Consider the following 57671-nt stretch of genomic DNA (forward strand, 5'->3'; position numbering starts at 1 on the left):
TGTTTAATCACACGATTAAATGCATTGCTGTTAGGTTCCTTTAGCTCAGTTGGTTAGAGCAGACGGCTCATAACCGTCCGGTCGTCGGTTCGAGTCCGACAGGGAACATCATCGGTCAAAACTAAAAACCGTTGTTTAGCTTTATGAGGCCAAACGACGGTTTTTATGTGAATATGACGGTTAAATTATACAACGGAAGGGCTGATTACTTGCGCTTGGGCGCAAATCGAATCAGATGGAAAAAAACGCATGAAACAAAAAATTGATGTAATTCTACCGATTGTCGTTTTGGTATTAATTGTGGCGTCAATGATTTATCCACAACCTTGGTTAATGATTCTCTCAACTGCTGCGTTGTCAGGATACCTTTTGTACGACTGGTATCAAACGCGGAACAAGTGGATGCTAATCGCTGCATTGGCCTTCGTAGGTATGCTTGTTTTACGCCTCTGGCTTAATTAATATAGCAAAAGCACCTGTTGTTCAGGTGCTTTTTTGCTAGAAGGAGCTTGCAATGCAAATTACTCAAATTCGGGCGATCCCCTTTGCGTTATCGCTCAAACAATCCTTTAAAACGGCACATGATACGACCCAGCTACGCGAACTAACTTTACTTGAGATTACCCTAAGCAATGGGTGCGTCGGCTATGGTGAAATTCAAAGTTTTCTGAATACGGCTTACGCACCGGAAACGCAGATGGATTCCCGACAGATGCTGGGCAATTTAGCGGCTGGTTTGAAAAGTCTACAGTGGCAGCATCCGCATGCCGTGGCTGCATATTTGGCGGGAAAAACTCAGTTGACGTTTGTACGTGCAGCTGTGGAAATGGCATGCTGGGATGCTTATGGTAAAACGGTAGGGAAGTCATTAGCGACGTTGCTAGGTGCCCGACATCGCTTTATGCCTGTTGGTAAAGCGGTTGGGATTCAGGCAGATGTAGCGGCTGCTTACACTGAAATTGAAAAGGTTGCACAAGCGGGCTACCGGAGAGTGAAGTTAAAGGCAACCGCTTTAGATCAATTACCAAATTTGCAGGCAGTGCAACGCCAATTTCCACAAATGGTCTTTTCAATCGACCTTAATAATGCTTTACCTGATACATTGAAAAGTGTTGATTGTTTAGAGACACTTAAAGCGCAGGGCATTACCTTAGTTGAAGAACCGTTAGTTGGATCGCCGTGGCAGCGGTATGCAGAATTACTGGCCACCGGTAGGGTACCAAGGATTAGTTTAGATGAATCAATTAATAGCGTCGGCGATGTTAGTTCTGCACTTCGACAACATGCTGCTGATGCTTTTACACTGAAACAAGGTAAATTAGGTGGGATTAGCGCCACGCAAAGGGCGATTACGGAAATTAATCAGGCGGGGCAATTACCTTGGATTGGGGGAATGTTGAGTTCAGGCTTAGGCCGGTTTGTTGATGTGACTTTAGCAGCAACTTTACCGAACCCAATTTTCCCGGCTGATATTGCAGCGACGCAAGATGGCCTGGAACTTGATGTGATTTATGAACCGATCCAATTGATAGAGGGACGAGTAGAGGTACCACAGAAACCGGGCGTTGGCATTACGGTGAATTGGACTGCTGTTAAAAAATTACAAACGGATGTTGCGCAAATCTATTAAAACCATTCGAGTGGAAGTTTGGTATAATCAAAACAAATAGATTGAAGATGGAGGCGGGTTATGGAAACGAGAATTGCGAATGTGCGCAAAGTATTTGAACCCTTAAAAGTTGATGGCATTTTAGTCACAAATGGGTTTAACATGGAATATCTAACAGGCTTTACTGGTGGCATGGGGGACGGTCTCGTTCTAGTTGGTAAAGATAAGATTGCCTTAATCACGGACGACCGCTATGAAGATGAATATCGTGAAAAATTAGCTGATACGTCAATTGAATTATTAGTTACACGTAATTACTGGGGCGTTGCCATGGCAGCTGCTAAGCGTTTCAAGATTGAACGACTTGGCTTTGAGGACTCAATTATGTTTAGAGACTTTGACTATTTAGATGAAAACTTCGATGGTGTGGACATTGTCCCAATTCCATCACTATTTGAGACAATTCGTGAAGTTAAAGAACCAGATGAAGTCATTCGAATTCGTCGTGCAGCAGAAGTTGCGGTAGCTGGGTTTAATGCCTTTTTGCCTCAACTTCATGTTGGTATGACAGAACGCGAAGTGGCTAATCTCTTGGATCGTGTCATGAAGGAGCATGGGGCTGACAAGCCGTCCTTTGATACGATTGTGGCCTCTGGTGCTCGGGCAGCATTACCACATGGTACTTATACTGATAAGGTCATTGAGGCTGGCGAATTAGTAACGATTGACTTTGGCTACTATGTAGATGGCTATACATCAGATGTCACACGGACGATTGCCTTTGGGCAACCAGATGATGAGATGGCTAAGGTCTATGATACTGTCAAGGCAGCACATGATGCAGCGATTGATGCCTTACAGATTGGTCGTCCAGTGAGTGAAGTTGATCAAGCAGCGCGTTCAGTGATTGATGACGCTGGTTATGCAGATAATTTCACGCATTCTACTGGGCACGGTATTGGACTTGATATTCATGAGGGGCCAATTGTGTCAAAGTTGGCAGATGCGAGTGATACTGTTCGTGACAATATGATTTTGACGATTGAACCAGGCATTTACCTATCAAATGTTGGTGGCGTACGTATTGAAGACGACATTTTGATTCAAACCGTCGGGAATGAAAACCTCACCCAAGGTATTCCAACTGAATTGATTGTGATTGATAAGTAACATGGCATTAAAATATTTTGAATTTTATCGCGGCAATTTAGCAGCGGGATTTGAAACCATTGCAGGGAAACGAATGAATGATCATGCATTTATCGTCACTCGCCACAATGATGATCATTTACCCCAATTAGATATTGCGGATGATAGCGTTGATTTTTCAAGAAAACGTCAGCAGATTATTCAACATGATTTTAAATTACACCGGTTTGAAAATGACTGGCAAGATGTTGGATTCCAGTGGGATAATATCGAACGGCGGTTATCTGAACTAACTGCTGATTGGCAAGCAGAGTATCGTCAAATTAAAGCTGGTCCGACGGATGAGTGGGGATTGCGCACGTTTGATGAGGCGACGCAGGTAGAACAACAATTTGTCGGCGCAAATGCTTATCCAGATAATTTTACGACTTTTGTGAATTGGTTAACCGGATTTTCGCAAGGCAAAATAAGATGATGGTGTGCTTAAGCGGGGACGGCAAGGACCCGCTTTTTGCGTATAAATAGATAGAATAGAGATGAGGCGTCATAATGGTCAGTGAAGAATTAATGTATGCTACATACAAATGATATCCACTCGCATTTGGAGAATTGGCCAAAAGTTCGCCATTTCATCCAAAGTCAACAAAATCAAGCACGACGGCAAGGACACCAAACGTTTGTTTTTGATATTGGAGATGCGATTGACCGGCAACATGCCTTAACTGAAGCGACTCTGGGACAAGCTAATGTCAAATTGATGAATGAGATTGGTTATACCGCTGCAACAGTCGGTAATAATGAAATGTTAGGCTTAGACCACGAGGCGCTAAATCATTTGTATGATGAAGCGAATTATCCGATTTTGGTGTCGAATATTCTAGATGCTTCGACGCATCAACGTCCGGAATGGGCGGATGACTATAAGATTGTTACAACGAAGGCTGGTCAAAAAATTGCGCTATTTGGTCTGACGGCACCTTTTGAACGCACCCTACCATTATTGGGTTGGGAACCCGTCGATATTGATGTAACCTTAGAGCGATTATTGCCAGAGCTACAAGCGCAAGCGGATACGATCATTTTGTTATCACATTTAGGTTTACCAACTGATCGTGATTTAGCTGACCGTTATCCAGCGCTTGATTTGATTATGGGAGCGCATACGCATCATGTCTTGCCTGATGGCGAATGGCACGGTGATACGTTGGTTGCAGCGGCAGGACGCTATGGGAGCCATGTCGGGACTGTGCAGATGACGCTAGAAAATGGTAAAATGACCTCAGCCCATGCTAAGGCATGGCCGACTGAAACAATGCCTGAATTACCTGAGGATGCTGAAGAAAAAGAACACTTTGCTAAATTGGGAAACCAAAAATTAACCCAGCGGGTTATTGCGGATATGCCGACAATATATTCGCGAAAGTTAACCGACGAACATCGCCTGATTGATTTGGGACTAACAAGCCTGCAAAATTTTTATGAGGCGGATGTGGCTGTCTTATCTTCGGGGATGTTTCTAACCGATTTACCTGCAGGCCCAGTGACCCAAAAGGATTTACATGACCGCTTGCCACATGCAGTTCACCCAATGCTAACCAAGTTAACGGGGCATGAACTGCAACGGTTACTATTGGAAATCCAAAAAAATCGAAACTTTTTATTGAGTTATCAAGTTAAAGGCATGGGATTTCGCGGTCACCAAGCCTTTGGTGAGATGGTCTGGGCGGGTCTTGCCCAAGATGCTGATGGGAACTGGTGGGTGAATCATCGTCCATTGGACCCATATCAAACCTATACCATTGCTGGTTTAGACCACTACCTATTTATTCCGTTTTTTCCGACAATTGAAATCGCCGGCATCAACCAAATGAATTATGATGTGCTGCTACGTGAAGTCGTGGCAGCGACGTTAACCAAAAAATTTAATTAACTGGAGACACTATGAATCGTGAACGAATGAAGGAATTGGCCGAGAGCCAATTTGCAGAGCGCCAAACGGCGACAACGATTGTTGCTGGTTCGCAGCCGAATACGTTGAATATCAACGGACGTGGCTATGAACTCGTTAAAAATTATCGTGATGCTTATGATGAAGCCATGTTAGCTGCGCGGTTTAGCACCTTTTTAGAAAAATATGATTACTTGGTCGGTGATATCGCTTCGGGACAATTGCGTTTGCGTGGCTTTTATGAGCAAGGTACCCCTGGGATTGCCCGAAATCAACAGATTAATTCGCTAGAAGATTACCTGTTTGAAGATATTAATTTTGGGGCACCTTACTTTGTGTTACACAATTTGGAACCACATCAAGTGGAAGAAAAAGAAGATGAACCAAAGGCACGGAAGAGTCGTCATCGTCACCGTAATCATGGAAAAAAAGATAACGGCAAGGCCGAAATTGATGAAAAGAAGAAACCAGTGGCAAAAAAGCCAGGGCCGAAGCCGAAAAAAAGTGAAGTTAAGGTAAAAGGTAAGTCAAATCGTCGCCATTTTGAAGTGCGTGAGCGTAAAAATGACAAACCAGATGCGAAAGGAAACCAGTCATAATGACACATTATCGAACATATTTGATTGACCTAGATGGCACAATTTATCAAGGTAAAACGCAATTCCCTTCTGGAAAACGTTTCATTGACCGTTTAAAGGCTTCAAATAGCGACTATATGTTTGTGACAAATAACTCGACTAAAAATCCGGCGGAAGTAGCGGCGAATTTGACGGAGAATCATGATATCGCAACGACGGCTGATCAAGTGTATACCAGTGCTATGGCCACGGCCGATTATTTAGTTGAAAAGCAATTTAAGCAGGTTCTGGTTATTGGCGAAGCTGGGTTGCGGGAAGCAATCCAAGCCAATGGCATCGACATTGTGGATAAACAGCCAGCCGATGCAGTTGTGGTTGGGTTAGACCGACAAATTAACTACGAGAAGTTAACCGAGGCAACTTTAGCGATTCAAGCAGGAGCTACTTTTATTGCAACCAATGTGGATACAAATTTGCCGAATGAACGTGGTATGTTGCCTGGAGCAGGGACAATCGTTGCTGCCGTTCAGACAGCGACCCAGACCGAACCCATCGTCATCGGTAAGCCTTCGGTGATTATTATGGAGCAAGCGTTGAAGCGAGCTGAACGTACTGCAGATGAAGTGGTGATGGTTGGCGACAATTATAATACGGATATCTTAGCGGGCATTCATGCTGATATTGATACATTGCTAGTTTATAGTGGTGTTTCAAAACCAGATGATGTCCATGAACAATCAGTTCAACCCACCCATGAAGTTGATACTTTAGATGATTGGTCAATTGAGGATTAAGCTGTTCCGATTTTAGATGGAGGTGGCAGATGAAAAATATTATCGTCCGGCCAATTGAACATGATGATTTACCGGAAATGTGGGCGGTTGCATTTGGTCCAAGCGCAGATTTAAAGTGGATGGAGCTGAATGGTCCATATTTTAATGATCCAGTTTGGACGTGGCCCCAATTCGAACAACGTTTTAGTGAAAAATTTGTTGGGGTGCCCACGGCGGCTGTCGTCTGTTTAGATGATCGCCCAATCGGAATGCTAAGTGGTTATTTTGAAGATGGGGCTTTAGGAAAATGGCTGGAAGCGGGGATTGTTATTTATGATGCAACCCTTTGGGGTCAGGGAATTGGCACAGAAGTTTTTCGACCATGGTTGGAACATTTGCTGACCGTTTATCCTGAGCTACCGCATGTTGGCTTTACAACGTGGTCAGGCAATCTTGGCATGATGCGATTAGGTGAACGCAGTGGTATGCAATTAGAAGGACGCATTAGTAAAGTCCGCTATTGGCAAGGCGAATATTATGATTCAATCAAGTACGGCCTATTACGTACCGAAATCTAAATAAAAAAGGTGATCAACGCCGAGCGTTGACCGCCTTTTTTTAAATATTAAAATTATGCAATTTCTCAAATTTACGTGGACGTGAAAATACTGAAACAGGTATAATGACAGTTGCTGTGTAAACGGCTAAACCGAAGGATGGCTTAAAAAAGACAATTGTAACGTTATTCTTTACATTACTGAGATGATTCTTTTACATCCATTCGTGATAATACTAGTAGTAGCATTAGAATATTAGGAGGCGTTCGTTATGAAACGCAGTTGGATTGTTGGAACGGCCCTTGTTGCCGTGGCCGCAGGTCTTTTGTCGTGGGGTTATGCAACCCGAGAGCAAAATAGTGGTGTGAACATCAATGCAGTTGGTTCCACTGCCCTACAGCCATTAGTTGAAGCCGCTGGTGAAGATTATGCAAATAACCATAAAGGTGTGTTTGTGAATGTTCAAGGTGGTGGAACGGGAACTGGGTTAGCTCAGGTACAAACTGGAGCCGTTGATTTAGGAAACTCTGATATGTTCGCTGAAGAAAAAAGCGGCATTGATGCCAAAAAGCTGGTTGACCATAAGGTCGCCGTTGTTGGGATTGCCCCAATGATTAATAAGCAGGCTGGTGTGGATAAATTAACTAAAGCACAATTAACAGGAATTTTTACAGGTAAAATTAAAAACTGGCAGGAGGTTGGTGGGAAGAATCTACCAATCGTGATTGTCAATCGTGTTGAAGGTTCTGGAACACGTGCAACCTTTGAAAAGTGGGAGCTTGATGGCGCCACATCTGTGGATGCACAGGAACAAGATTCATCAGGAATGGCCCGTTCAGTTGTTTCATCTACGCCAGGTGCTGTTTCATATGCAGCCTTCGCCTACCTAGATAAAACAATTACTGTGCCAACTTTGGACGGGGTTACGGCTGACAAGAAGAACGTGCAAGATGGTAGTTGGCCAATTTGGTCATACGAGCACATCTATACAAAGGGTCAACCAAAGCCAGATGTGCAAGCCTTCCTGGATTCAATTATGACAAAGCATATTCAAAGCACTTTGGTACCACAACTTGGGTACATCTCAATTCATGATATGAAAATTCAACGTGATATGAATGGTCATATCACACCAGCTAAGTAAAAAGGAGCACAGAAACATGGATGAAATCCGTGAGTCATTATTAAAGAAATCAAAGGCATCACGAAAAGATCAATTTGGACGTGTTATTTCATTTTCAGCACTAGCCTTAATCATCGTCGTCGTGATTTCAATTTTCTATTTTGTGGCATCGAAGGGGTTAGCAACGTTCTTTACGGATCACGTTAACCTATGGAGCTTTTTGACCGGTTCAGAATGGTCACCAAGCCAAGTTGATGCGCATGGTAAGCCAATGGTTGGGGCTGCCCCAATGATCGTTGGATCATTTTTGGTTACATTATTAGCAGCCTTGATTGCAACACCTTTTGCAATTGGAACGGCTGTCTTCATGACTGAAATCTCACCTAAACGTGGTGCTAAGATTTTGGGACCAGTTACGGAATTGTTGGTTGGAATTCCATCAGTTGTGTATGGATTTATTGGGTTGTCAGTCATTGTGCCATTTATGCGAGCTGTCTTTGGCGGATCAGGATTTGGAATTTTATCAGGGGCCATGGTGCTCTTTGTTATGATCCTACCAACTGTAACGTCAATGACTGTTGATACATTACGCGCTGTGCCACGTCACTATCGTGAATCAGCTTTGGCCCTTGGTGCCACGCGTTGGCAAATGATTTATAAGGTGATTTTGCGTGGTGCAACACCTGGAATCTTGACGGCATCCGTCTTTGGAATGGCGCGTGCTTTCGGTGAAGCCTTAGCCGTACAAATGGTTATTGGAAATGCGGCGTTGATGCCACATAACTTAACATCTCCAGCTTCAACCCTTACATCAGTTTTGACGCAAGGTATTGGAAACACGGTTATGGGATCAATCGAAAATAATGCGCTTTGGAGTTTAGCGCTCATCCTATTGTTGATGTCACTTGTCTTTAATTTGGCAATTCGTGCAATTGCTAAGAAGGGAGCCATGTAATTATGAATGCGAAAACAGTTGATAAGATTGCAACGGCTGTCCTTTATGCGATTGCTGGAATTGTCATTTTGATTCTTGCCGCTCTGCTCGGCTATATCTTAATTCAAGGGGTGCCACATTTGTCTTGGCACTTCCTGACTGCACCTGCTTCAGCCTTTACAGCTGGGGGAGGAATTGGAATTCAATTATTTAATTCCCTTTATCTACTATTAATTACGATGTTGCTTTCATTCCCGATTGCACTTGGGGCTGGAATTTATTTGAATGAATACGCCAACCCTAAGAGTAAGATTACAGGGATTGTGCGTATGACAATCGAGATTTTGTCATCATTGCCATCTGTTGTGGTTGGTTTGTTTGGTTTCTTGTTGTTCGTTGTGCAATTCAAACTTGGTTTTTCAATTTTGTCAGGAGCCATTGCATTGACTTTCTTCAACTTGCCACTTTTGACACGTTCAATTGAAGATGCCTTGGCAACTGTACCAAACTTACAACGTGAAGCAGGGGCTGCTCTGGGGCTGTCACGTTGGGAAACTGTAGGACACATTATTTTACCTGCAGCTTTGCCTTCAATTGTTACTGGGGTAGTCTTATCAGCTGGACGTGTGTTCGGTGAAGCTGCGGCTTTGATCTATACGGCCGGACAATCAGCGCCAGCACTTAACTTTGGTGATTGGAACCCATTTAATGTTTCAAGTCCTTTGAACATCATGCGTCCTGCCGAAACTTTGGCAGTGCACATTTGGAAAATCAATTCAGAAGGGATTATGCCGGATGCTGCTGCTGTATCAGCCGGGGCATCAGCTGTTTTGATTATTGTGGTCTTACTCTTTAACTTCTTAGCACGTTACTTGAGTAGCTATTTGTACAAGCGCTTGACTTCAACGAAATAAGGAAGGAACCTAGCATGACAGAGAATAATGTGTCAGGTCTAAATTTTGATGCCGAGCAACCAACTCGCAACATTTATAAAATGGGGGACAATCAAGAAATTGCCCTTTCGACCGAAGATTTAAAAGTATATTACGGTGATAAATTAGCTTTGCAAGATGCTGATTTACAATTTGAACGCTTTAAGATTACCTCATTAATTGGAGCATCTGGTTCTGGTAAGTCAACGTTCTTGCGTTCATTAAACCGAATGAACGATGGTGTTGCCAATGTTGAAGGTAACATTATGTATCGTGGCCTTGATATTAATTCAAAAGATATTGACGTTTATGAAATGCGTAAGCACATCGGAATGGTATTCCAACGTCCAAATCCATTTGCGAAATCAGTTCGCGAGAATATTACGTTTGCTTTGAAGCAACACGGTATCCGTGATAAAGATGTTTTGGATGAACGAGTTGAAACATCTCTACGTCAAGCTGCCTTATGGGATGAAGTTAAAGATGACCTTGATAAGTCAGCCTTGGCTTTGTCAGGTGGACAAGCACAGCGTCTGGTCATTGCGCGCGCGATTGCGATGCAACCAGACATTCTATTGTTGGATGAACCAGCATCTGCTTTGGATCCGATTTCTTCAGCTAAGGTTGAAGATACCTTGTTGGAATTAAAGGATAAGTACACAATTATTATTGTGACGCACAACATGCAACAAGCGGCACGTATTTCTGATTACACAGCGTTCTTCCACCTTGGAAAAGTTGTTGAATATGATGAAACACGTAAAATCTTTACGCGTCCTAAAGTGCAGTTAACGATTGATTACGTTAACGGTAACTTCGGCTAGGGGTAATAAACATGACAGATAAGATTTTAACTACAGAAAATGTTCATCTCTACTACGGAGAAAAAGAAGCATTGCACGGCATTAACTTGGACTATGACCAATATGGGATTACGGCGTTAATTGGACCTTCTGGTTCAGGTAAGTCGACTTACCTACGGGCTTTGAATCGGATGCATGATTTACAAGACAATGTAACTGTTAATGGAACATTTATGTTTAAGGGACATGATATCTATGCACCTGATACAGATACAGTGGCGCTTCGTAAAGACATTGGCATGGTTTTTCAACAGCCTAATCCTTTTCCTTTTTCTATCTATGATAATGTTGCCTTTGGGCTTCGTATTTCAGGTGAAAACAACAAAGCAGTGATTGACGAGAAGGTTGAAACATCATTAAAGCAAGCAGCTGTTTGGGATGAAGTCAAAGATACATTGCACAAGTCTGCTTTGTCACTTTCTGGTGGACAACAACAGCGTGTGTCAATTGCCCGTGCTTTGGCAACCGCACCTGAAATCTTGCTTTTGGACGAACCAACCGCTGCTTTGGATCCTGTGTCATCACACAAGGTTGAAAATACGTTGATGACGCTTCGTGATCAATACACGATGATCATCGTGACTCACTCAATGTCACAGGCATCACGTATTTCAGATCGTACAGCATTCTTTATGAGTGGCGATTTGATTGAAGTTGATTCAACCAAGCAGATGTTCTTAAATCCATCGGAAGAAAAAACTCAAGATTATATTTCAGGACGCTTTGGATAAACGCGATGTGAACTGTTGTATAATAGATTTAGTAAACCAGAAAGAGGTGATATGTGATGCGTCGAATGTTTGATGAAGAACTTGCTGATTTAGATATGTCTTTTAAAGAGATGGGGCTTTTGGTCTCAGAGACTCTTGAAAAGTCTGTTAAAGCTTTTTTGAATCATGATCGTGAAGCCGCGCAAGAAATCATTGATGGTGATAAAGCCATTAATGAACGTGAAATTGCGATTGAAAAGAAAAGTTTTGAAATGATTGCTTTGTACCAACCCGTGACAACTGATTTGCGTGAAATTGTAACGATTTTGAAGGCAGTGTCAGTTTTGGAACGTATTGGTGATAATGCACGAAACATTGCAATTTCAACAATTCACATGAAGGGGAACAAGCGTGTTCCAGCCATTGAAGAATTAATTGGTCGTGAAGGAACGGAAGTTGCTAAGATGGTTCGTGAAGTATTGGATTACTACGTTAACAATGATGTCAGCGGAACTGAGAAAATTTCAGCAGAAGCCCAACAAGTTAGCAAGGATACCAATGAAATTCGGACACAATCAATTAAAGCCATGGAAGATGATTCTGAAATCGTCGAAACGGCTACTGACTACATTGTGGTGGGAGGATATCTCAAGCGTACAGCAGACTACGTGAGTGATATCGCCGAATGGATTATCTACAAGCGTACAGGTAAGATTGTTGAATTGAACCCAGGTACGTCTTCATATCTATAATGTTATAATAAAAACACTTGGCGTTTAGCTAAGTGTTTTTATTTTGGGAAAGGGGGGGTGCTAATGCCAGTTGTTACAAAAGTCACGCAACAAAAACGGCCAGGCCGCTATAATATTTATCTTGATGACGAGTTTGCCATCGCAGTTGATGAGAACATCTTGATTCGATTTGATCTCTTTAAAGGTACCGAAGTTTCAGATACCATGCTGGCCGAAGTTCAAGCAGCGGAATATGAACAAAAAGCTTATGCGACAGGTTTGTTATATGCGACTGGGCAATTACGGTCACGTTATCAAGTCTATTTAAAACTCCGTGAAAAGGAATTCCCAATTGATGTTATTAATCATGCTTTAGATCGTTTAGAAAAGGCACATGTCTTGGATGACCGACAGTTTGCTAGTACTTATTTGGCAAGTGCGAGTCATAGTGGTAAGTTGGGCCGTAAAGGCGCCCTACAAAAGTTAAAAGAGTGGGGAATATCGGATGATATTGTTCAAGATGTCGCCGATGAATATGACGATAGAGATGAATTAGAACATTTAGATGAGCTAGTTGCGAAACTGATGCATAAGTATCAACGACAAGCTCATCGAATGGCGGAACAAAAGGTCATGCAAAATCTTTTGCAAAAAGGTTTTGCCAGTCGTAACATTCAACAAGCGTTACACCATTATGTTTTAGAAAATGACACAGCTGATGAACCAGACCAGGAATGGGAGAATTTAAATCGTGACGGTGAAAAAGCCTTCCAGCGCTACCATCAGTACACTGGTTGGGATTTGGAACGACGCGTCAAGGGATACTTAGCGCGACGTGGTTACACCTTTGATTTAATCAATCGTTTTGTTGATGACTATCAAAAAAATATTTAAGGATTTTGTCTAATCTCATGGTGGACCGTGGTACAATATAATAGGAATTAGGTGAGAGACTGTGAGGGCTTGAAGCATGAAAGATGGTCGGTTGCCTCGTGAAGGGGAATTCATAACGATCAAAAGTTACAAGCATGATGGCAGCTTACACCGAACTTGGCGTGACACGATGGTGTTAAAAACAAGTGAAAACGAATTGATTGGTTTAAATGATCACACGGTTGTGATCGAAGATGATGGGCGCCGCTGGGTAACCCGCGAACCTGCAATTGTGTATTTTCACAAAAAATATTGGTTTAATATTGTCGCGATGTTACGCGAAAACGGTGTGTCCTATTATTGCAATTTGGCATCGCCATTTGTTTTAGATAAAGAAGCATTGAAGTATATTGATTATGACCTCGATGTCAAAGTCTTTCCAGACGGTGAACGCCGCCTGTTAGATACAGATGAATATGAACAACACCGTGCAAAATGGCATTATTCGGCAGAAACGGATTTTGTTTTAAAAGAGCATGTCAAAGTGTTAGTTGATTGGATTCAAAATGAACGAGGACCCTTTTCAAGAGCCTATGTGGACTTATGGTACCGACGCTATTTGGAAATAAGACGGCGTAACTAATCGTTATGAAAAATGTGGTGATGAGCCACATTTTTTATTTTGCTATCTTGTTGCGGTTATGGTTAACTATTTATATAAAGTTGTTCAAATTTGGAGGGTCTGATTATGCGGAAATTCATTGTTGCGTTAGTTGCTATCCTTGCCATGATTGGTGTGGGTGTTTTCAGTTATCAATATGTTCAGAATAAAAATTATGATGAAACCATTAAAGCTGCCCAAAAAGCTGTAAAAGCACAAGATTGGCGAAAAGCAGAGACTGATTATAAACAAGCCCAATCAATCAAAATGACTCCAGAAACGCGGACGGCAGAAACGCAATTAAGTCATGCGATTAAGGCCCAAGATGCGGTCGATGATGAAAATTGGCATTTAGCGCAATCACAATATCGTACTGCTTTAGAAGTTGACGATGGTTTGACTAACATCAATTCTGCTATACAAGAAGCCCTGAATGAGGTTAACCGTAAAAATGAGGCCGCCGAGAAGGCGAGCCAAGCATCGGCAGCTCAAGCTTCAGCTGCCTCAGCTGCCTCAGAAAGTGCAGCTCGCGAAAGTTATGCAGCTCAAGATCGGGCTGAATCAATGGCTAAAAAGCAAGCCAGTGAGGCAGCTGCAAAGGCGAAGGCACATTCAAAGTCACACACAGATACGAAAACGAGCCATACCAGTTCAACAAGTCATTCAGACCACTAATTTAAGTAAATAAATGTCCAATTAAAGCCGAGGTTGTTGAACCAAGGCTTTTTTTTCGGTATACTAAATTATTAAGTTATTTAAGAAATGATAAATAAGGTAAAGATTAAGGGTATAAACTATGGCATCTTTTGAAGAAGAATTAAAAAATCGCCGGACGTTCGCCATTATTTCTCACCCCGACGCAGGTAAGACAACGATTACTGAGCAAATGCTTTTGCTTGGTGGGGTTGTTCGCGAAGCGGGAACGGTCAAAGGCCGTAAGGGAAATTTTGCAAAGTCTGACTGGATGGAAATTGAACAAAAACGTGGTATTTCGGTGACGTCATCGGTATTGCAATTTGATTTTCAAGGTAAGCGCATTAACATTCTGGACACACCAGGACACGAAGATTTCTCAGAAGATACCTATCGTACATTGATGGCCGTCGACTCAGTTATCATGGTAATTGACTCTGCTAAAGGAATTGAGCCACAGACGAAGAAGTTATTTGAAATTGTTAAAGAACGTCATATTCCAATTTTTACGTTCTTCAATAAGTTGGACCGTGATGGGCGACCACCACTCGATTTGGTTGATGAATTGGAATCAACATTGGGAATTGACGCTTATCCAATGAACTGGCCAATCGGTTCAGGTCAAATTCTATCTGGGTTATTTGATATGTATCATAACCGCGTGGAGGTCTATCATCCCGAAGAAGGTGAAGAACGTTTCTTACCTTTGAATGCGGAAGGAACGGACTTAGCCACTGAAAATAAAATTCAACTTGCGCCAGCATGGGATGAAACCCAAGAAGAAGTTGAGATGTTAAAGGATGCTGGGAATACTTTTGATGAAAACAAAGTATTGAAGGGTGAATTAACCCCAGTATTCTTTGGGTCTGCCTTGACGAATTTTGGGGTGGAGACATTTTTGGAGACATACATGCAGTATGCACCAGCGCCTTCAAGTAAGAAGACTGTTGATGATAAAGAAGTTGAACCGGATAATCCACAATTCTCTGGTTTCGTCTTTAAAATTCAAGCGAATATGAATCCAAATCACCGTGATCGTATTGCTTTCGTACGATGTGTATCAGGAGAATTCCAACGTGGTATGGATGTCACTTTAGCCCGTACCGGGAAAAAGTTACGCCTTTCAAATGTGACTGAATTTATGGCTGATTCACGTGAAAATGTCGATACAGCTGTACCGGGTGATATTATTGGATTGTATGATACTGGGAATTTCCAAATTGGCGATACGATTTACGCAGGTAAGAAGAAGGTTGAATTTGAAGAATTGCCTACCTTCACTCCTGAATTATTTATGCATGTACATGCTAAGAATGTGTTGAAGCAAAAGTCATTCCACAAGGGAGTCACGCAACTGGTGCAAGAAGGAACTATCCAAATGTATACAGCTTGGGATTCAGGTGACTACATTTTGGGTGCTGTTGGTTCTTTGCAGTTTGAAGTGTTCCAATTCCGAATGGAAAATGAATACAATACTGAAGTTGTACTAGAACCAATGGGTTCAAAGATTGCCCGTTGGATTAATCCGGAACAACTTGATCCTAAAATGGCTTCATCACGAAACTTGTTGGTGCGTGACCGAAATGAACAACCAGTCTTTCTTTTTGAAAACCAATTTGCGGAACGCTGGTTTAAGGATAAGTATCCTGATGTAGAATTGGAGGCGAAGCTCTAATGATTTCGCCCGCCGTTCTTTCAGCAGTTGAAATCTTTGCTGCTATCATGATTTTGCCAACCATCATTTATTTTTTGGGACATCATTTCACACGTCCTTTTCCAAAAGTCTTTAATGCCTTACACCTGATGTTTGGCGGTTATATGGCTTCAGTATTCACCGCAGCGCTGGTCGTTTTGGTGATTAGCTAAAAACTCGGGTGCAAGCTTGCTTGCCCCGTTTTTTTGTCTGTATATCAATGTTAGAATAGAGCACACAACCTAAAGGAGATGATTATGACTGAAATTGATCCGCATTTACAAAATGCCATGTATGGTACGCCAGAAGTGAACCCAGATGAACAACATCACTACCTAGGGACGTTCAAAGAACGGGTTTATAAAACGCAGCGAATGGAAACGATTGGCGAAGACCGTTATTTAAAGGCATGGGGTGAAGAATTTGAACAACATCCAGATGGTGTTCTGCTATTAAACGGTCGTTTAGACGCTGATGCAACCATGCCGTACATGCAATTAGCGAAGCAGGACGGTATTAATTTCAGACTGGTAAATGATCCAACGATGACAAAGACCGATTTAGGGGTTGTCTTCACCGCCGATCATGCAGTTAATACAAAACAACTAGCAATTGAGGATGTTCAGATTGACGACACAACATCAACAGTTAAAAACGAACCAACTAAAAAAAGCTGGCTGAAAAAATTATTCTCTTAAAAAAATTTAAGGAGGCGAAGCGTGATGCAAAAACCATTAGCATATCGGATGCGTCCCAAAAATATAGATGAAGTAGTGGGGCAAGAAGCCTTGTTGGGACCTGGAAAAATCATTCGGCGCATGGTTGACGCAAAAATGCTGTCGTCCATGATTTTATATGGACCGCCGGGCACTGGGAAGACTAGTATTGCAAGCGCAATTGCGGGATCAACTCAGTATGCCTTTCGGACTTTGAATGCGGCAACTGACTCAAAGAAGGATTTACAACAGGTTGTTGATGAAGCCAAAATGAGTGGAACAGTAGTACTGTTGTTGGACGAAATCCATCGGCTTGATAAAACAAAGCAAGACTTTTTGTTACCACATTTAGAAAGTGGTGAAATTGTCTTAATTGGTGCGACCACTGAAAATCCCTATTTATCGATTAATCCGGCGATTCGCTCTAGAACACAAATTTTTGAAGTGCAACCGTTGGATCCATCTGACATTCGGACGGCTTTGGAACGAGCATTGGCTGACAAGCAAAATGGGCTTGGTAATTTTAATGCACAGGTGACTGAAGACGCAATGACGCACTTAATGCATGTGACCAATGGTGACTTAAGGGCAGCCTTGAACGCCTTGGAATTGGCAGTTAAGTCAACACAACCAAATGCGGATGGGGTTGTGAAAATCGATTTAGACATTATTCAAGAAACTACCCAACAAGGTAGTTTGGTGGCAGATAAAGATGGTGATGCACACTACGATGTGATTTCAGCTTTACAGAAATCAATTCGTGGTAGTGATACAGATGCAGCTTTGCATTATTTAGGCCGCCTTATTTTAGCAGGAGATTTACCAAGTATTGTGCGTCGATTACAGGTGATTGCATATGAAGACATTGGTCTGGCCAATCCGGCCGTTGTCGAGCGGGCGGTCACGGCCATTCATGCTGCTGAAAAACTTGGTTTTCCTGAAGCCCGTATCCCATTAGCTAATGCTGTTATCGAACTGGCTTTATCACCTAAATCAAATTCTGCGATGACAGCTATTGACGCCGCTATGCAGGACATTCAATCTGGGCGAACAGGGGATGTTCCTAAACATCTTAAAGACGCACATTACAAGGGCGCTAAAGAGCTTGGCAATGGTGTTGCGTATTTATATCCACATAACTATCAAAACGATTGGGTGGCGCAACAATACCTACCTGATTCACTCCAAAATAAAGCATATTTCAACGCTGACGGGAATTCGAATGTTGAACAGGCCTACATTACCCAATATCAAAAGTTAAAAGCTGCGCAAAAAGCGGGTTTAGAAAAATAAGGACGTGAAATTTTAGCCCGACGAGCGTATAATATAAAATATCGTAAATTCCTTGAACATACGCGTGATTCAATTATCTAAAGTTGCTTTACAAATTTTCGAATGGGGATGTCGGGAAGCCGGCGGGGCATGCCAACCAATGCTGTTGGAAGTTGTTAACGCTGACTTATTCACCCACCTTTGCCATCGAAGCCATCTTAGACGAATCATCTAACGGTGTTATACAAGTGTTTACGCTCCGCTGTACCATTAATTTGTGCGGTGGAGTTTTTTTATAAAATGAAAAGAGTAGAACAATGGCAATTATAAGTTTGTATGTGATGTTTTTGATGATTTTAGGATTTATCGCGGCATATCTTTGGCTGAACCGGAATAATGTGTTTGGACTGGACATGGCGCAATCACGGCGCTTAACTAAATGGACAGTACCATTTTTAGTTGTTGATATTATCTTTACCGCAGGGACGCTATGGATTAAAGGGCCAGATAACTTTCTACCGATCATTGGGTTGATTGTAGGTGGCTTGGTATTGCCGGTTATTGGGCTAATCATTGTGCAAGAGACGTTTGATTGATTGTAAAGCGCTTACATAAGGCGTATACTGTAGGTATAGTCAAGTTGATAACTATCACGGAGGAAGAGCAAATGAATGAAGCATATGAAAGTATTTTGGTACCAGTAGATGGTTCAGCTGAATCTGAGGCTGCTTTGGATCGAGGAATTGCCATTGCTTTACAAAATGGCGAAAAGACGCGATTGCATATTTTACATGTGATTGACACACGCTCATTCCAAAATATTAGTGATTTTCAATCAGCAATGTATGATCAGGTCGCAGAAACAGCCCGTAAGACTTTAGATGAGTATCTTGAGAAGGCTAAGACTGCGGGGGTCCAACGCGTTGATTATAGCGTTGAATATGGTGCAGCAAAGACGATGATTGCAGAAACAGCTCCTAAGAAATTTGGTTCAGATTTGATTGTCATTGGTGCGACCGGACTCAATGCTGTTGAACGACTATTGATTGGTTCGGTAACGGAGTACGTGGTACGTTCTGCCAAAGTTGATACTTTGATTGCCCGCATTCCAATGCAAAAAGATTAAACGAATACGCGTAAGAGGGACGGCTGATAGCCATCCCTTTTTTTTACGGTTTTCACGTAAAAACGTGTATAATGAAAATATATATTAAAATCAATGGAGTCCAACGATGAGCAGAAATGAAACGAATGCGAATTTAATCGCGTCAACCTTAACGAATAGTTTGGGAACTACGGTAATTGGGCATGTTAATGAACCTAATTTAACGATTCAATTGACTTTGCCCACTGGGGTGGTTGAAACACTCAACGTGGATGCAAACGGTGATTTCCTTTATAAGGTGAAGGATGTAACTGATGGGGAGCAACTTTTAGTCCAAGCGGTTAATGCAACTGATGTTGTGGCAGAAGTAATCGTGACGGTTGATATGCCTGCGCCGGTTGTAACGGGCGTTATTGCGACACGTGACGGAAAGCGAACACTTGAAGGTCGCGTTAATCAACCGGGTACAACCGTTAAGATGCAGCTAATGGGAGAAGCCATTGAGGTCGTTGTTGATGATCATCAAGAGTTTGAGATGCCGATTCCAGCTGATGTCTTATCAGAACAGATTCAGTTAAGTTGTTACAATGAGCAGACACACAAAGGTAGTCAAAGTACCGTGAGTCTCGGAGTTACGTCAAAGACGCAACCAGTACCCATTTTGACCGATGAGATGATTGATGAGTATCGCGCCAATAAGCAAGATGGGGCAACGCCGGAAAATCAACAAGCAGAAAATATAACTGCGCATAACTCAGTGGGCACAACGCCAGTAGATGAATTTACACCAATCACTCGTGAAACTGGGGAGATTGCTTTTGAAGATTTGGATGATACTGCGGAAACGACGAATGATCCGTTGATTGATCAATCATTTATGGAGCAAGTCCAACATGGATCGGATCAAACGGTCCAGTCTCGTTCAGAGCAGCCTGCTAAACGTGGGGTGTTTGGCCGATTGTTTGGGAAACTATTTGGTCACTAATATGAATATAATGGCAATTTTTAACAAGTTTTTGCTAAAAATTGTTTTTTTTATGATTTGAAAGAAGGGTAGGTTTTTGAAATGTCAGCATTACTAAGTGGCATGCTTCTAGGGTTTGCTTTTATCGCACCTATTGGTATGCAAAATTTATATGTGTTTAATAACGCAGTTAACAATACGTTACAACGGGCCATGTTGTATGTGCTTTTTGTTTGGTTAGCGGATTCATCATTCTCCATTGTCGCCTATTTTGGGATGGGGGCGATTATCAACTCAAATGATCTCCTTAAATTAATTGTCATGATTTTAGGGGGCGCATTAGTTATCTATATTGGTTGGACAATTTTACGTTCAGCTAATCAGGTTAGCTTAGATGCAAGTGGTAACAAACTATCAATGGGCAAAGCATTTGCAACAGCCTTTATCGTGACTTGGGCGAATCCCCAAGCATTGGTAGATGGAAGTTTGATGTTGGGAGCAACTCGCGCAAAACTGCCAGATGCTGATGTTTGGCCGTTTATTATTGGTGTCTTGATTGCGACAGCGCTTTGGTTCACAATTGTGACTGTAGTAGTCAATCGTTTAAAGAACCGTTTGTCAAAACGTGCTTTTGTGATTGTCAATGTTGTTTCAGGGCTAATTATGCTTGGTTATGGACTCTACTTCCTATACGGCGCTGTACAAATGATTATGGGTTAAGGCTTGCTTTCAATAGGTAAAACCAGTAAAATAAGCAACATAGCAATGCACTAGAGAGTAGAATGAAGATTGTTATCAAGCGAGTGTGAGATGGTGAGAGCACACAAACAATCTTCATTTGAAGGTAACTATGTGGGCTTTGTAACTGAAATCTAGTAGGTCACAACGTGATAAACGCGTTAAGTTTTTAATGAGATAGGGGTAACCCTAAATCAGGTGGTACCGCGAATGCAACTCGTCCTGATCACATCAATAGATGTGGTTGGGACTTTTTTAATTGCTTAAAAAATAAAATGTACAAAAAGGAGTATTTTATGCGAGATATTGATATGCCTGGTAAATACGACTCAGATGCTGTGGAAGCTGGTCGTTATGATAAGTGGCGCGAAGAAGGGCGTTTTCAACCTTCTGGAAATGAAAAGGCACGTCCTTATTCAATCGTGATTCCACCTCCTAATGTGACGGGTAAGTTACACTTGGGACATTCATGGGATGTTACGTTACAAGATATTTTGATTCGTCAAAAGCGTATGCAAGGTTTCGATACTGTTTGGGTTCCTGGAATGGACCACGCTGGTATTGCGACCCAAGCGAAGGTTGAACAACGTTTGGCTGAGGAAGGTATCTCAAAGTACGACTTGGGACGTGAAAAGTTCGTCGAACAAGTTTGGGATTGGAAAAACGAATATGCTGAAACTATCCATGAACAGTGGAAGAAAATGGGGATTTCAGTTGATTACAGTCGTGAACGTTTCACGCTAGATGAAGGTTTGTCAGAAGCGGTTCGCAAGGTCTTCGTTGATCTCTATAATAAAGACCTGATTTATCGTGGTGAATACATTATTAATTGGGATCCAAAGGCACGCACTGCCTTGTCAGACATCGAAGTGATTCATGAAGATGATGAGGGTGCTTTCTACCATGTTAAGTATCCATTCGTTGATGAAAACGATCGTTTTGATGGTAAAGATTACATTGAAATCGCAACAACTCGTCCTGAAACGATGTTTGGGGATGTGGCAGTTGCGGTTCACCCAAGTGATGAACGTTATAAGGAATTAGTCGGAAAGAAAGTTCGCGTGCCATTGGTTGATCGTGAAATTCCAATTATCGCTGACGAATATGTTGATCCTGAATTTGGTTCAGGAATGGTGAAAATTACACCCGCACATGATCCAAATGATTTTGCAGTTGGAAATCGTCATGATTTGGAACGCATCAACACAATGAATGAAGATGCTTCAATGAACGAAAACGCGGGTAAGTATAACGGGATGGATCGTTTTGAAGCGCGTGAAGCAATGGTCAGTGACTTGCGTGCTGGAGATTACATGCTTAAAATCGAACCAATTGTGCACGCGGTTGGTCATTCTGAGCGTACTGGTGTGCAAGTTGAGTCACGTCTTTCAACGCAATGGTTCGTTAAAATGGAGCCATTGGCTAAACAAGCATTGGCTATGCAAGATAACCCTGATGACAAGGTTACCTTCAATCCATCACGTTTTGAAGGAACTTATGAACGTTGGATGGAAAACATTCACGATTGGGTTATCTCACGTCAATTGTGGTGGGGACACCAAATTCCTGCTTGGTACAATAAGCAAACTGGCGAGATTTATGTTGGAATGGAAGCGCCAAAGGATGCTGAGAATTGGGAACAAGATACCGATGTATTAGATACATGGTTCTCATCTGCGTTGTGGCCATTTTCAACGATGGGTTGGCCTGATACAGATGCGCATGATTACAAGCGTTATTTCCCAACTGATACACTTGTAACGGGATATGACATTATTCCGTTCTGGGTTTCACGTATGATTTTCCAATCAAAGGAATTCACAGGCAAGCGTCCATTCAAGAACGTTTTGATTCACGGTTTGATTCGTGATGAGGAAGGTCGCAAGATGTCAAAGTCATTGGGTAATGGAATTGATCCAATGGATGTGATTGATAAGTATGGTGTAGATGCCTTGCGTTGGTTCTTGGCAACTGGTTCAACACCTGGACAAGATATGCGTTTCTCTTATACAAAGATGGATGCTGCTTGGAACTTCATTAACAAAATTTGGAATGCATCACGTTATGTCATTATGAATTTGGATGAAGACACTAAGCCGGAATTACCAACTGATCTTTCAACATTGTCATTAGCTGATCGCTGGATTTTGTCACGTTTGAATAAGACAGTTGACTCAGTTCTTAAGAACTTTGATAAGTTTGAATTTGGTGAAGCGGGTCGTGCCCTTTACAACTTCATTTGGGATGACTTTGCTGATTGGTATATTGAAATGACCAAGGAAACATTGAACGGGTCTGACGAAGCAGCTAAGCAAACTGTTCAATCAGTTTTGGCTTATGTATTGGATCAAGTGTTGCGTCTGTTGCACCCAATTATGCCATTCGTAACTGAAGAAATTTACTTGGACATGCCAGTGCACACATTTGATACCATTATGGTTGCTGATTTCCCTGAAGTGCATGCTGAATTGGATGATGCTGTTGCGGAAACTGATTTCCAAAGTTTGGTAGATTTGATTACAGCAGTACGTTCAATTCGAACTGAAGCAAATGCACCAATGTCAACAACTGTCGATGTGATGATCAAGACTGACGATGCCAACCTACAACGTATTTTCCAAGAGAATGCAGATTATATTAATCGTTTTGTTAAGCCAAAGGAACTAACCATTGGTGCAGATGTGGATGCGCCAACTTTGGCCATGACCAAAGCGATTTCTGGAGCACAGGTCTTTGTGCCGTTGGAAGAATTGATTGATATTGATGATGAAATTGCACGTCTTAAGGATGATGCCAAGAAATTTGCTGGTGAAGTAAAGCGTAGTTCAGGCAAGTTGTCAAACGATAAGTTTGTGAACTCAGCCCCTGAAAACGTGGTAAATGCCGAACGTGAGAAACTAGCTGATTGGGAAGATAAGTTAGCATCAACAAATGCACGCTTAGCTGAACTTGAAGCGGCAAAAAAGGCCTAAACGCTAAAACTAATTGGACTTCGGTCTGATTAGTTTTTTTGTCTTTTGAGACATATAGGCGCAAAGGCGTTTTCATGGTACGATAAGAGTATTAAAAATGGTTAGGATGGTGTGGCACAGTGGTGAAAATTGAAGATGCAAGTGACGCAATTGCGTATATTCACGGTCGCCATAAGTGGCAAAAAACGCCTTCGTTTGAGCGAATTAATTGCTTGCTAGACGCATTAGACCATCCGGAAAAAATGAATCGGTATATTCATATCACCGGAACAAACGGCAAGGGATCAACAAGTAAAATGATTGCGGAAATCCTGCGAACGGCAGGGTTGCAAGTGGGGATGTTTTCGTCACCCTTCATCGAGCGTTTTAATGAGCGGATTCAAGACAACGACGGTTTGATCAGTGATGCAGACTTGACGAAAGCTGTGCAAAAGGTGGCGCCGATTACAGAGCGGCTCGATCAAGAACTAACTGGTGGACCAACAGAATTTGAGACCCTAACGGCAGTCATGTTTGTCTATTTTGCGCAACATCCTGTCGATGTTGTGGTGTTAGAAGTTGGGGTTGGCGGTATGTGGGATACGACCGAAGTCATTCCAGATAAACTTGCGGCAGTTATTACTAATGTGGGCTTTGATCATATGAAAGTGTTAGGGAACAGCCTTGCTGAAATTGCGGAACAAAAAGCCGGTATTATTGAAGCGCATCGCCCGGTTATTCTGGGCCCGTTAGCAGATAGTGCGCGACGTGTGATTGTTAACAAAGCTCAGTCAGTGGGGGCACCAGTTTTAGCGTATGGGGATGCCTTTTCAACTGTTTCAGAAACTAAAAATCAACAATTTGGAGAAACGTTTGATTTTGTGGAAGCGCGTTCGATTAGACATCTAGAGCTTGCGCTAACAGGTGACTATCAACAGGTAAATGCTAGTCTTGCCATTGAAACGGTTTTGGCTGTTGCTCCGGATTTGGGCATTAAAGTGTCGGACAATATCATTCGGGCTGCTTTAAAGAAAGTAACGTGGCCGGCGCGTTTTGAAAAAATTGCTGATCACCCATTGACCATTATCGATGGCGCTCATAATCCGCAAGGCGTGGCAGCGTTAAAGCAGACGTTGTCTGAACGTTTTTCATCGGAACCAATCAATTTGATTGTGGGGATTTTAGCTGATAAACATTTTGATGAGATGTTAGGGATGTTGGCGAGCTTGCCGAATGTAACCATCTATGTGGCCCACTTCGATGCGCCACATCAGCGTCAAGATATTGATGCCCACAATATTAGCGTTCCCGGAATTGAGGTGACATACGTGAATGATTGGTATGGTCTATATCAAAAATTAGTCCCAGCCGGACAGCCGATTATATTTACGGGATCTCTGTACTTTGTCTCAGAGGTTCGAGCAAAAATTAAGTCAAATGAATTAGGTGAAATAGATGATAATTTTACAAGCAAGTGATGTTGCACGTCGCTTTAGCGGTGTGACGTTTTTTGAACACATTTCAATGCAAGTTGGTGATAAGGCCCGGATTGGATTAGTTGGCCGAAACGGAGCAGGAAAATCAACGTTATTGAAGATGTTGATTGGTGAAACGCAACCTGATGAGGGTGAAGTTTCAATGAAAAAAGGTATTAAATTGGCGTATTTAGCTCAAAATTCGGGGTTAGATTCAGATTTGTCTGTTTACAACGAAATGCTAACGGCTTTTGATGACGTCATTAAACTTGAAGAACACATGCGTGAGATGGAAACAGAAATGGCGGCGACGGAGGATTATGAGAGCGAAGCTTATCAAAAACTCTTAGCTGAATATGATCAGGCACAACATGATTTTGATCAAAAAAATGGTTATGCGTATGATGCCACTATTCGCGGTGTTCTTCATGGATTTGGGTTTGATGAATCATTCTATGACCGTAAGGTATCGACGCTATCTGGTGGTCAACGAACGCGCTTAGCGATCGCTAAGCAGCTTTTGGAGACGCCGGACTTATTGATTTTGGACGAGCCGACGAATCATTTGGATATGGAAACATTAGCTTGGCTTGAACAATATTTACAAAATTATCGGGGTGCGTTGCTAATTGTTTCCCACGATCGTTACTTCCTGGATCGCGTGGTGAATGAAATTTATGATATGCATTCAGGTGTTTTGGATCATTACAAAGGTAATTACAGCCAATTTATGAAAGAAAAAGAGGCTAAAATTTTATCTGAAGAAAAGGCCTACGAAAAGCAACAAGGTGAAATTGCGAAGTTAGAAGATTTCGTTGCGCGTAATATTGTCCGAGCATCCACGACGAAACGGGCACAATCACGTCGTAAGCAGTTGGATCGTATGCAAAAGATTGAACCGCCCAAAAATGAATCTGGTGTAGCTCACATTACGTTTGAGGCTAAAGAAGAGTCAGGAAATGAAGTTCTCCGGGTTGATGACGTTAAGTTAGGTTATGATCCAACAACAATTTTAGCTGATCCAGTAAATATTTCAGTTGATAAGCAACATGCGGTCGCCTTAGTCGGACCAAATGGCGTTGGGAAATCAACGTTAATTAAGACGATTTTGGGGAAGTTGCCAATTATTAGTGGCGATATCAAATTAGGTGCCAATGTCACGGTAGGTTACTATGATCAAGAGCAACAAACACTTGATCCAAAGAAAACGGTTTTGAACACAATTTGGGATGACCATCCTTTGATGCCTGAAAAGGATGTTCGATCAATTTTGGGATCATTTATGTTTAGTGGTGAGTCGGTTGATAAAAAAGTGTCAGCCTTATCCGGTGGTGAGCGTGCGCGGTTATTGTTAACCAAATTATCAATGGAACAAGCCAATTTCTTAATTCTTGATGAGCCAACCAATCATTTGGATATTGATTCACGAGAGGTTCTTGAAACTGCTTTGAATGAATATAATGGAACTATTTTCTTTGTTTCCCATGATCGTTACTTTATTAATGAAGTGGCCTCGGAAATTGTTGAACTCACACCAACTGGAACTAATTTCTTTGATGGCGACTATGATTATTATCTTGAAAAGCGGGTTGATCCAGCTACTTTGGCAGAGGTTGAGGCTGAAGCAAAAACAGTCGCCGTGAAGCCAGAGGATACACCTAAAAGCAGTAGCCTTGATCATAAGGCCCGGCAAAAGGAGCTGCGGAAGTTACAGCGCGCCCTTGATGATGTCGAAAACCAAATGGCGCAACAAGAAGATGCCAAAGCTGCGGTTAGTGAGCAATTAAATGACCCAGATATTGGCACGGATATTCCTAAATTGACGGACCTGTCAAATCAAGCACAAGCGATTGAAGATAAGTTAGCAGAACTAGAAGAACGATGGACTGATTTGTCTTATCAAATCGAAGAATTAAATGCCTAATGATGAAACTGGAAATTCCTAAAAGAATTTCCAGTTTTTTTATGAATACGGTTGCTTTTTTAAGTGAGTGTGCTAATATAGATAGTGTTGATTAGCACTTAAGTACAAAGAGTGCTAAAAATAAATAAACAAATTTGTTTGGAGGTTACTAGATTATGATTAAGCCTTTAGGAGATCGTGTCGTATTGCAAGTTGAGGCAGAGCCAGAACAAAGTGTTGGTGGTATCTACATTGCTTCTAATGCGCAAGAAAAGTCAGTAAAAGGAATCGTTGTTGCTGTTTCAGAGCAATCAATTGGTGAATTGACTGCGCCCCAAGCGGTTAAAGTTGGTGATGAAGTGATTTTTGATAAGTACGCTGGATCAGAACTTTCAGTTGATGGTCAAGATTATCTTGTTCTTCACGAGAAAGACCTTGTTGCCATTGTTTAAAATAAACAATAAAAAAATTAAGTTAAAAGATTAAAATTAATAGATTAATAGAGGTGAATACTTATGGCAAAAGATATTAAGTTTTCAGAAGATGCACGTTCAAAGATGCAAGCTGGTGTTGACCAACTTGCTGATACAGTAAAGACGACAATTGGACCAAAGGGTCGTAATGTTGTGATTGAAGAAGGCTACGGGGCACCTACTATTACAAACGATGGTGTTACAATCGCCAAGTCAGTTGAACTTGAAGATCACTTTGAAAACATGGGTGCAAAGCTTGTTTCTGAAGTTGCTTCAAAGACTAATGACATTGCTGGTGATGGAACGACTACTGCAACTGTGCTAACCCAAGCCATTGTTAATGAGGGTATGAAGAACGTCACCGCTGGTGCTAACCCAGTTGGCGTTCGTCGCGGAATTGAAAAGGCGACAGAGGCTGCCGTTTCAGCTTTGCACGACATGTCAAAGACAGTGTCAACTAAGGATGAAGTAGCGCAAATTGCCTCAATCTCTGCTGCAAACGAAGAAGTTGGTAGTTTGATTGCTGATGCTATGGATAAGGTTGGTAACGACGGTGTTATCACGATTGAAGAGTCTAAGGGAATCGATACAACTTTGGATGTCGTTGAAGGAATGCAATTTGATCGTGGTTACATGTCACAATACATGGTCACTGATGAAAACAAGATGGAAGCTTCATTGGACAATCCTTACATCTTGATTACTGACAAGAAGATTGCCAACATTCAAGACATTTTGCCTTTGCTACAAGGTGTCGTTGAGCAAGGTCGTTCATTGTTGATTATCGCTGATGATATTACTGGTGAAGCTTTGCCAACGCTTGTTTTGAACAAGATGCGTGGAACCTTTAATGTTGTTGCGGTTAAGGCGCCTGGCTTCGGTGACCGTCGTAAGGAACAATTACAAGATATTGCGATCCTAACCGGTGGAACAGTTATTACAGATGATTTAGGTTTGAACTTGAAGGATGCAACAATTGCACAACTTGGACAAGCTGCTAAGGTTACTGTAACTAAGGATTCAACAACCATTGTTGAAGGAGCTGGATCAAAGGAAGCTTTGACTGAACGTGTTGACCTTCTTAAGAAGCAAATCTCAGAGACAACATCTGACTTTGATCGTGAGAAGTTGCAAGAGCGTCTTGCTAAGTTGGCAGGTGGTGTTGCTGTCATCAACGTTGGTGCTGCTACTGAAACTGAATTGAAGGAACGTAAGTACCGAATCGAAGATGCTTTGAACGCAACCCGTGCCGCTGTTGAAGAAGGTTTCGTTGCTGGTGGTGGAACTGCATTGGTAAATGCAATCCCTGCTGTGGCAGCCCTTTCTGAAGAAGGCGACGTACAAACAGGTATCAATATCGTAAAGCGTGCCCTTGAAGAGCCAGTTCGTCAAATTGCTGAAAATGCCGGAGTTGAAGGTTCAGTTGTGGTTAACCAATTGAAGGAACAAGCTCAAGGTACTGGTTACAATGCCGCCACTGGTGAGTGGGTAGATATGATCGATGCTGGTATTGTTGACCCAACTAAGGTAACCCGTTCTGCTTTGCAAAATGCCGCCTCAGTTTCAGCTTTGTTGTTGACAACTGAAGCTGTTGTCGCTGAGCAACCACATGATGATGCACCTGCCGCACCAGCTGCACAACCTGGTATGGGTGGAATGATGTAATTTAAATACCCTTGTGTATTTCATTAAAACGTTACGTAATTTTACGTAGCGTTTTTTTGTTTAAAAATAAAAAAACCAAGCATAGACAAGTGACGTCGATAGCACTACAATAGCCAGTGTTAAGAAAATAAAGGATAGGAATAGGAAAGAGAATATGTGGCGTTTTGTGAAGCGTTTATTGATTGGTAAACCATTGAGGACACTTGATGAGGGCTCTCAACAATTGACGCGAACGAAAGCATTGGCGTTGTTATCTTCGGATGCACTTTCATCAGTGGCATACGGAACGGAGCAAATTACAACAGCATTACTCGCTGCTGGAACCGTTGCCCTATGGTGGCAACTCCCAATTGCTGGACTAGTGATCATTTTATTAGCAGCGATAGTCCTATCATACCGTCAAATTATTAAGGCGTACCCCGGTGGTGGAGGTGCCTATGTGGTAACCTCGCAAAATTGGGGACGAAAAGCTGGTTTGGTGGCCGGTGGTTCCTTGTTGGTTGATTATATGTTGACCGTCGCTGTTTCGGTGGCGTCAGGAACTGAAGCGATTACTTCCGCCGTCCCAGCTGTACGGCCGTATTCAGTGGTCATTGCAGTGTTGATGATTTTGTTGCTGATGGCAATTAACTTGCGTGGGGTTCGTGAATCGGCAGGCTTTTTGACCGTTCCAGTTTACTTTTTCATTGTGATGATGTTGCTGTTGATTGGCTTTGGATTTTTTAATATTGTAACGGGTCGCACTGCTTACCATGCTACTGCGGCAGTAGGTACCAGTTTTGCTGGTGCTACACCACTTTTGTTTATGTTGGCTTTCTCGAGTGGATCGTCATCATTGACTGGAGTTGAAGCAATTTCAAATGCGGTGCCTAATTTTAAAAAGCCAAAAGCAAAAAATGCTGCTGCAACTTTGGGAATCATGGCTTTGATTTTGGGGCTGTTCTTTGGTGGCATTACGTTCATGTCATACTGGTTCGGCGTTATTCCTACTGCGCATGTAACGGTGCTTTCGCAAATTGGCGAAATGGCGTTCGGGCACGGTTTGCTTTTCTATGTATTTCAAGTATCGACGGCGATGATTTTAGCGGTTGCGGCAAACACAGGTTTCTCTGCCTTTCCACAACTGGCCTATAACTTGGCAAAAGATAAATTCATGCCTCATATTTACTTGGATAAGGGTGATCGTCTGAGCTATTCAAATGGGATTATGTCGTTAGCGATTGGTGCTGTTTTACTTGTTATTATTTTTAACGGGTCAACCGAACGATTGATTCCATTGTATGCGATTGGCGTTTTCGTTCCTTTCACATTGTCTCAATCAGGTATGATTAAGCATTGGCTTAGTCATCGTGAGGGGCATTGGCAAGGGAAAATTGCGATTAATTTTGTTGGTGCCACAATTTCTGCAATTTTAGTTGTTTCGTTGATGGTGTTACATTTTGGCTCAGTTTGGCCATATTTCATCATTATGCCAATATTAATCAAACTGTTTTTGAAGATTAACCAGCATTATCGTTTGGTTGCCAAGCAGTTGCGGATTATTTCTGAGCAACCGGTCAAACGCCATGCCTATACTGGATCAACGGTGATTGTGATGGTCTCAAATCTAACGCGTGTGACTGCGGAAGCGGTTGACTACGCAAAGTCAATTGGTGATTTAGTGATTGCGATGCATGTTTCCTTTGACTCTCACCCTGAAAAAGAACACAAACTAAGTGAAGAATTTAAAAAAGAATTCCCGGATATTCGTTATGTTGATATTCACTCTTCATATCGTTCGATTACTGAACCAGCAGTACGCTTTGTAGATGAAATTACAAAGGGTGCGGAAGAACGTAATCATTCGGTGACGATTTTGATTCCACGATTTGTGCCAAAGCATTCATGGCAAAATGCCTTGCATAATCAAAATAGTATTCGGTTACACAATGCACTAGCTAATCGCAATGTGATTGTTTCAATGTATTATTACCATCTAAAGGAATAACTTCTGGGCTCGTATTTACACTACGAGCCTTTTTATTTGTTATACTGTTACAAACGCTTTATGAGCGAGAGGAGATAACATGAGCAGCAAGTTAATCAATCAAGTGCAACAAGAACTGAGCTTGATGCGAGAAGAAATGCAGGCGGGTGAATTATATGAATCATTAGGACTGCGCGTCGGCGAGCTGCTAGATGATTTAGGAGACAAGGATCCGGCGACGGCCATTGACCAATTAGACGACTATGAAGTAGAACTAATTGTGGAAACGGGTACCCGGCTTCAACGAGGATTACTTTCGAATAAATTGCAAAGTGTTTCAGATGATGATTTGGCGATTTTAGTCAATGGTTTAGGTCAAATTGATCCTGAGGTTCGTGAAGATATGTCTTTGAATGTCTTGATGCAACTCATTCAAAACCAGCTACTGACAACGGAGCAACTCTTAACGTTAAATGCACATGTTTTTCGCCCTGAAGTTTTATACTTTCATTTGCTAGAACAAGATAATGATGGCGTTTTTCTGCGTTCATTTAATCTATGCCTGGTATCAATTATGAAATTGTGGGAGCATCCGTTGCCATACACGAAACGGGATTACGATCGTATGGTTGAGTTGTTAGCGACATATGTTGCGTTAGAAACGGATACTCGGGGCTTTGTTGATGGTAAAGGTAATATTCGCGCCTTTTTACACGTCGGACATGTTTTAGATGCATTTAATTTTGATGAACAACTCATGCGACTTGATAAAATATTCTTATTTACAATCATGTTAGAGCGATATAAGCGGCTCAAGACACCACTTGTGATGGGCGAAGAGCAACGAATTGCAGCCTATTTGGTTAATTTAATGGCGCTTGATCAGCTTTACGTTGATTACGTTCTATCAACGTTGAAGCAAATGCGTCAAGAAGTAATGGTTTTGGGTGAGCCTAAGAATGAAGGTGATTGGCATCGTGTCCATAATCAACGTCGTTTGATGGATGCACTGGTGCTCAATGAAAAAACGCCCACAAGTATTACTAATTACTTAAAAGATTTGAATTTTTTCTAGTTTGTGACCCGCAAGAAAAATAAGCGTGTTATACTTGAGTTTCGGAAAACACAGTTGAAGTTAAAAGAATAGTAGGAGAAAAAACACATGGCAGAAAAACTGCATATTGCATTGTTGTTCGGTGGTAATTCATCAGAACACGATGTTTCAAAGCGTTCAGCATTAAACATTTACCAAGCAATGGATAAGAACAAGTATGACGTTGATGTCTTCTTGGTTTCAAAGAATGGAACAGTGATTAACCCAACTGATTCAATGCGCGTCTTACAAGGGGAACCTGAAGACGGAATCGTTGAAGCGGCTGAAGCAGCGCTTGATCCACATAACCCATTGGCACCTTTGATGGCCCTAACAGACTTGAAGGATGTTGATTTATTCTACCCCGTTATTCATGGTAACTTGGGTGAAGATGGAACACTACAGTCATTGTTCCGTTTGTTGAAAAAGCCATATATTGGTGCTGGTCCTGCCGCATCTGCCATGGCCTTCGACAAGGACTTGACAAAGCGTATTTTGAACCAAGCGGGTATCCGTAATACAAACTATGTGCTATTAACTGACCAAAACTACACGTCATACACATATGATGATGTTGTTAAGGAAGTTGGAACAGAGGTTTTGTTTGTTAAGGCAGCTAAGCAAGGTTCTTCTGTTGGAATTCACCGTGTTACGAATGCACAAGAATTTACAGAAGGGGTTGCTGATGCTTTCCAATACGACTATAAAGTTTTGGTAGAAGCATCAATTGACCAACCACGTGAAATTGAAATTTCGATTTTGGGTAACGAACAACCACGTGCTTCTAAGCTTGGTGCCGTTGTGGTGCCAAAAGAAGATGTTTGGTATGACTACAACAACAAATTCGTTGATGCTTCAGGGGTTGCCTTTGATTTGCCTGTTGAATTAGATGATGATCTTGCTGAAGAGATTACAACGATGGCCCTAGATGCATATAGGGCCTTAGGTCTTGTTGGTCTAACACGTATGGACTTCTTGGTTGATAAGAATGGTGTGCCATATTTGGGAGAACCTAACACATTGCCTGGTTTCACAAATATTTCACTTTACCCACAAATGTGGGAAGTTTCTGGCTTAAGTTATTCACAATTAATCGATGAAATCATTGATTATGGTTTGGCAGAATTTGAACGTAATAACAAGTTGTCATATGATTTCATTGCTTTGGGTGATGAAAAAGTTGGACAAAAAAATTACAACGCAGAACGTGCAGAATAGTGACTAACATAAAGACCGATGGAATTGTTCCATCGGTCTTTTATCATGTTTGGGGAGCTTTCTTCAGTCGACGATTTAGCGTATAATATAAACTAAGACTATAGACAAAAAAGGATTTAAAATGACTGAATCATTTACACCAACATGGATGTTAGATGCAATTTACCATCTCACACCCGAACAATTAAATGCGCAAGGGATTAAAGCGGTGTTAACGGATTTAGATAATACGTTAATTGCTTGGAATAATCCAGATGGAACACCTGAATTACATGATTGGCTTGATGAAATGCGTGCAGCAGGTATTACAGTGATGATTGTTTCAAACAATTCTGCTGATCGTGTTGAACGTGTGGCTAAACCATTAGACTTACCGTTCGTTTCACGAGCGCTTAAGCCAAATACAAAAGGACTTAAAGAAGCACAACATGCACTAGACTTAGAACCAAATGAGTTAGTGATGGTTGGCGATCAATTGCTGACTGACGTATGGGCTTCAAATCGAGCCGGTATTCGCAGCATTCTAGTAAAGCCGTTGATTGAAACCGACCAATGGAATACCAAAATTAACCGATTTTTTGAAAAAGGCGTAAAAAAGCGGGTGATGAAAAAGCACCCAGACATGACATGGAGGACTTCAATTGATTAACGAAGCAGAGATTGCGGAATATTTAGCAGATGATTTGCGTTGTATTGGATGTGGCGCAAAAATTCAAACGACAGATCCTGACGCGATTGGCTATACGCCAATGTCGGCTTTGAAAAAGGGATTCGAGAATGAGGAAATCTTGTGTAAAAGATGTTTCCGTTTGCGTCATTATAACGAGATTCAACCAGTTAGTTTGACTGATGACGATTTTCGCCGTTTGTTAGATCAAATCTCACAAACGGATTCACTGGTTGTTTACGTGATGGATGTATTTGATTTTTCAGGTTCACTGATTCCTGGTTTGCACCGTTTTGTGGGGGACAATCCAGTCATCTTAGTGGGAAATAAAATCGATATTTTGCCACGTTCACTCCGCCGTTCAAAAATCAAAGATTGGATGCGTCAGCAGGCAAATATTGCAGGACTTCGACCCGATGATATTGCGTTGACGTCTGGTAAAAACGGAGACGATGTACCTGCATTACTTGAAATGATTGAACGTTACCGAGATGGTCGTGATGTCTACGTCGTAGGGGTTACTAACGTTGGTAAATCAACTTTGATCAATCAAATCATCAAAGAGGTTACTGGTGAACGTCAAGATGTTATCACTACGTCACGTTTCCCAGGAACGACGCTTGACCGAATTGAAATCCCTTTGGATGATCACTCTTCAATTATTGATACACCGGGAATCATTCATCAAGATCAAATGGCGCACTATTTGACACCGAAGGACTTGAAATATGTTTCTCCACAAAAGGAACTAAAGCCAAGGACATACCAATTAAACCCAGGTCAAACTATTTTTGCTGGAGCATTGGCCCGTTTTGATTTTGTACAAGGTGAAAAAGGTGGCTTTACAGCCTATTTTGAGAACAACTTAATGTTGCACCGTACGAAGTTGGAGAAGGCAGATGCCTTTTATGAGCAACATGCTGGTGAATTATTGGCACCTCCTGAGGCGGAACACTTGGCGGATTTGCCTCCATTGCAACGCCATGAATTTAAAACAACACAAAAAACAGATATTGTGATTGACGGCTTAGGTTGGGTGACAGTCCCAGCTAATTCCGTAGTTGCAGCTTGGGCGCCTAAGGGCGTATCTGTTTTGTCACGAAAGGCGATGATTTAAACATGATTGAACTTAGAGGAAAACAAAAGCGTTATTTACGTGCATCTGCCCACGACATGCGTCCGCTATTCAGTATTGGAAAGCAAGGCATGACTGAAAATTGGCTTGACCAACTAGGTGATGCGATTGATAAGCGTGAATTATTTAAGGTAAATATTTTGCCAAACTCAGATGTTACTGTGGCTGAATTAAAGGAGTTTATTGAAGCAAACTCTGATATTCAAGTTGTGCAATCGATTGGACACACTTTAGTGTTGTTTGGTGAATCAAATGATAAAGATCGACGTCACTATTCAGCTGAGGTTCGACATATTTAACAGATAGCATAGGCTGAGGTAGCATGATGCAAATTAAGACGAAAATTCAAGTAGAAACAGCAACGGTAACAGACGACGCACCACTAAAGGTGGGTATTTTAGGTGGAACATTTAATCCGCCACATTATGGTCACTTGATGATTGGAGAGCAAGTTGCTGATCAATTACACTTAGATCAGATTCGATTTATGCCCAATGCATTGCCACCGCATGTAGATGAGAAAAAAACAATCGATGCAAAAGATCGAGTGAACATGGTGCGTGCAGCCATTATGGGGAATCGACAATTTGATATTGAATTGAGCGAGGTGCTCCGCGGGGGAAAAAGCTATACGTATGATACGATGGCTGCCCTCAAAGAAGCCCACCCAAATGTTGAGTATTACTTTATCATTGGTGGGGATGAGGTAGCTTATCTACCAACTTGGCATCGAATTGATGACCTGCTTGAATTAGTTCACTTTGTGGGCGTCCACCGTAAAGGACAGCCAACTGAGACGGACTACCCAGTCGAATGGGTTGAAATGCCTCAGCTTGAAATTAGTTCAACCGACATCCGTCAACGAATTGCCGAGCATCGCTCAGTAAGGTATCTGGTTCCCGATATGGTCGCAGCTTATATTTTCAAGGAAGGATTATATTTAAATGACTGATACAATTAACTTTCCAGTTTATACAGATAAGTATTTTTCCGGAACACGAGAAGATTTAATTAAGCTTGTTGAAGCACAAGTTTCAACATATCGTTTTGAGCATATTCTTCGTGTTGAAAAGATGGCTTTACAACTTGCTGAAAAATGGCAGGTTAATCCTGAAAAGGCTTCGATTGCTGCCTTAACGCATGATTATGCTAAAGAACGTTCTGATGCTGATTTTTTGGCGGTCATTGATGCTAAACACTTAGACCCAGACTTAAAAAGCTGGGGTAACTATCTCTGGCATGGCGTTGTTGGGGCCGAAATGGTCCATGATGAGCTAGCCATTTCGGATCAGGATATTCTCGATGCAATTCGGCAACATACAACTGGTGCGGCCTATATGACAACGTTGAGCCAAATTATCTACATGGCGGATTACGTTGAGGCTGGCCGTGATTTTCCCGGGGTGACCGAAGTACGTCAGCTAGCTTTTGATGATTTAGCAGCTAGCGTTGGTTGGCAAACACGTCACACCCTTGAATTTTTATTACAGAAACAGGGTCCCATTTATCCGGGAACCATGACAACATACAACGAATGGAGTACGAAATAATATGGCAGAATCAAAAATGTTAGAAGTGGCAGTTAAAGCTGCTGATAGTAAGCGCGCTGAGGATATCGTCGCATTAGATTTAGAAGGCATTAGCTTTATTGCTGATGAATACCTTATCATGCAAGCACCAACAGAACGTCAAGTTTTGGCAATTGCTGATGAAATTGTTGATCAAATGGAAAAAGCTGGTTTTGCTTTGACACGTCAAGAGGGACGTCGTGAAGGACAATGGGTTTTGTTGGACTACGGTGATTTGATTGTACACATCTTTAAGAATGATGTTCGTCATTTCTATAACCTTGAAAAGCTTTGGGGTGATGCACCAGAAATTGATATTTCTGACTGGGTGGAAGAGGATTCATTCTAATGAATTATGGCACTTTTGCGAGCCTTTATGATCAACTGTTTGACGAAGCGGCCTATGAGGATTGGTTTGCGTATGCGCAAAATACAATCAAAAAACCACAAGGTCGCTTGCTTGAATTAGCAGGGGGCGCCGGTCGATTGGCCATTATGCTCAAGCAAGCAGGCTACCCTGAAGTGTTTAATTTTGATTTATCACCTGAAATGTTAAGTCTTGCAATGACACATGCTCAGGAAGCTGACGTTGAGTTGCCATTGATTGAAGGTGACATGCGTGAATGGGCAGATTTGGATTTGAACTTTCAAACCATTACGTGTTTTGCTGACTCATTGAATTACTTAGCGAACCCTGCTGAACTTAAGCAAACATTTCAACAAGTATATGATCATTTGGAATCAGATGGGCAATTCTTATTTGATGTGATTACACCAATTCAAACAGATGAAGTCTATCCAGGCTATATGTATAATTGGCATGATGATGAAACTGCCTTCATGTGGTCATCATATGGGGTAGAAGATGAAAAGCATACGGTTGAACATGAATTAACGTTCTTTGTGTATGAGGAAGAAATTGATGGTTACCGTCAACTTCAAGAGTTGCATACCGAAAAGACTTACGCACTTAAGGTCTATCAAGATTTATTGGCAGAAGTTGGCTTTAAGCATGTTGAAGTGACCGCAGACTTTGGACGATCAGAACAAGTTGATCAAGCGACCCGCTGGTTCTTCAACGTCACTAAGGGGTAAACTAGCATGCATGCGGTTGGATTGATAACGGAATATAATCCATTTCATAATGGTCATCTATATCATGTACAAGAGGCTAAACGCGTCACCGGTGCGGATGCGGTAGTGGCAGTGATGAGCGGTAATTTTGTACAACGTGGGATGCCAGCTGTAATGGATAAATGGCAGCGAACAGCGTTAGCGCTGGAGGGTGGCGTGAATTTAGTGGTTGAATTACCCATTGCTTTCGCTGTACAGCCAGCGCATCTTTTTGCACGTGGCGCTGTAATGTTATTGGCAGACCTACAAGTTGAAACGATTGTGTTTGGCGCTGAACATGCAGAGTTGGATTTTATGGGGTTAGCCCAGCAAGCACATGCCACATTAGCCGATTCGGAACACTTTAAACAAGATTATACGAAAACGTATGCGACCCAATTTAATGATGTGATTGAAGCGTTGGTCGGTTATCGAATTGAAAGTCCAAACGATTTGTTGGGGTTTGCGTATGCTAATGCAGTCATTGAACTTGGCCTACAGGGTGAAATAAGTTTGCATCCCATCCAACGAAAGCAAGCACAATATCACGATCGTGAGCTTGATCAAAACACTGAAGTGGCGAGTGCAACGGCACTACGATTAGCTAGTGGTCAGTCAGTTGACCAATTAAAGCAATATATGTCGACCACGGGTGCAACCGCTCTGTCAAGAGGTGGGCAAGTTGTACCAATTGATGAGGCATGGCTGACGAGTCTATTGTTTAAGGTACGCACAACGCCTGTTACGGGACTTGAGCAAATTTACCAATTGAACGACGGATTGGCCTATCGTTTAAAAGCTTTAGCTGAAAAAAAACAGTATCTGACAGTTGCGGATCTTTTAGATGATTTCAAATCTAAAAGATATACGCGGTCACGGCTTAGCCGAAGCCTGTTATACGTATTATTAAATATGACACAAGTTGAGGTGATGACTGCGCTTAACCAACCTTATTTAAGAATTTTAGGTCAAGACCAGGTTGGTCGAAAATATCTGAAGTATATTCGTGATTTGACGCAACTCCCTGTGATTAATCGGGTCAGTCATCAGGATGTACAAACAATCATGGCCCTTGATTATCGGGCGGGGATGATTTATCAGCTGTTTACACGGCCGGAATTTGATCAGTCTCCCCAAGATACGGGGCGTACTCCAATATATTTTGAGAGGTGAACATAATGAAATGGCACTTTGCTGAGTTACAAAATTATAAAAATGAACCTTTAATGGTCGATGAAACGCTCGATCTAAAAGGACCAATGTTAGAGAAATTCTCGGATGTGATTTTAGATATTGAACCGATTCATGTGACCGGTTATATTCAAGCTGATCGAGACGATTTGCTCATTCATTTACATTTAGCTACAACAATTGTCACCCCATCAAGTCGTTCATTGACACCAGTTGAATTGCCTCTAGAGACAGATATGGATGAAATCTATATCCAGGAGGCAGCGCACGCCGATCGCTATGAAGACGATGAAACTATTATCTTAGTTGAGCATGATTTAATTGATTTTGATGAAGCAATTATGGAGTCAATTGTGGTTTCGGTACCTATGCAAGTTCTTTCTGAAACAGAAAAAGAAACAGATGAAATGCCTTCTGGAAAAGATTGGGAAGTTATTTCTGAAGATGCTTACGCTGCTAGAAAGGCTGAAGATCCTGAAGCAAAACATACCCCATTGGCTGGCTTAGCTGATTTATTGAATGATGATGAATAACGATTTGACGCTTATTGGTATTCAAACACCGGTGAGCGTTTTTCAATACCACATGCTTGGATGGAAAGCGGGGGATTATGGCAAAAAAAGCAACAACGACGCCCATGATGGCACAGTATAATGAAATTAAGGCGCAGTACCCTGACGCATTTTTATTCTATCGACTGGGTGATTTTTATGAGTTGTTTAATGAGGATGCAGTCAAGGGATCACAAATTCTTGAATTGACGCTAACACAGCGCAATAAAAATTCGGAAAATCCAATTCCGATGGCAGGTGTGCCACACCATGCTGCACAAAACTATATCGATATCTTGGTGGATCAAGGTTATAAGGTCGCTGTAGTCGAGCAAATGGAGAACCCAGCTGATGCTGAGGGAATGGTTAAACGCGAGGTCGTCCAACTGGTTACACCAGGAACGCGGATGAAAGACTCTGCAGATGCGGCTAAGGAAAACAACTATTTAGTTGGTTTGACTATGGCAGATGATCACCAATGCTTTGGATTAGCATATGCTGATTTATCAACAGGTGAGCTAAAGGTAACCCGTGTTCAAACAGTGAATGCTGTGCTAAATGAACTAAGCCGCTTAGAGACAAAAGAAATTGTCACCACTGGAGATTTACCCGATGATTTGAATGCAACGTTGACTAATTTAGGAATTTTAAAATCAAAGCAAACAGAATTTTTAAACAATGCGGAAGTTTCATATTTGAATCAAAATTTGAGTGATGATTTAGAAATTAAAACGACCAATTTGTTGTTGAGTTATTTATTTACAACGCAAAAGCGTTCATTGGATCACCTACAAATTGCACAACCTTATGAAGTAGCCCAATTCTTAAAACTTGACCGTAATTCACGAGCAAATCTTGAAATTACAACTAATTTACGGACACAAAAACGTTCGGGAACGTTGCTTTGGCTTTTGGATAATACCAAGACAGCCATGGGTGGTCGAATGTTGAAGCAATGGCTTGAGCAACCGCTTTTGGACCGTTCAACGCTTGAGCAACGTTATGATAAGATTGCCATCCTAATTGATGAATACTTTACTCGGGTAGCTTTACAAGAAAAGTTACAACAGGTATATGACTTGGAACGTTTAGCCGGACGGATAGCATATGGGACAGCTAACGGACGCGATTTGTTGCAACTGCGCAATTCATTACGAGCGATGCCTGAAATTATTGATTTATTAGCGGACCTCGATCAAACGATTTTTGGTGACTTTATAAAACAACTCGATCCGGTTTCGGATTTAGAAGCATTAATTACTGAAGCAATTGATGATGATGCGCCTATCTCAGTGACGGATGGTGGCCTAATCAAGAGTGGCTTTAATCAACAGCTCGATAGTTATCGAAAAGTCACAACAAATGGTAAGCAATGGTTGGCTGATTTAGAAGCAACTGAACGTGAGGCCACTGGCATTAATTCGCTAAAAATTGGGTACAATAAGGTTTTTGGGTACTATATCGAGGTGACCAAGGCCAATATTGATAAACTAGATCCGGAACGTTATACCCGAAAACAAACCCTGGTGAACGCTGAACGTTTCATCACCCCAGAATTGAAAGAACATGAGCAAGAAATTCTTGAAGCACAAACAGAATCGAGTGACCTAGAATATCGTTTGTTCGTTGAAGTTCGCGATACAATTAAAACGAATATTGCTCGAATTCAGCAGTTAGCCAATGCGATTTCAACCTTGGATGTCTTACTTTCATTGGCAACAGTGGCAGAAGATTACCATTTTGTCCGTCCAGAACTTACCGATGAAGAAACCATTGATATCAAAGATGGACGTCATCCGGTAGTTGAAAAAGTATTGGGGCATCAAAGTTATGTTGCCAATGATGTGACCATGTCACCAGATGATTTGATTTTATTGATTACTGGTCCAAACATGTCAGGTAAATCAACTTATATGCGTCAATTAGCTTTGACTGTCGTCATGGCACAAATTGGTTCATTTGTACCAGCAAGTTCAGCAAAGTTACCAATTTTCGATCAAATCTTTACGCGAATTGGCGCAGCCGACGATTTGATTTCTGGGAATTCAACTTTCATGGTTGAGATGGCTGAAGCCAATACAGCTCTTCAGAATGCGACAAGTCATTCACTGATTCTTTTTGATGAACTTGGGCGTGGAACGGCGACATATGATGGTATGGCTCTAGCCCAAGCAATTATTGAGTATGTCCATGCGCATACGCATGCAAAAACGCTCTTTTCGACCCACTATCATGAATTAACTGAATTGGCAGAGTCACTGCCACATTTACGTAATATTCATGTTGGTGCAACTGAAGAGAATGGTGAATTGGTCTTTTCACATAAAATTTTAGATGGTCCAGCTGACCAAAGTTATGGTATTAATGTGGCGAAGCTTGCTGGATTACCAGATTCCCTCATCAGCCGGGCGACAGAGATTCTGCATGGGTTAGAAGCTCAGGGCGCAAGTGTGAATGAAACGGAAAATGAACCTGAACATTTAGCAGAGCCGAGTGCAGTGTATCAAGCGCAATCGGTCGCAGCAGTGGCTGAACCTGTGGACACCACTGATGATCAATTGGATTTATTCCAAATTGAAACTAGTCAACAAAGTCAACTGGTGGCCGAAGAAGTTCAAAATTTGAATTTAGCAGCGTTAACACCACTAGAAGCCATGATGAAGATTAATCAATGGCAAAACCAATTACGTGAATAACGAGGAAGGAGGGCAGGATGACGCAAATTCAAGTCTTATCAGAAAATTTGTCGAATCAAATTGCGGCAGGTGAAGTGATTGAACGACCAGCATCGGTTGTTAAAGAACTGGCTGAAAATGCAATTGATGCCCAAGCGCAACATATTGATATTTTAGTTGAAGATGCCGGTATAAAATCAATTCGTGTGATTGATGACGGTAACGGTATTCCTGAAACAGAAGCTTTGAAGGCTTTTGAACGTCATGCGACATCTAAAATCACCTCAAGGCATGATTTGTTTCGGATTAACTCGTTAGGCTTTCGTGGTGAGGCCCTTCCTTCGATTGCATCTGTTAGTGATGTTGTTTTGAAAACGGCAACGGCAGATCAAGATGCTGGGAAGCTGGTTCACATTCGTGGTGGTGAAGTTCAAGAAGAGACCGGGACAACTGCTCGTAAAGGAACAGACATTACTGTGAATGACGTGTTTTATAACACGCCAGCACGGTTAAAGTATTTGAAATCACAATCAACTGAACTTTCAAAAATTGTAGATGTGGTTAATCGCTTGGCCTTAAGTCACCCGGATGTTAGTTTCCATTTAGTGCATCAAAAGAAAGAACTTTTACGAACATCGGGAAATGGTGAGCTACAGCAAGTGGTAGCAGCAGTCTATGGAATTCAGCAGGCACGTAAAATGATTGCGTTTAGTGCTGAGGATGACGATTTTAAAATTAATGGACTAACATCATTACCTGAGTTAACGCGGGCTAACCGTTCATATATTTCTTTGATTATTAATGGTCGATATATTAAAAACTATCAATTATCAAATGCTGTTGTAAAAGGGTATGGTTCAAAATTGATGGTGGGGCGTTTTCCAATAAGCGTGTTGGAAATTGAAATGGATCCGTTATTGATTGACGTAAACGTACACCCGCAAAAGCACGAAGTGCGTTTATCTAAAGAAACTGAATTAGTCGCGTTAATTGAAAACACAATCTATAATCGGATTGCCCAAGAAAATCTCGTTCCAAACGCCTATCAAAATTATTTAGGCGAAGCGACAACTCAAGCAAATGATGATTTTGTGAGTCAGCTGAACGAAACATCCGCACCGTTCCGTTCCGAAGCACAGCCATCCATTGATGTTGCACCAGAAGTTGTACCTGAGGTAGAGGTACAGCCTGAGTCAGAACCGATGGTGAAACCTGATCAGGTCATTGAACCAATTACGGTGACGACGCAATCAGATTTAACGCAAACGGATGTCCAAGCATTTGCTGCACGATATGCACATCCAGCTTCAGCCTTTGATGATGTTATCGCTGATACAGGTGTATCAGGTGCAACGTACGTAGGACAACAAGAAGAACTGGATTTTCAAACGACAACTCAAGCCGAGCGAACAGGCTTGCCAGAATTGAGTTATTTTGGGCAAATGCATGGAACATTTTTGTTTGCCCAGCGGCCTGAAGGTCTTTACATGATTGATCAACATGCAGCTCAAGAACGGATTAAGTACGAGTATTATCGTGATGAAATTGCTAAGGAAGGTCTCGAGAGTCAACGCTTGTTGGTACCTATTGTTTTGGAATATGCCACTGCGGATGCATTGAAAATTTCTGGACAACTAGATGAGTTAGCTAACTTGGGGATTCATTTAGAGCCATTTGGGACGAATACATTCATTATGCATGATCATCCAGCCTGGTTCCCAGTTGGTCAAGAGGAAGCAACGGTCCGTGAAATGATTGACTGGCTCTTGCGGGATGGGACATTGACGCTCGCCCAGTTTAGAGAGCGAACGGCAATTATGATGGCCTGCAAGCGGTCAATCAAGGCGCACTGGGCCTTGAACGATTATGAGGCTCAAGGATTGTTAGATCAATTGCGTGAAACAAAGAACCCATATAATTGTCCGCATGGTCGCCCTGTGATGGTGACGTTTACCATGAGTGACATGGAAAAAATGTTTAAACGGATTCAAGATTCACACGAATCATGGGTTGAATATGATGAACATCCATTCTAAGGAAAGCAGGGAGAGCTAAATGCTAAAAGCACGGGTTATGTTCGCGACGATTACGGGGAATAATGAGGCTGTGGCGAACATTATTGTCAAAGCCTTCGAGAAGGCAGCAGTCGATGTTACTCGCGAACAAATTGAATTAATTGATCCGCATACGATTACTAAAGCGAATACCGATATTTTAGTCTTGGTTCCCTACACATTTGACTTGGGATCAATTCCTGATGAAGCGCTGGATTTTTATGATGATTTAGCCGAAGTGCAGTTACCAGAGATTGTATATGGGGTGGCTGGCTCAGGTGATGATTATTATGGAAAAGATTATTGTACAGCGGTTGATACTTTTGAAGCGCGTTTAGCCGAAACTGGTGCTAAACAAGGGGCTCCGGGCGTGAAAGTAAATTTGTATCCTGATCAAACGGATGCCGAACATTTACAGGCCTTTGTCAAAAGGCTATTGGCTAACTTTGAAAAATAGTTTAATTGGTCCTTTTCTTTTAAAAAAAGTGTGCGTATAATAATAATCAAATAGAACGTTGACGAAGATATGTCGTAGAAATCACAACTTGTTTAGAGAGTCCTAGTGGGTGGAAATGGACCAGGTTGTTTTTACGGTACTCCTTCCGAGTCAGCTGGTAAACCAGTTGCGTATTCTCGCGTTAAGAGAACTAGAGTGTTGGCCTAATTTTTGATTACGCTAACTGAACTCGGGTGGTACCACGTAAAAGACGTCCCGTTATGTTACATATACTATGTAGCATAACGGGATTTTTTTATGGCAGAATCAGTCAACAAATATAATCTAAGGAGCATGAACAAATGGCAGAAGTAAACTTAACATTTCCAGATGGTGCAGTGAAAACATATGCTGCTGGAACAACGCCACTTGAAATTGCCAATGGCATTGCCAAGTCACTTGCTAAAAAGGCTGTGACGGCCAAGTTAAATGGTAATTATGTTGGTATGAATGATGAAGTTTTGGAAGATGGTGATTTTGAATTAGTTACCAAGGATCAACCAGAAGCGTTGCAAATTTTACGTCACTCAACATCACATCTTTTGGCACAAGCTTTGAAGCGCTTGTACCCTAACATGCACTTTGGGGTTGGACCAGCGATTGAGAATGGTTTCTACTATGATACTGATAAGCCAGATGGCCAAATCACAGTTGATCAATTCCCAGAAATTGAAAAGGTGATGCACCAAATCGTGAAGGAAAACTTGCCAATCGTTTCACGCGAGATTACACGTGATGAGGCTTTGGATATGTTTAAGGATGATCCATACAAGATTGAATTGATTAACGATTTACCTGCTGATGAAAAAATTTCTATTGCTGTTCAAGGAGAGCACATCGAATTGGATAAGGGTGGACTTGTACCATCAACTGGTTGGATTAAGTTCTTCAAGTTGACTTCTGTTGCTGGAGCTTACTGGCGTGGAAAGTCTTCTAACCCAATGTTACAACGTATCTATGGAACAGCATTCTGGAACCAAGCGGATTTGGATGCTGAATTGAAGCGTCGCGAAGAAGCTAAGGAACGTGATCACCGTCGTATTGGTGCAGACCAAGATTTGTTCTTTACTTCGGCTGAAGTGGGAGCCGGTTTGCCAGTTTGGATGCCAAATGGTGCGGCTATTCGTCGAACTTTGGAACGTTACATTGTTGACCGTGAAGTCCAAGACGGTTACAAGCACGTCTACACACCAGTTATCTCAAACTTGAACTTGTACAAGCAATCAGGTCACTGGGATCACTATCGTGAAGATATGTTCCCACCAATGGATATGGGTGATGGCGAATTCCTAGAACTTCGTCCAATGAACTGTCCTTCACATATCATGGTTTATAAGCACAAGCCACGTTCATATCGTGATTTGCCTTTCCGTGTGGCTGAATTAGGCATGATGCACCGTTATGAAAAGTCTGGTGCTTTGACAGGACTTTCACGTGTTCGTGAAATGACTTTGAATGATGGACACACATTCGTGATGCCTGACCAAATCGAAGATGAATTTAAGAAGATCTTGAAGTTGATGGTCGATGTCTATAAGGACTTCGATATCACTGATTACCGTTTCCGTTTGTCATATCGTGACCCAGCAAATACTGAGAAGTATTTTGATGATGATGATATGTGGGAGAAGGCGCAAAAGATGTTGAAGGGTGCCATGGATGACATGGGCTTGGATTACTTTGAAGCCGAAGGTGAAGCAGCCTTTTATGGTCCTAAGTTGGATGTGCAAATCAAGACAGCTTTGGGTGGTGAAGAAACACTTTCAACTATCCAACTTGACTTCTTGTTGCCAGAACAATTTGATCTTGCTTATGTTGGGGCCGATGGTGAACAACACCGTCCAGTCATGATTCACCGTGGTATTATTTCAACGATGGAACGTTTCACAGCGCACCTAACTGAAATGTACAAGGGTGCGTTCCCAACATGGTTGGCACCTCAACAAGTTCGCATCATTCCAGTTAACCGTGAAGCTCATGGCGCATATGCAGAAGAAATCAAGGATACTTTGGTTACACAAGGTATCCGTGCTGAATACGATGATCGTAACGAAAAGATGGGTTACTTGATTCGAGATGCACAAACTTCAAAGGTGCCATATACACTGGTTGTTGGTGATGAAGAAGTGAATAACCACTCTGTTACAGTTCGTCATTTCGGTTCAACAGATACTGAAATTGAATCATTCGACGAATTCCAAAAGCGTCTTTTGGCTGATATTGCTAACCATTCACGTGGTTACTTAGAAGTCGAAGCAGCACGCGACGAAAAATAAAGCGCTAAAAAGGTTCTCGCTTATGCGAGAACCTTTTTTTGTGCTTGCTTGGTATAGACCAATGTGTTATTATTGGTCTATACCACAAGGAGATTTCAGGAGGAATTATCATGAACATTATTCAAGTTGTCGATCAAAATATGGGTGGAGAAGCTGGCTTCGCTGAATTTAAAACTGCTTTGGAACAAGGGGCAAACACGTTCGGTTTAGCGACTGGTTCAACACCGGTGACTATTTATGAACAACTAACACATTCTGCACTCGATTTTAGTCAAAAGACATCAATTAACTTAGATGAATATGTTGGTCTTTCACCTGAAAATCCACAAAGTTATCACTATTTCATGCAAAAGCATTTGTTTGATGCGAAGCCTTTCCGTGAAAGTTTTGTGCCAAATGGTTTGGCTGAAGACGGTGATGCTGAAGTGAAGCGTTATGATGAAATTATTGCGGAACACCCAATTGACTTGCAATTACTTGGTCTTGGTAAAAATGGACATATCGGTTTCAATGAACCAGGAACGCCATTTGATGAAGGAACGCATCGCGTTACATTGACGCAATCAACGATTGATGCGAACGCACGTTTCTTCGAGGATGAAGCCGATGTGCCACGTTATGCATATTCAATGGGGATTGCAAGCATTATGAAGGCCAAGCATATCGTGCTCGTGGCATATGGTGAGGCTAAAGCTGATGCGGTTGCAGCAATGATTGAAGGTCCTGTAACAGAAGACGTTCCAGCTTCGGCGCTTCAAAACCACGATAATGTGACAGTTATTGTTGATGCTGCAGCTGCAAGCAAATTAAGCACACAAGCACAAATTACGCCTTTTAGTGCAAGTGTTGAATAGTCACAGTGATTAAATTAAAAATTAAGTGATGTCTAAATTACTAGACGTCACTTTTTTTCTTTAAAACAAATATGCTAAACTATAGAGCAGAACGAATAAATTAGGAAAAGTGGTTGATAAACATGGAATTAGAAGGGAACGCACTCATTGAACGCCTTAAGCAAGACGAGGTCGTAACAAAGACGTATACAGCTGCGGATCAAAGTACGATTAATCTCGATGATCTCTTTACGTTTGTAACCGTGACGCTTGAGCAAGAGCAACTGGTAAGTGCCGAAATTGTCATCAGTGGCGATGAACCAATTCACTTGCGACTTGAATCAAATCTTATTAATCTACCGCTACGATACGTTAATAATATTAGCAAGATTGTGATCAATGACCCGGCTAAAGAAGTTAATCTTTATATGATTGTCGAGAGCCCATTTGTTTCACACTCAAAACTTCGGATTGATTACGCAGCCACGGTTTCAGCTTACTTAGATGACTTTGATTCAGTGGCAGCCAAAATTGCAAATTATTTTGATGAAAAGTTAGCCTTGATTAATGAAAATGAGGCTACTGCCAAAACGGAGGCTGAAAACGAGTCCACAGAGACGGAGCAGCAAAACGATGAGGATGCATAAGTTATGAAATATTTTCTTAAACAATGTGGTCTAGTCTTGGTTTGGGCCTTTGCGGGGTTCTTTGCCTATCAATTTTTGAGCGTATCGATCAATGTGCCCAATACAATGTTGACGTTAGAACCTGCAATATTGGGGGTCGCCTCATTATTTATGGGACCAATTGGTACGATGGGTGTTGGTTTCACCAGTCATTTTTTGTACGATAGTCTAAATTATTCAACAGTATGGTGGACTTGGATTATTACTGAAGGGGTCGCCGGATTGATGTTAGGCTTGGTGTCACGTCGCTTGGAGTTGTTGACCCGTCAACTAACGATGAAACAGATTTTACAATTTAACTTTTGGCAAGCTCTCGTGAATTTTTTGGCTTGGGGGCTAATTGCACCATTAGGGGATTACTTAATTTATAAATCAAGTTTGACGTTTGTTTTCCAGCAAGGTGTGTCCGTTGCGACGATGAACACACTGGTGATTGGTATTTTTGTCAGCTTGTTTTTGTACTTTTATCATTATTTCTTCAAATCATAAACGAATCGATGCGATGCATCGATTCTTTTTTTATCCAGGGTGAATGCCAGACCTTCGAAAAGTATGATAAAATTAGCGCATATAACTTAAATAAATGACGGGGTGAAGATGAATGGCTGAACTAATTGATGGACGTTTAATTGCAAAAGAATTACGTGCGGCAGTTAAGGCACAAGTTGAGGTCTTACAAGGGTACAATGTTGTTCCGGGCTTAGCAGTAATTCTTGTTGGGGATGATCCCGCCAGTGAAATTTATGTACGTAATAAGGGGCGCGCGGCTGAAAAAGTAGGTGTCGCTGCGCAAACAATTCGTTACGCAGCAGATTTGAGTGAAGCTGAAGTGATTGCTAAGATTGCTGAGCTTAATGCGGATCCGGCTATTGATGCCATTTTGGTACAAAGCCCACTACCAGAGCACATGAATGAACAACACATTCAAGAAGCCATTTCGCCTGAAAAAGATGTTGACGGATTTCATCCTGAAAATGTTGGTAAATTATTTGCCAATCGTCATGGGTTCTTTCCCGTTGCAAATACGCCCCGTGGTGTGATGACAATGCTACACCATGAGCATGTGGAACTTGCTGGAAAGAATGCCGTTGTCGTTGGACGTTCAGTCTTAGTGGGAACACCAATGTTCGCCTTGTTACAACGTGAAAACGCCACAGTTAGTTTGCTACACAAGTATACGCCTGATGCATTGCGTCATCAGCTATTACGTCAGGCAGATATTATTGTTGTGGCGACTGGTGTTCCAGAATTGATTAAAGCTGAAGATGTTCAACCTGGTGCCGTTGTTATTGATGTGGGGATTAACCGCATGGAAGACGGACATTTAGTAGGTGATGTTGATTTTGCGGCAGTTGAACCAATTGCCGGTAAAATTACGCCAGTACCTGGTGGAGTGGGTCCGATGACAATCGCAACGCTTTTGGAAACAACCGTTGAATTAGCGGCCCAACACCATGATGTAACCTTGGAGGCAGGATGGCAGAATATTTAAGCGTTTCAATATTAACGCAATATCTCAAACGGAAATTCACTGCTGACCCTTATTTAAAGCGGGTTTATGTGACAGGTGAAATTTCGAATTTTCGGCCACGTCGAGGACATCAATATTTTTCGCTGAAAGATGAATCAGCGGTTATTAATGCCACGATGTTTAAAAATGTTTTTGATAAGTTAGCTTTCCAACTTGAACCGGGGATGAAAGTTAACGTCATCGGCCACCTAGATTTATATGGTCCGAATGGATCGTATAGTTTAATTGTTGAAAAAATTGAACCGGATGGTGTTGGAGCGCTTTATCAAGCGTACGAACAACTAAAGCAAAAATTACAAGCAGAAGGTTTGTTTGCGCAACTACAACGACCAATTCCCCGTTTTCCGCAGAAAATCGCCGTCATTACGTCCCCTAGTGGGGCGGTGATTCGTGACATTTTAACAACAGTTCAGCGTCGTTACCCGATTGCTGAGGTTGATTTATATCCAGCTGTGGTGCAGGGTGAAAATGCAGTACCATCATTAATTAATCAATTAAAAGCTGTCGCAAAACGTTCAGATATTGATGTTTTGATTATTGGACGTGGTGGCGGTTCAATTGAAGACCTATGGGCTTTTAATGATGAATCACTTGCGCGTGAAATGTTAAAAATGCCAATGCCCATTATTAGTTCAGTGGGACATGAAACCGATACAACTATCGCGGATTACATTGCCGATCAACGTGCGGCGACACCGACTGCTGCGGCTGAAATTGCAACACCACTTAAGCTAACTGATATTTGGCAAGGACTCCAGCAATATGATCAACGTTTGTATGCACAAATGCAACGACAGATTACACAAGCTAATGAACGGTATCAACGGGTTGCAACAAGTTATGTCTTAATGCAGCCGCAACGATTGTACGAAGGATACTTACAGCGTGTCGATATTGCGCAAAAAGCATTGCTACAATCAATGACGCGTATCTTTGAAACAAAACGTTACGACGGTAATAATGTTGTAAACCGCTTACTACCAGCTATGACGCAGCTCGTCGATGCAAAAAGCTATGAGACGAATGCTGTCGTTAATCGTCTAACACCAGCGATGGAACAGTCCCTTGAACGCGCTGAACAAAGAACGGCTAAAGCAGTTGCTGGTTTGCAGTTGGTTAGTCCGCTTTCGATTTTAGCGCGTGGTTATGGTCTCGTCGAAAAAGATGACAAGATTATGCGAAGCGTAAATGACTTACATGTTGATGATATGGTAGCAATTCGATTGGCCGATGGAACCGTAAATGCTCAGATAAAAACAATTGGAGAAACAAATGACAGATAAGCCAACATTTGAAGAAAACCTAACGAAGCTTGAACAAATTGTGACACAACTCGAAAAAGGAGATGTGCCACTGGAAGAAGCCTTGGCACAATTTGAAACGGGTATTCAACTAAGCCAAACGTTAAAAAAAACACTTCAGTCAGCAGAACAAAGTCTAGCAAAAATTGTTGACGATAATGGTGAAACAACCGATTTTACACCCGAAGGATAATATATGGATTTAATAACTTTTCAAAATAGTTGGGTGCCTAAAATTCAAGCGCAACTAGATGAACAAATAACAACTGATGTCGCGCAATCGGAATTACAGGCCGCGATGCGCTACGCCGTTTTAGCCGGCGGTAAGCGACTACGTCCGCTATTGACGATTGCAGTTTTGGAAACATTTGGGGTAGCACCTGATTCCCTTTTACAAGCAACTGATGCGATTGAATTAGTGCATAGTTATAGTTTGATTCATGATGATTTGCCTGCAATGGATGATGATCAAGAACGGCGTGGTCAACCCACGACCCATGTGAAATTTGGCGAAGACTTGGCCATTTTGGCGGGGGATGCACTACAACCGCTCGCTTTTCAGTGGTTAAGTCAAACCAACCAATTGTCGGTGGCACAACGTTTAGAACTGGTTCAAGCGTTAGCTTTGGCAGCTGGTGGTAATGGTATGGTCGGAGGGCAGGTGCTTGATATGGCCTACACTGGTGCCGATAATGTGACTTTGGCTCAGGCGACCCAGGTACACGAGCTTAAGACGGGAGCTTTGCTCCGCTATAGTTTAGTTGCTGGTGCGATTATGGCTGAGGTTGATCAGACGACGCGTACGGCCCTCAATCAATTTGGCCAAGCCTTTGGATTAGCCTTTCAAATCAAGGACGACTTAGATGATTTAGGACAAGATGACGTTGAAGATAAACAAGCTTATCCAACAATTCTCACAGTTCCAGGGGCCGTTGCGGCTTTGCAAGAACAAGTAGATGTTGCGCGCTTGGCTCTGAACCAAATTAGTGCGCATTGCCAAGTGTCAACGGATCTATTAGATGCCTTCTTACAGTATTTTGATGCAACATTGGAGAAAAAATGGTAGTAGAAAAAGAACGTGTGGACGTATTAGCCGTCCAACAAGGATTATTCACATCACGAGAGCAAGCAAAGCGGGCCATTATGGCAGGCGAAATTTTAGGCGAAAATGAACAACGAATGGATAAAGCGGGTGAAAAGATTCCAGTGACCGTTGATCTACACTTAAAGGGCGCACCGATGCCATATGTTTCTCGAGGAGGCTTTAAATTAGAAAAAGCGATTGAGGTTTTTAATTTAGACTTCACAGATAAGATTGTCCTTGATATCGGATCATCAACAGGTGGCTTTACAGATGTGGCCCTCCAAAATGGTGCCAAAAAAGTGTATGCCTTAGACGTTGGAACAAATCAGTTGGTTTGGAAATTGCGTTCGGATGAACGTGTGGTTGTGATGGAGAATACGAATTTCCGATATGCAACTTTACCTGACTTTACTGAGGGTCAACCTGAAGTGGCGACAATCGATGTGTCTTTTATCTCACTTAATTTAATTTTGCCACCACTATCGCAGATCTTAAAAACGGGTGGTAGTGTGGCAACGCTAATTAAGCCACAATTTGAAGCTGGTCGAGAAGCAGTTGGTAAACACGGTATCGTCAAGGATGCTCAAACCCATTTAAATGTCATTAACCAAGTCGCAGACTATGCTCAAGAAAATGGGTTTAGTTTAACGGGACTTGATTACTCACCAATTAAGGGTGGGTCAGGAAATATCGAATTTTTGGCCCATCTTGTCCTAGACGGTGGCGCAAGTACAATGGATGCCCAGAATCGACAAGCCGTGGTAGATCGTGCGCATGAGCAGTTAAACGCGCATCGAGAGGCTTAAGACGATGAAGAAGAGTAAAGTTGAACGCCAGGAAGCGATTCGGGAGTTGGTTGAAACAGCTGATATCCGACGACAAGAGGACCTTGTGGCAGCGTTAAATGCTACAGGCTGGCAAGTGACACAGGCAACAATCTCGCGCGATATTTCAGAAATGCAGTTGATTAAAGTACCACAAAATGATGGATCTTTTCGATATGCCATAATGGAAAGTGATAGTTCACTGGACCAGTTAAAAGCAATCCTGAATGAAACGGGCACAAAAGTGGCGACCCAAAATAATTTGGTCTTTATTGATGTCTTACCAGGTTCAGGACCTGCCCTAAAGACGGCAATTATGGCAGTGGATTTCCAAGAAGTTTTTGGCACAATGAGTGACGATGCAAGTGTTCTCATTATCCTAAAGACGGACGTGCAAGGCGAGACATTCATGCAGCAATTTTAAAAGATAACCATTATTGGTGAAGAAAGGAGGCAAAATATGTTACAAGAACTATCAATTCAAAATTTTGCAATTATTCCGAAATTGAATTTGAGTTTTGAGCCAGGGATGACGGTCTTAACTGGTGAGACAGGAGCTGGAAAGTCGATCATTATTGACGCTGTTGGTCTTTTAACTGGTGGACGTGGATCGCAGGACTACATTCGGGAAGGCGCTGACAAAGCTGTTTTACAAGGTCTAATCGATGTTGATAATCCAGAGCAACTGACACCAGTTTTGGAAAAGTTTGGGATTGAAATGGATGATCAACAGTTATTGATTCATCGTGAGCTGCATCGGAATGGACGAAATGTTATCCGGATTAATGGGACTTTGCTCAACGCAACAGCGTTAAAAGAAGTGGGCAATCATTTGGTTGATATTCATGGGCAAAATGAGCACCAAGCGTTAATGCAGGTTGATCAACATTTGAAGTTATTAGATGAATACGCATCAAACGCTTTAGCTGAACCTAAAGCTGCTTACGACAAAGCGTACGCGGAGTATCGACAGTTAGAAAAGACGTTGCATGAGCGACGCGAAAATGAACAAGCGTGGGCCCAACGCATGGATATGTTGACGTTCCAAAGTGAAGAGTTGAAAGCAGCTGATTTGCAAGTTGGTGAAGAAGAAAAGCTTGAAGATGAATTTCAAGAATTATCTAACTATCAAGATGTGTTAGAAGCGCTGGCTAAATCACACGAAGTTTTGGATGGTGAGTGGGAAGGCAATGGAATCGAAAGTATTTCCACAGCTTTAGGCGCTCTAGAAAATATTGAAGAGTTCGGTTCACGCTATAAAAAATTAGCGGAAAGTATGCGCGAAATTTTTTATAGCCTGCAAGACGTCTCTTCTGAAATTGAATCGGTGCATGACGGATTAGAGTTTGATGCTGAACGCTTAAAGTATGTCGATGAACGCCTAAGCCTGATTCGGACCTTAGAGCAAAAGTACGGTGCCACCATTGCTGACGTTTTAGCGCATCAAGATAAAGTTGAAACACAATTAGCCGAAATGGGTGGACCACAGCAATCAACTGCCGAGCTTGAAGCGCAAACACAACAAGCCTATGACCGTGCCCTGACGTTAGCCAATCAGTTACATACGATTCGTCAAACCGCAGCTTTGGAACTTGCTCAACAGATTCATGAACAATTAAAAGACCTTTATATGGAAAAAGCTGTCTTTTCGGTACAGTTGACGCAAAGTGAACAATTAAACACTGATGGGAATGATATAGCAGAGTTTTATATTCAAACGAATCCAGGTGAAAGTGCAAAGCCACTCGTTAAGATCGCTTCTGGTGGTGAACTATCTCGGATGATGTTGGCGATGAAAATGATTTTTTCACGTGAGCAAGGGGTTACGTCGATTATTTTTGATGAAGTTGATACAGGTGTTTCGGGTCGTGTTGCGCAAGCAATCGCGGAAAAAATTTCTGATATTGGACGTCATTCACAAGTGTTGACCATAACGCACCTTCCTCAAGTGGCGGCAGTTGCAGATCACCACGACTTCATTGAAAAGAATATTCATGACGGCCGGACTGAGACGACGGTTGTTAAACTATCTGATGAGGCTCGAGTAGATGAAATTGCGCGGATGCTTTCTGGGGATGAACTAACAGAGGCAGCACGTGAAAATGCACGTGATCTTATTGCACGTGAACAAGCACGGCGTAATCAATAGACTGTATTGTCAAATCGGGGTAAACCGAGTACAATTATTAAATACTTAAGTTAAAAAGGGAGTAACAAAGCATGAAGCGTGGTGTTTTAATCGTATTATCTGGACCATCCGGCGTTGGAAAAGGAACTGTTCGAAAAGCATTGTTTGAAGAGCCAGACGTTGATTTTCAATATTCTATTTCAATGACTACTCGTCATCCACGTGATGGTGAGGTAGATGGTGAAGACTATTTTTTTGTTACTCGTGATGAATTTGAACAAAAGATTCAAGATGGCGAAATGTTAGAGTATGCTGAGTATGTCGGTAATTACTACGGAACACCCAAGTCATTTATTGATGACTCATTAGCAGCTGGTAAAGATGTCTTGCTTGAAATTGAAGTGCAAGGGGCGCTGCAAGTTAAAGAAAAGATGCCAGAAGGTGCTTATATTTTCTTGACGCCACCAGATTTGCAAGCGCTAAAAGAACGATTGATTATGCGTGGTACCGAGCAGCCTGAAGTGATTGAACGACGCGTTCATGCTGCAACCAAGGAAATTCAAATGATGGCTAATTACGATTATGCTGTTGTGAATGATGAAGTGCCTTTGGCGGTCCAACGGATCAAAGATATTATTAAAGTTGAACGACTACGGGTTAACCGCGTGTTGCCCGGATACAATGCGATGATTGAGGAGCTGGAAGAATCATGATTTTATATCCATCTGTTGATAAATTATTAGAACGTGTTGACTCACGTTACAAGTTGATTGCTTTGGGTGCTAAGCGTGCTCACGAATTAGAGCAAGGGGCTTTGCCAACTTTGCCAGAATTTGAATCTGTGAAGCCAATTGGTAAGGCTTTTGAAGAAATCGAAGCTGGAAATGTGGTCATTGATCCAACACCTGCAAAATTAGACGACTAAAAACAAGCTGAAATTTTTTCAGCTTGTTTTTTTGTATTTAATGCTTTCTGATACAAAATACCACACTAGGGTTATAGTCGTGTCTTAACCCGTGTATATTTAAGCGATTAGTCGATTGTATGCTATAATTTAGACAGATAAAATAATATAAAATTATTGATAGTTGAGGAATGAAGTTATGACATTATTACAAGCACAAGCAGAGACAATCGAGGGACCCGTGGCCCAGTTTGAAACTACGAAAGGTATTATCAAGTTCCGTCTCTTTCCTGAGCAAGCACCTAAGACGGTTGAAAACTTTATGGGATTGATCTCAGATAATTACTACGATGGCACTATTTTTCACCGCGTAATTGCTGACTTCATGCTTCAAGGTGGAGATCCAAGCGGAACCGGAATGGGTGGTACATCTATCTACGGTAAGAAGTTCAATGATGAGTTCTCAAGTGAGTTATTTAACTTTCGAGGTGCCCTTTCAATGGCTAATTCTGGTCCAAATACCAATGGCTCACAATTCTTTATTGTTCAGGCCACACGGGTTCCAGCTAAAATGTTGCGTTCACTAAAGGGTGAAGTTTCTGATGAAGTTATTGATTACTATGCACAAAACGGGGGAACACCTTGGTTGGATGGGCGCCATACTGTGTTTGGTCAAGTTATTGAAGGGATGGACGTCGTTGACGCCATTGCTAAGACAAAGGTTGACTATGCAGATAAGCCGAAAGAAAACATCGAGATTATCAAAGCAACAATTGTTGACTAATGTTGATACATTATCAGGGGATACCCCTGAATACATAAAATAATAGTGGAGGGAATGATGCGATATCGAATTGGAGACATCGTTGAAGGAACCGTTACGGGAATTCAACCTTATGGTGCTTTTGTACAATTAGATCAAACGACGCAAGGGCTAGTACACATATCAGAATGCCGCTCGGCATATATCAAGCAAGTTCAAGACGAGTTAAAGGTTGGTCAAAAAATTCAGGTGATGATTTTAGATATTGATGAATATGATCAGAAAATTTCATTATCACAAAGAAGCATCCAAGATTTACAAGATATAAAAGATGCTGATTTTACGGAGAAGCATACCTTTGAGTCAACCTACCATGTTTACTGGACGAACCAGCATTTGAACATCGGTTTTGAAACAATTAGTAAGCATTTAAATCAATCCTTACAAGAAGCCTTAGTGAAGTTACGACAATAAAACTGGGAGATAACCAAAAATGACATTAGTTGCAGGTACGATTATTTTTAC

At 41.8% G+C, this 57671-nt stretch carries 61 protein-coding genes, 1 tRNA gene and 1 other annotated feature (1 of these 63 cut by a window edge); all 62 genes read left to right on the forward strand.

Annotated features, from left to right (window positions below; genetic code table 11):
- Positions 1–34 precede the first annotated feature (34 nt).
- Positions 35–108: transfer RNA gene (locus IV50_RS04610), tRNA-Ile, on the forward strand.
- A gap of 141 nt (positions 109–249) precedes the next feature.
- Positions 250–462: a hypothetical protein gene (locus tag IV50_RS04615; protein ID WP_057745741.1), complete on the forward strand. Its 213-nt coding sequence runs from the start codon at positions 250–252 to the stop codon at positions 460–462.
- A 52-nt stretch (positions 463–514) separates the two neighbouring features.
- Positions 515–1630, forward strand: a complete 1116-nt coding sequence (locus IV50_RS04620; RefSeq protein ID WP_057745745.1) for an enolase C-terminal domain-like protein — start codon at positions 515–517, stop codon at positions 1628–1630.
- A gap of 60 nt (positions 1631–1690) precedes the next feature.
- A complete protein-coding gene (locus IV50_RS04625) occupies positions 1691–2779 on the forward strand; it encodes a M24 family metallopeptidase (protein WP_057745748.1) in 1089 nt (362 codons plus the stop codon).
- Between the two features lies 1 nt (position 2780).
- Positions 2781–3233 carry a hypothetical protein gene (locus IV50_RS04630; protein WP_057745751.1) on the forward strand — a complete coding sequence of 151 codons (453 nt, stop codon included), beginning with the start codon at positions 2781–2783 and terminating at the stop codon, positions 3231–3233.
- A 96-nt stretch (positions 3234–3329) separates the two neighbouring features.
- Entirely contained in the window at positions 3330–4688 is a 1359-nt protein-coding gene (locus IV50_RS04635; RefSeq protein ID WP_057745755.1) for a bifunctional metallophosphatase/5'-nucleotidase, read from the forward strand.
- An 11-nt stretch (positions 4689–4699) separates the two neighbouring features.
- Entirely contained in the window at positions 4700–5305 is a 606-nt protein-coding gene (locus IV50_RS04640; protein WP_057745758.1) for a YutD family protein, read from the forward strand.
- Complete coding sequence (locus tag IV50_RS04645) at positions 5305–6078, forward strand: TIGR01457 family HAD-type hydrolase (RefSeq protein ID WP_057745761.1); 774 nt, start codon at positions 5305–5307, stop codon at positions 6076–6078. Before IV50_RS04640 ends, IV50_RS04645 begins: the two co-directional genes overlap by 1 nt.
- 29 nt (positions 6079–6107) lie before the next feature.
- Positions 6108–6635 carry a GNAT family N-acetyltransferase gene (locus IV50_RS04650; RefSeq protein ID WP_057745764.1) on the forward strand — a complete coding sequence of 176 codons (528 nt, stop codon included), beginning with the start codon at positions 6108–6110 and terminating at the stop codon, positions 6633–6635.
- A gap of 250 nt (positions 6636–6885) precedes the next feature.
- On the forward strand, positions 6886–7758 hold the full coding sequence (locus IV50_RS04655) for a phosphate ABC transporter substrate-binding protein PstS family protein (RefSeq protein ID WP_057745767.1): 873 nt from the start codon (positions 6886–6888) through the stop codon (positions 7756–7758).
- A 16-nt stretch (positions 7759–7774) separates the two neighbouring features.
- Positions 7775–8692 carry a phosphate ABC transporter permease subunit PstC gene (gene pstC, locus IV50_RS04660; protein ID WP_057745770.1) on the forward strand — a complete coding sequence of 306 codons (918 nt, stop codon included), beginning with the start codon at positions 7775–7777 and terminating at the stop codon, positions 8690–8692.
- A 2-nt stretch (positions 8693–8694) separates the two neighbouring features.
- Positions 8695–9585 carry a phosphate ABC transporter permease PstA gene (gene pstA / locus IV50_RS04665; RefSeq protein WP_057745773.1) on the forward strand — a complete coding sequence of 297 codons (891 nt, stop codon included), beginning with the start codon at positions 8695–8697 and terminating at the stop codon, positions 9583–9585.
- Between the two features lie 14 nt (positions 9586–9599).
- Positions 9600–10427, forward strand: a complete 828-nt coding sequence (gene pstB / locus IV50_RS04670; protein WP_057745776.1) for a phosphate ABC transporter ATP-binding protein PstB — start codon at positions 9600–9602, stop codon at positions 10425–10427.
- Positions 10428–10438: 11 nt separating this feature from the next.
- A complete protein-coding gene (pstB, locus tag IV50_RS04675) occupies positions 10439–11197 on the forward strand; it encodes a phosphate ABC transporter ATP-binding protein PstB (protein ID WP_057745779.1) in 759 nt (252 codons plus the stop codon).
- Between the two features lie 56 nt (positions 11198–11253).
- Positions 11254–11928, forward strand: coding sequence for a phosphate signaling complex protein PhoU (gene phoU, locus IV50_RS04680; protein WP_057745782.1), 675 nt, complete (start codon positions 11254–11256; stop codon positions 11926–11928).
- Between the two features lie 63 nt (positions 11929–11991).
- Positions 11992–12801, forward strand: a complete 810-nt coding sequence (locus IV50_RS04685) for a regulatory protein RecX (RefSeq protein WP_057745785.1) — start codon at positions 11992–11994, stop codon at positions 12799–12801.
- Positions 12802–12877: 76 nt separating this feature from the next.
- Positions 12878–13423 (forward strand): nucleoside tri-diphosphate phosphatase, encoded by a 546-nt coding sequence (ntdP, locus tag IV50_RS04690; protein WP_057745788.1) that lies wholly within the window; start codon positions 12878–12880, stop codon positions 13421–13423.
- Positions 13424–13528: 105 nt separating this feature from the next.
- Positions 13529–14116 (forward strand): hypothetical protein, encoded by a 588-nt coding sequence (locus tag IV50_RS04695; protein WP_057745791.1) that lies wholly within the window; start codon positions 13529–13531, stop codon positions 14114–14116.
- Positions 14117–14237: 121 nt separating this feature from the next.
- Positions 14238–15809 (forward strand): peptide chain release factor 3, encoded by a 1572-nt coding sequence (locus tag IV50_RS04700; protein ID WP_057745794.1) that lies wholly within the window; start codon positions 14238–14240, stop codon positions 15807–15809.
- Positions 15809–16000 carry a hypothetical protein gene (locus tag IV50_RS04705; protein WP_057745797.1) on the forward strand — a complete coding sequence of 64 codons (192 nt, stop codon included), beginning with the start codon at positions 15809–15811 and terminating at the stop codon, positions 15998–16000. Before IV50_RS04700 ends, IV50_RS04705 begins: the two co-directional genes overlap by 1 nt.
- A gap of 84 nt (positions 16001–16084) precedes the next feature.
- Positions 16085–16525, forward strand: coding sequence for a YueI family protein (locus IV50_RS04710; protein ID WP_057745800.1), 441 nt, complete (start codon positions 16085–16087; stop codon positions 16523–16525).
- 24 nt (positions 16526–16549) lie between these two features.
- Positions 16550–17836 carry a replication-associated recombination protein A gene (locus IV50_RS04715; RefSeq protein ID WP_057745803.1) on the forward strand — a complete coding sequence of 429 codons (1287 nt, stop codon included), beginning with the start codon at positions 16550–16552 and terminating at the stop codon, positions 17834–17836.
- A gap of 296 nt (positions 17837–18132) precedes the next feature.
- On the forward strand, positions 18133–18411 hold the full coding sequence (locus tag IV50_RS04720) for a hypothetical protein (RefSeq protein ID WP_057745806.1): 279 nt from the start codon (positions 18133–18135) through the stop codon (positions 18409–18411).
- 71 nt (positions 18412–18482) lie between these two features.
- Complete coding sequence (locus IV50_RS04725; protein ID WP_057745809.1) at positions 18483–18941, forward strand: universal stress protein; 459 nt, start codon at positions 18483–18485, stop codon at positions 18939–18941.
- A gap of 106 nt (positions 18942–19047) precedes the next feature.
- On the forward strand, positions 19048–19905 hold the full coding sequence (locus IV50_RS04730; RefSeq protein WP_057745812.1) for a hypothetical protein: 858 nt from the start codon (positions 19048–19050) through the stop codon (positions 19903–19905).
- An 81-nt stretch (positions 19906–19986) separates the two neighbouring features.
- Positions 19987–20604, forward strand: coding sequence for a LysE/ArgO family amino acid transporter (locus IV50_RS04735; protein WP_057745814.1), 618 nt, complete (start codon positions 19987–19989; stop codon positions 20602–20604).
- A gap of 36 nt (positions 20605–20640) precedes the next feature.
- Positions 20641–20850 (forward strand) — a binding site (T-box leader).
- 68 nt (positions 20851–20918) lie between these two features.
- Positions 20919–23594 (forward strand): valine--tRNA ligase, encoded by a 2676-nt coding sequence (locus IV50_RS04740; protein ID WP_057745817.1) that lies wholly within the window; start codon positions 20919–20921, stop codon positions 23592–23594.
- A gap of 122 nt (positions 23595–23716) precedes the next feature.
- A complete protein-coding gene (locus IV50_RS04745) occupies positions 23717–25051 on the forward strand; it encodes a bifunctional folylpolyglutamate synthase/dihydrofolate synthase (RefSeq protein ID WP_236697699.1) in 1335 nt (444 codons plus the stop codon).
- Positions 25029–26972: an ABC-F family ATP-binding cassette domain-containing protein gene (locus IV50_RS04750; protein WP_057745824.1), complete on the forward strand. Its 1944-nt coding sequence runs from the start codon at positions 25029–25031 to the stop codon at positions 26970–26972. The genes IV50_RS04745 and IV50_RS04750 overlap by 23 nt, the downstream gene beginning before the upstream one ends.
- 155 nt (positions 26973–27127) lie before the next feature.
- The gene (locus IV50_RS04755; RefSeq protein WP_057745827.1) at positions 27128–27403 is read left to right on the forward strand and encodes a co-chaperone GroES; all 276 of its coding nucleotides are present in this window, start codon (positions 27128–27130) and stop codon (positions 27401–27403) included.
- Between the two features lie 63 nt (positions 27404–27466).
- Complete coding sequence (gene groL, locus IV50_RS04760) at positions 27467–29089, forward strand: chaperonin GroEL (RefSeq protein WP_057745829.1); 1623 nt, start codon at positions 27467–27469, stop codon at positions 29087–29089.
- A 154-nt stretch (positions 29090–29243) separates the two neighbouring features.
- The gene (locus IV50_RS04765; protein WP_057745832.1) at positions 29244–31076 is read left to right on the forward strand and encodes an APC family permease; all 1833 of its coding nucleotides are present in this window, start codon (positions 29244–29246) and stop codon (positions 31074–31076) included.
- A gap of 79 nt (positions 31077–31155) precedes the next feature.
- Entirely contained in the window at positions 31156–32130 is a 975-nt protein-coding gene (locus IV50_RS04770) for a DUF2785 domain-containing protein (RefSeq protein ID WP_057745835.1), read from the forward strand.
- Positions 32131–32217: 87 nt separating this feature from the next.
- On the forward strand, positions 32218–33366 hold the full coding sequence (locus tag IV50_RS04775) for a D-alanine--D-alanine ligase family protein (protein WP_057745838.1): 1149 nt from the start codon (positions 32218–32220) through the stop codon (positions 33364–33366).
- A gap of 121 nt (positions 33367–33487) precedes the next feature.
- On the forward strand, positions 33488–34015 hold the full coding sequence (locus IV50_RS04780) for a YqeG family HAD IIIA-type phosphatase (RefSeq protein ID WP_057745841.1): 528 nt from the start codon (positions 33488–33490) through the stop codon (positions 34013–34015).
- The gene (gene yqeH / locus IV50_RS04785; protein WP_057745844.1) at positions 34008–35150 is read left to right on the forward strand and encodes a ribosome biogenesis GTPase YqeH; all 1143 of its coding nucleotides are present in this window, start codon (positions 34008–34010) and stop codon (positions 35148–35150) included. The genes IV50_RS04780 and yqeH overlap by 8 nt, the downstream gene beginning before the upstream one ends.
- Before the next feature lie 2 nt (positions 35151–35152).
- Positions 35153–35467 carry a YhbY family RNA-binding protein gene (locus IV50_RS04790; RefSeq protein WP_057745846.1) on the forward strand — a complete coding sequence of 105 codons (315 nt, stop codon included), beginning with the start codon at positions 35153–35155 and terminating at the stop codon, positions 35465–35467.
- Positions 35468–35493: 26 nt separating this feature from the next.
- Positions 35494–36120, forward strand: coding sequence for a nicotinate-nucleotide adenylyltransferase (locus IV50_RS04795; protein ID WP_057745850.1), 627 nt, complete (start codon positions 35494–35496; stop codon positions 36118–36120).
- Positions 36113–36718 carry a bis(5'-nucleosyl)-tetraphosphatase (symmetrical) YqeK gene (gene yqeK, locus IV50_RS04800; RefSeq protein ID WP_057745853.1) on the forward strand — a complete coding sequence of 202 codons (606 nt, stop codon included), beginning with the start codon at positions 36113–36115 and terminating at the stop codon, positions 36716–36718. Before IV50_RS04795 ends, yqeK begins: the two co-directional genes overlap by 8 nt.
- A 1-nt stretch (position 36719) precedes the next feature.
- Positions 36720–37085: a ribosome silencing factor gene (rsfS, locus tag IV50_RS04805; protein WP_057745856.1), complete on the forward strand. Its 366-nt coding sequence runs from the start codon at positions 36720–36722 to the stop codon at positions 37083–37085.
- Positions 37085–37831, forward strand: a complete 747-nt coding sequence (locus IV50_RS04810; RefSeq protein WP_057745859.1) for a class I SAM-dependent DNA methyltransferase — start codon at positions 37085–37087, stop codon at positions 37829–37831. The genes rsfS and IV50_RS04810 overlap by 1 nt, the downstream gene beginning before the upstream one ends.
- Positions 37832–37837: 6 nt before the next feature.
- The gene (locus IV50_RS04815) at positions 37838–39022 is read left to right on the forward strand and encodes a nucleotidyltransferase (RefSeq protein WP_057745861.1); all 1185 of its coding nucleotides are present in this window, start codon (positions 37838–37840) and stop codon (positions 39020–39022) included.
- Between the two features lie 5 nt (positions 39023–39027).
- Entirely contained in the window at positions 39028–39573 is a 546-nt protein-coding gene (locus IV50_RS04820; protein ID WP_057745864.1) for a YceD family protein, read from the forward strand.
- 77 nt (positions 39574–39650) lie between these two features.
- Positions 39651–42287: a DNA mismatch repair protein MutS gene (gene mutS / locus IV50_RS04825; RefSeq protein WP_057745868.1), complete on the forward strand. Its 2637-nt coding sequence runs from the start codon at positions 39651–39653 to the stop codon at positions 42285–42287.
- A 17-nt stretch (positions 42288–42304) separates the two neighbouring features.
- On the forward strand, positions 42305–44302 hold the full coding sequence (gene mutL, locus IV50_RS04830; RefSeq protein WP_057745871.1) for a DNA mismatch repair endonuclease MutL: 1998 nt from the start codon (positions 42305–42307) through the stop codon (positions 44300–44302).
- A gap of 19 nt (positions 44303–44321) precedes the next feature.
- A complete protein-coding gene (locus IV50_RS04835; RefSeq protein ID WP_057745874.1) occupies positions 44322–44777 on the forward strand; it encodes a flavodoxin domain-containing protein in 456 nt (151 codons plus the stop codon).
- Between the two features lie 341 nt (positions 44778–45118).
- Entirely contained in the window at positions 45119–47092 is a 1974-nt protein-coding gene (gene thrS / locus IV50_RS04840; protein ID WP_057745876.1) for a threonine--tRNA ligase, read from the forward strand.
- Positions 47093–47202: 110 nt separating this feature from the next.
- Positions 47203–47946: a glucosamine-6-phosphate deaminase gene (locus IV50_RS04845; protein ID WP_057745878.1), complete on the forward strand. Its 744-nt coding sequence runs from the start codon at positions 47203–47205 to the stop codon at positions 47944–47946.
- Positions 47947–48068: 122 nt separating this feature from the next.
- Positions 48069–48572, forward strand: coding sequence for a hypothetical protein (locus IV50_RS04850; protein WP_057745880.1), 504 nt, complete (start codon positions 48069–48071; stop codon positions 48570–48572).
- A gap of 3 nt (positions 48573–48575) precedes the next feature.
- A complete protein-coding gene (locus tag IV50_RS04855) occupies positions 48576–49100 on the forward strand; it encodes an ECF-type riboflavin transporter substrate-binding protein (protein ID WP_057745883.1) in 525 nt (174 codons plus the stop codon).
- A gap of 112 nt (positions 49101–49212) precedes the next feature.
- Positions 49213–50103, forward strand: coding sequence for a bifunctional 5,10-methylenetetrahydrofolate dehydrogenase/5,10-methenyltetrahydrofolate cyclohydrolase (locus tag IV50_RS04860; protein WP_057745886.1), 891 nt, complete (start codon positions 49213–49215; stop codon positions 50101–50103).
- Complete coding sequence (xseA, locus tag IV50_RS04865; protein WP_057745889.1) at positions 50088–51425, forward strand: exodeoxyribonuclease VII large subunit; 1338 nt, start codon at positions 50088–50090, stop codon at positions 51423–51425. The genes IV50_RS04860 and xseA overlap by 16 nt, the downstream gene beginning before the upstream one ends.
- Complete coding sequence (locus tag IV50_RS04870) at positions 51415–51636, forward strand: exodeoxyribonuclease VII small subunit (RefSeq protein WP_057745891.1); 222 nt, start codon at positions 51415–51417, stop codon at positions 51634–51636. The genes xseA and IV50_RS04870 overlap by 11 nt, the downstream gene beginning before the upstream one ends.
- A 3-nt stretch (positions 51637–51639) precedes the next feature.
- Complete coding sequence (locus IV50_RS04875; RefSeq protein ID WP_057745894.1) at positions 51640–52509, forward strand: polyprenyl synthetase family protein; 870 nt, start codon at positions 51640–51642, stop codon at positions 52507–52509.
- Positions 52503–53333, forward strand: coding sequence for a TlyA family RNA methyltransferase (locus IV50_RS04880; protein ID WP_057745897.1), 831 nt, complete (start codon positions 52503–52505; stop codon positions 53331–53333). Before IV50_RS04875 ends, IV50_RS04880 begins: the two co-directional genes overlap by 7 nt.
- Positions 53334–53337: 4 nt before the next feature.
- The gene (locus IV50_RS04885) at positions 53338–53775 is read left to right on the forward strand and encodes an arginine repressor (RefSeq protein ID WP_057745900.1); all 438 of its coding nucleotides are present in this window, start codon (positions 53338–53340) and stop codon (positions 53773–53775) included.
- A 36-nt stretch (positions 53776–53811) separates the two neighbouring features.
- Positions 53812–55500 carry a DNA repair protein RecN gene (gene recN / locus IV50_RS04890; protein ID WP_057745904.1) on the forward strand — a complete coding sequence of 563 codons (1689 nt, stop codon included), beginning with the start codon at positions 53812–53814 and terminating at the stop codon, positions 55498–55500.
- 71 nt (positions 55501–55571) lie between these two features.
- Complete coding sequence (gene gmk / locus IV50_RS04895) at positions 55572–56192, forward strand: guanylate kinase (RefSeq protein ID WP_057745908.1); 621 nt, start codon at positions 55572–55574, stop codon at positions 56190–56192.
- Positions 56189–56404 (forward strand): DNA-directed RNA polymerase subunit omega, encoded by a 216-nt coding sequence (rpoZ, locus tag IV50_RS04900; RefSeq protein ID WP_057745911.1) that lies wholly within the window; start codon positions 56189–56191, stop codon positions 56402–56404. Before gmk ends, rpoZ begins: the two co-directional genes overlap by 4 nt.
- A 178-nt stretch (positions 56405–56582) precedes the next feature.
- Positions 56583–57167 (forward strand): peptidylprolyl isomerase, encoded by a 585-nt coding sequence (locus tag IV50_RS04905; RefSeq protein ID WP_057745914.1) that lies wholly within the window; start codon positions 56583–56585, stop codon positions 57165–57167.
- 57 nt (positions 57168–57224) lie between these two features.
- A complete protein-coding gene (locus IV50_RS04910; protein WP_057745917.1) occupies positions 57225–57620 on the forward strand; it encodes a CvfD/Ygs/GSP13 family RNA-binding post-transcriptional regulator in 396 nt (131 codons plus the stop codon).
- 19 nt (positions 57621–57639) lie between these two features.
- Positions 57640–57671: the 5' portion of a hypothetical protein gene (locus IV50_RS04915; protein WP_057745919.1), read on the forward strand. The gene runs 358 nt beyond the window's last position; the window shows 32 of its 390 coding nt (coding positions 1–32); its start codon is at positions 57640–57642; the stop codon falls past the right edge of the window.

The sequence above is a fragment of the Weissella viridescens genome, assembly GCF_001437355.1.
In the GTDB taxonomy this organism is placed as follows: domain Bacteria; phylum Bacillota; class Bacilli; order Lactobacillales; family Lactobacillaceae; genus Weissella; species Weissella viridescens.

What these genes read in the sequence shown, in the direction of transcription:
- ntdP (WP_057745788.1), top strand. Translation starts at nt 12,878, where the DNA reads ATGAAAGATGGTCGGTTGCCTCGTGAAGGGGAATTCATAACGATCAAA.
- IV50_RS04645 (WP_057745761.1), top strand. Translation starts at nt 5,305, where the DNA reads ATGACACATTATCGAACATATTTGATTGACCTAGATGGCACAATTTAT.
- recN (WP_057745904.1), top strand. Translation starts at nt 53,812, where the DNA reads ATGTTACAAGAACTATCAATTCAAAATTTTGCAATTATTCCGAAATTG.
- IV50_RS04755 (WP_057745827.1), top strand. Translation starts at nt 27,128, where the DNA reads ATGATTAAGCCTTTAGGAGATCGTGTCGTATTGCAAGTTGAGGCAGAG.
- IV50_RS04905 (WP_057745914.1), top strand. Translation starts at nt 56,583, where the DNA reads ATGACATTATTACAAGCACAAGCAGAGACAATCGAGGGACCCGTGGCC.
- IV50_RS04765 (WP_057745832.1), top strand. Translation starts at nt 29,244, where the DNA reads ATGTGGCGTTTTGTGAAGCGTTTATTGATTGGTAAACCATTGAGGACA.
- IV50_RS04640 (WP_057745758.1), top strand. Translation starts at nt 4,700, where the DNA reads ATGAATCGTGAACGAATGAAGGAATTGGCCGAGAGCCAATTTGCAGAG.
- IV50_RS04705 (WP_057745797.1), top strand. Translation starts at nt 15,809, where the DNA reads ATGATTTCGCCCGCCGTTCTTTCAGCAGTTGAAATCTTTGCTGCTATC.
- xseA (WP_057745889.1), top strand. Translation starts at nt 50,088, where the DNA reads ATGGCAGAATATTTAAGCGTTTCAATATTAACGCAATATCTCAAACGG.
- pstB (WP_057745779.1), top strand. Translation starts at nt 10,439, where the DNA reads ATGACAGATAAGATTTTAACTACAGAAAATGTTCATCTCTACTACGGA.
- IV50_RS04740 (WP_057745817.1), top strand. Translation starts at nt 20,919, where the DNA reads ATGCGAGATATTGATATGCCTGGTAAATACGACTCAGATGCTGTGGAA.
- IV50_RS04875 (WP_057745894.1), top strand. Translation starts at nt 51,640, where the DNA reads ATGGATTTAATAACTTTTCAAAATAGTTGGGTGCCTAAAATTCAAGCG.
- IV50_RS04615 (WP_057745741.1), top strand. Translation starts at nt 250, where the DNA reads ATGAAACAAAAAATTGATGTAATTCTACCGATTGTCGTTTTGGTATTA.
- IV50_RS04815 (WP_057745861.1), top strand. Translation starts at nt 37,838, where the DNA reads ATGCATGCGGTTGGATTGATAACGGAATATAATCCATTTCATAATGGT.
- IV50_RS04910 (WP_057745917.1), top strand. Translation starts at nt 57,225, where the DNA reads ATGCGATATCGAATTGGAGACATCGTTGAAGGAACCGTTACGGGAATT.
- groL (WP_057745829.1), top strand. Translation starts at nt 27,467, where the DNA reads ATGGCAAAAGATATTAAGTTTTCAGAAGATGCACGTTCAAAGATGCAA.
- IV50_RS04635 (WP_057745755.1), top strand. Translation starts at nt 3,330, where the DNA reads ATGCTACATACAAATGATATCCACTCGCATTTGGAGAATTGGCCAAAA.
- IV50_RS04715 (WP_057745803.1), top strand. Translation starts at nt 16,550, where the DNA reads ATGCAAAAACCATTAGCATATCGGATGCGTCCCAAAAATATAGATGAA.
- IV50_RS04835 (WP_057745874.1), top strand. Translation starts at nt 44,322, where the DNA reads ATGCTAAAAGCACGGGTTATGTTCGCGACGATTACGGGGAATAATGAG.
- IV50_RS04720 (WP_057745806.1), top strand. Translation starts at nt 18,133, where the DNA reads ATGGCAATTATAAGTTTGTATGTGATGTTTTTGATGATTTTAGGATTT.
- IV50_RS04750 (WP_057745824.1), top strand. Translation starts at nt 25,029, where the DNA reads ATGATAATTTTACAAGCAAGTGATGTTGCACGTCGCTTTAGCGGTGTG.
- IV50_RS04855 (WP_057745883.1), top strand. Translation starts at nt 48,576, where the DNA reads ATGAAATATTTTCTTAAACAATGTGGTCTAGTCTTGGTTTGGGCCTTT.
- IV50_RS04625 (WP_057745748.1), top strand. Translation starts at nt 1,691, where the DNA reads ATGGAAACGAGAATTGCGAATGTGCGCAAAGTATTTGAACCCTTAAAA.
- pstB (WP_057745776.1), top strand. Translation starts at nt 9,600, where the DNA reads ATGACAGAGAATAATGTGTCAGGTCTAAATTTTGATGCCGAGCAACCA.
- IV50_RS04790 (WP_057745846.1), top strand. Translation starts at nt 35,153, where the DNA reads ATGATTGAACTTAGAGGAAAACAAAAGCGTTATTTACGTGCATCTGCC.
- IV50_RS04700 (WP_057745794.1), top strand. Translation starts at nt 14,238, where the DNA reads ATGGCATCTTTTGAAGAAGAATTAAAAAATCGCCGGACGTTCGCCATT.
- rpoZ (WP_057745911.1), top strand. Translation starts at nt 56,189, where the DNA reads ATGATTTTATATCCATCTGTTGATAAATTATTAGAACGTGTTGACTCA.
- pstA (WP_057745773.1), top strand. Translation starts at nt 8,695, where the DNA reads ATGAATGCGAAAACAGTTGATAAGATTGCAACGGCTGTCCTTTATGCG.
- IV50_RS04780 (WP_057745841.1), top strand. Translation starts at nt 33,488, where the DNA reads ATGACTGAATCATTTACACCAACATGGATGTTAGATGCAATTTACCAT.
- IV50_RS04770 (WP_057745835.1), top strand. Translation starts at nt 31,156, where the DNA reads ATGAGCAGCAAGTTAATCAATCAAGTGCAACAAGAACTGAGCTTGATG.
- phoU (WP_057745782.1), top strand. Translation starts at nt 11,254, where the DNA reads ATGCGTCGAATGTTTGATGAAGAACTTGCTGATTTAGATATGTCTTTT.
- IV50_RS04860 (WP_057745886.1), top strand. Translation starts at nt 49,213, where the DNA reads ATGGCTGAACTAATTGATGGACGTTTAATTGCAAAAGAATTACGTGCG.
- IV50_RS04775 (WP_057745838.1), top strand. Translation starts at nt 32,218, where the DNA reads ATGGCAGAAAAACTGCATATTGCATTGTTGTTCGGTGGTAATTCATCA.
- gmk (WP_057745908.1), top strand. Translation starts at nt 55,572, where the DNA reads ATGAAGCGTGGTGTTTTAATCGTATTATCTGGACCATCCGGCGTTGGA.
- mutL (WP_057745871.1), top strand. Translation starts at nt 42,305, where the DNA reads ATGACGCAAATTCAAGTCTTATCAGAAAATTTGTCGAATCAAATTGCG.
- IV50_RS04710 (WP_057745800.1), top strand. Translation starts at nt 16,085, where the DNA reads ATGACTGAAATTGATCCGCATTTACAAAATGCCATGTATGGTACGCCA.
- IV50_RS04735 (WP_057745814.1), top strand. Translation starts at nt 19,987, where the DNA reads ATGTCAGCATTACTAAGTGGCATGCTTCTAGGGTTTGCTTTTATCGCA.
- IV50_RS04870 (WP_057745891.1), top strand. Translation starts at nt 51,415, where the DNA reads ATGACAGATAAGCCAACATTTGAAGAAAACCTAACGAAGCTTGAACAA.
- IV50_RS04845 (WP_057745878.1), top strand. Translation starts at nt 47,203, where the DNA reads ATGAACATTATTCAAGTTGTCGATCAAAATATGGGTGGAGAAGCTGGC.
- IV50_RS04880 (WP_057745897.1), top strand. Translation starts at nt 52,503, where the DNA reads ATGGTAGTAGAAAAAGAACGTGTGGACGTATTAGCCGTCCAACAAGGA.
- IV50_RS04650 (WP_057745764.1), top strand. Translation starts at nt 6,108, where the DNA reads ATGAAAAATATTATCGTCCGGCCAATTGAACATGATGATTTACCGGAA.
- yqeK (WP_057745853.1), top strand. Translation starts at nt 36,113, where the DNA reads ATGACTGATACAATTAACTTTCCAGTTTATACAGATAAGTATTTTTCC.
- IV50_RS04850 (WP_057745880.1), top strand. Translation starts at nt 48,069, where the DNA reads ATGGAATTAGAAGGGAACGCACTCATTGAACGCCTTAAGCAAGACGAG.
- mutS (WP_057745868.1), top strand. Translation starts at nt 39,651, where the DNA reads ATGGCAAAAAAAGCAACAACGACGCCCATGATGGCACAGTATAATGAA.
- IV50_RS04820 (WP_057745864.1), top strand. Translation starts at nt 39,028, where the DNA reads ATGAAATGGCACTTTGCTGAGTTACAAAATTATAAAAATGAACCTTTA.
- IV50_RS04620 (WP_057745745.1), top strand. Translation starts at nt 515, where the DNA reads ATGCAAATTACTCAAATTCGGGCGATCCCCTTTGCGTTATCGCTCAAA.
- IV50_RS04885 (WP_057745900.1), top strand. Translation starts at nt 53,338, where the DNA reads ATGAAGAAGAGTAAAGTTGAACGCCAGGAAGCGATTCGGGAGTTGGTT.
- thrS (WP_057745876.1), top strand. Translation starts at nt 45,119, where the DNA reads ATGGCAGAAGTAAACTTAACATTTCCAGATGGTGCAGTGAAAACATAT.
- rsfS (WP_057745856.1), top strand. Translation starts at nt 36,720, where the DNA reads ATGGCAGAATCAAAAATGTTAGAAGTGGCAGTTAAAGCTGCTGATAGT.
- IV50_RS04630 (WP_057745751.1), top strand. Translation starts at nt 2,781, where the DNA reads ATGGCATTAAAATATTTTGAATTTTATCGCGGCAATTTAGCAGCGGGA.
- IV50_RS04795 (WP_057745850.1), top strand. Translation starts at nt 35,494, where the DNA reads ATGCAAATTAAGACGAAAATTCAAGTAGAAACAGCAACGGTAACAGAC.
- IV50_RS04655 (WP_057745767.1), top strand. Translation starts at nt 6,886, where the DNA reads ATGAAACGCAGTTGGATTGTTGGAACGGCCCTTGTTGCCGTGGCCGCA.
- pstC (WP_057745770.1), top strand. Translation starts at nt 7,775, where the DNA reads ATGGATGAAATCCGTGAGTCATTATTAAAGAAATCAAAGGCATCACGA.
- IV50_RS04685 (WP_057745785.1), top strand. Translation starts at nt 11,992, where the DNA reads ATGCCAGTTGTTACAAAAGTCACGCAACAAAAACGGCCAGGCCGCTAT.
- IV50_RS04725 (WP_057745809.1), top strand. Translation starts at nt 18,483, where the DNA reads ATGAATGAAGCATATGAAAGTATTTTGGTACCAGTAGATGGTTCAGCT.
- IV50_RS04695 (WP_057745791.1), top strand. Translation starts at nt 13,529, where the DNA reads ATGCGGAAATTCATTGTTGCGTTAGTTGCTATCCTTGCCATGATTGGT.
- IV50_RS04730 (WP_057745812.1), top strand. Translation starts at nt 19,048, where the DNA reads ATGAGCAGAAATGAAACGAATGCGAATTTAATCGCGTCAACCTTAACG.
- IV50_RS04810 (WP_057745859.1), top strand. Translation starts at nt 37,085, where the DNA reads ATGAATTATGGCACTTTTGCGAGCCTTTATGATCAACTGTTTGACGAA.